General features: G+C 67.7%; 58 protein-coding genes and 1 tRNA gene (2 of these 59 only partly in view). 23 read left to right on the top strand and 36 right to left on the bottom strand.

Annotation, left to right across the window (positions count from 1 at the left end; genetic code table 11):
• Positions 1-1542: the 5' portion of a long-chain fatty acid--CoA ligase gene (locus ACFFII_RS03435; RefSeq protein WP_377697496.1), read on the bottom strand. It extends 432 nt beyond the left edge of the window; the window shows 1542 of its 1974 coding nt (coding positions 1-1542); it begins with the start codon at positions 1540-1542; its stop codon lies off the left edge, out of view.
• Between the two features lie 157 nt (positions 1543-1699).
• Here ACFFII_RS03435 and ACFFII_RS03430 point away from each other — a divergent pair, with 157 nt between their 5' ends.
• Both ACFFII_RS03430 and ACFFII_RS03425 read left to right on the top strand, forming a co-directional pair.
• Positions 1700-3592, top strand: coding sequence for a hybrid sensor histidine kinase/response regulator (locus tag ACFFII_RS03430; RefSeq protein ID WP_377697495.1), 1893 nt, complete (start codon positions 1700-1702; stop codon positions 3590-3592).
• The gene (locus ACFFII_RS03425; RefSeq protein ID WP_377697494.1) at positions 3582-4292 is read left to right on the top strand and encodes a response regulator transcription factor; all 711 of its coding nucleotides are present in this window, start codon (positions 3582-3584) and stop codon (positions 4290-4292) included. The genes ACFFII_RS03430 and ACFFII_RS03425 overlap by 11 nt, the downstream gene beginning before the upstream one ends.
• A gap of 192 nt (positions 4293-4484) precedes the next feature.
• Here ACFFII_RS03425 and ACFFII_RS03420 read toward each other — a convergent pair whose 3' ends face one another.
• Entirely contained in the window at positions 4485-5690 is a 1206-nt protein-coding gene (locus ACFFII_RS03420) for an RsmB/NOP family class I SAM-dependent RNA methyltransferase (RefSeq protein WP_377697518.1), read from the bottom strand.
• 368 nt (positions 5691-6058) lie between these two features.
• Between ACFFII_RS03420 and ACFFII_RS03415 the strand changes: the two genes are divergently transcribed.
• Positions 6059-6271 carry a DUF1674 domain-containing protein gene (locus ACFFII_RS03415; protein ID WP_377697493.1) on the top strand — a complete coding sequence of 71 codons (213 nt, stop codon included), beginning with the start codon at positions 6059-6061 and terminating at the stop codon, positions 6269-6271.
• Positions 6272-6273: 2 nt separating this feature from the next.
• Here the strand turns inward: ACFFII_RS03415 and ACFFII_RS03410 are convergent, their stop codons facing one another.
• Both ACFFII_RS03410 and dapB read right to left on the bottom strand, forming a co-directional pair.
• The gene (locus ACFFII_RS03410) at positions 6274-7569 is read right to left on the bottom strand and encodes a D-amino acid dehydrogenase (protein ID WP_377697492.1); all 1296 of its coding nucleotides are present in this window, start codon (positions 7567-7569) and stop codon (positions 6274-6276) included.
• A 205-nt stretch (positions 7570-7774) separates the two neighbouring features.
• Entirely contained in the window at positions 7775-8593 is an 819-nt protein-coding gene (dapB, locus tag ACFFII_RS03405; protein WP_377697491.1) for a 4-hydroxy-tetrahydrodipicolinate reductase, read from the bottom strand.
• 69 nt (positions 8594-8662) lie between these two features.
• Here dapB and rbfA point away from each other — a divergent pair, with 69 nt between their 5' ends.
• The 3 genes from rbfA to truB are packed head-to-tail and all read left to right on the top strand — an operon-like array spanning position 8663 to position 10733.
• Complete coding sequence (gene rbfA / locus ACFFII_RS03400; RefSeq protein ID WP_377697489.1) at positions 8663-9100, top strand: 30S ribosome-binding factor RbfA; 438 nt, start codon at positions 8663-8665, stop codon at positions 9098-9100.
• A 37-nt stretch (positions 9101-9137) separates the two neighbouring features.
• On the top strand, positions 9138-9839 hold the full coding sequence (locus tag ACFFII_RS03395) for a phosphodiester glycosidase family protein (protein WP_377697517.1): 702 nt from the start codon (positions 9138-9140) through the stop codon (positions 9837-9839).
• A complete protein-coding gene (gene truB, locus ACFFII_RS03390; RefSeq protein ID WP_377697488.1) occupies positions 9840-10733 on the top strand; it encodes a tRNA pseudouridine(55) synthase TruB in 894 nt (297 codons plus the stop codon).
• A gap of 16 nt (positions 10734-10749) precedes the next feature.
• On the opposite strand, the gene ACFFII_RS03385 is transcribed toward truB, so the two are convergent.
• The 3 genes from ACFFII_RS03385 to ACFFII_RS03375 all read right to left on the bottom strand — a co-directional run bounded on the left by ACFFII_RS03385 (position 10750) and on the right by ACFFII_RS03375 (position 14109).
• Positions 10750-12066: an MFS transporter gene (locus ACFFII_RS03385; protein WP_377697487.1), complete on the bottom strand. Its 1317-nt coding sequence runs from the start codon at positions 12064-12066 to the stop codon at positions 10750-10752.
• A 96-nt stretch (positions 12067-12162) separates the two neighbouring features.
• A complete protein-coding gene (locus ACFFII_RS03380) occupies positions 12163-12465 on the bottom strand; it encodes an HU family DNA-binding protein (RefSeq protein ID WP_090757072.1) in 303 nt (100 codons plus the stop codon).
• Between the two features lie 171 nt (positions 12466-12636).
• Positions 12637-14109, bottom strand: coding sequence for an AMP nucleosidase (locus tag ACFFII_RS03375; RefSeq protein WP_377697516.1), 1473 nt, complete (start codon positions 14107-14109; stop codon positions 12637-12639).
• An 88-nt stretch (positions 14110-14197) separates the two neighbouring features.
• On the opposite strand from ACFFII_RS03375, the gene ACFFII_RS03370 reads away from it, so the two are divergent.
• Together ACFFII_RS03370 and ACFFII_RS03365 are read left to right on the top strand one after the other, a co-directional pair.
• Positions 14198-15187: an LLM class flavin-dependent oxidoreductase gene (locus ACFFII_RS03370; RefSeq protein WP_377697486.1), complete on the top strand. Its 990-nt coding sequence runs from the start codon at positions 14198-14200 to the stop codon at positions 15185-15187.
• Entirely contained in the window at positions 15184-16050 is an 867-nt protein-coding gene (locus tag ACFFII_RS03365; protein WP_377697485.1) for an SDR family oxidoreductase, read from the top strand. Before ACFFII_RS03370 ends, ACFFII_RS03365 begins: the two co-directional genes overlap by 4 nt.
• On the opposite strand, the gene ACFFII_RS03360 is transcribed toward ACFFII_RS03365, so the two are convergent.
• From ACFFII_RS03360 to dapF, 9 genes are all read right to left on the bottom strand, one after another.
• Positions 16040-16651 carry a COG3650 family protein gene (locus ACFFII_RS03360; RefSeq protein ID WP_377697484.1) on the bottom strand — a complete coding sequence of 204 codons (612 nt, stop codon included), beginning with the start codon at positions 16649-16651 and terminating at the stop codon, positions 16040-16042. The genes ACFFII_RS03365 and ACFFII_RS03360 overlap by 11 nt on opposite strands.
• Positions 16652-16808: 157 nt before the next feature.
• Complete coding sequence (locus ACFFII_RS03355; RefSeq protein WP_377697483.1) at positions 16809-17591, bottom strand: hypothetical protein; 783 nt, start codon at positions 17589-17591, stop codon at positions 16809-16811.
• A gap of 43 nt (positions 17592-17634) precedes the next feature.
• A complete protein-coding gene (dxs, locus tag ACFFII_RS03350) occupies positions 17635-19557 on the bottom strand; it encodes a 1-deoxy-D-xylulose-5-phosphate synthase (protein WP_377697482.1) in 1923 nt (640 codons plus the stop codon).
• Positions 19558-19603: 46 nt separating this feature from the next.
• Positions 19604-20467 (bottom strand): polyprenyl synthetase family protein, encoded by an 864-nt coding sequence (locus tag ACFFII_RS03345; protein WP_377697481.1) that lies wholly within the window; start codon positions 20465-20467, stop codon positions 19604-19606.
• Between the two features lie 2 nt (positions 20468-20469).
• On the bottom strand, positions 20470-20712 hold the full coding sequence (locus ACFFII_RS03340; protein WP_090757064.1) for an exodeoxyribonuclease VII small subunit: 243 nt from the start codon (positions 20710-20712) through the stop codon (positions 20470-20472).
• Entirely contained in the window at positions 20709-21620 is a 912-nt protein-coding gene (locus ACFFII_RS03335; RefSeq protein WP_377697480.1) for a histone deacetylase family protein, read from the bottom strand. Before ACFFII_RS03335 ends, ACFFII_RS03340 begins: the two co-directional genes overlap by 4 nt.
• A gap of 83 nt (positions 21621-21703) precedes the next feature.
• Entirely contained in the window at positions 21704-22195 is a 492-nt protein-coding gene (locus ACFFII_RS03330; RefSeq protein WP_377697479.1) for a hypothetical protein, read from the bottom strand.
• A gap of 132 nt (positions 22196-22327) precedes the next feature.
• Positions 22328-23578 (bottom strand): tRNA (N(6)-L-threonylcarbamoyladenosine(37)-C(2))-methylthiotransferase MtaB, encoded by a 1251-nt coding sequence (mtaB, locus tag ACFFII_RS03325; protein ID WP_377697478.1) that lies wholly within the window; start codon positions 23576-23578, stop codon positions 22328-22330.
• Complete coding sequence (dapF, locus tag ACFFII_RS03320; protein WP_377697477.1) at positions 23575-24411, bottom strand: diaminopimelate epimerase; 837 nt, start codon at positions 24409-24411, stop codon at positions 23575-23577. The genes mtaB and dapF overlap by 4 nt, the downstream gene beginning before the upstream one ends.
• 96 nt (positions 24412-24507) lie before the next feature.
• Between dapF and ACFFII_RS03315 the strand changes: the two genes are divergently transcribed.
• Positions 24508-24583, top strand: a tRNA-Lys gene (locus tag ACFFII_RS03315).
• Positions 24584-24866: 283 nt separating this feature from the next.
• Here ACFFII_RS03315 and ACFFII_RS03310 read toward each other — a convergent pair.
• Complete coding sequence (locus tag ACFFII_RS03310) at positions 24867-25274, bottom strand: hypothetical protein (protein WP_377697476.1); 408 nt, start codon at positions 25272-25274, stop codon at positions 24867-24869.
• 145 nt (positions 25275-25419) lie between these two features.
• On the opposite strand from ACFFII_RS03310, the gene ACFFII_RS03305 reads away from it, so the two are divergent.
• The gene (locus ACFFII_RS03305; RefSeq protein WP_377697475.1) at positions 25420-25791 is read left to right on the top strand and encodes a thermonuclease family protein; all 372 of its coding nucleotides are present in this window, start codon (positions 25420-25422) and stop codon (positions 25789-25791) included.
• Here the strand turns inward: ACFFII_RS03305 and ACFFII_RS03300 are convergent.
• The 7 genes from ACFFII_RS03300 to ACFFII_RS03270 all read right to left on the bottom strand — a co-directional run bounded on the left by ACFFII_RS03300 (position 25772) and on the right by ACFFII_RS03270 (position 28752).
• A complete protein-coding gene (locus tag ACFFII_RS03300; RefSeq protein ID WP_377697474.1) occupies positions 25772-26014 on the bottom strand; it encodes a hypothetical protein in 243 nt (80 codons plus the stop codon). The two genes, ACFFII_RS03305 and ACFFII_RS03300, sit on opposite strands and share 20 nt — an antisense overlap.
• A 166-nt stretch (positions 26015-26180) precedes the next feature.
• Entirely contained in the window at positions 26181-26780 is a 600-nt protein-coding gene (locus tag ACFFII_RS03295; protein WP_377697473.1) for a VapC50 family PIN domain-containing toxin, read from the bottom strand.
• Positions 26777-27244, bottom strand: a complete 468-nt coding sequence (locus ACFFII_RS03290; protein WP_377697472.1) for a helix-turn-helix domain-containing protein — start codon at positions 27242-27244, stop codon at positions 26777-26779. Before ACFFII_RS03290 ends, ACFFII_RS03295 begins: the two co-directional genes overlap by 4 nt.
• Before the next feature lie 267 nt (positions 27245-27511).
• Positions 27512-27877 (bottom strand): hypothetical protein, encoded by a 366-nt coding sequence (locus ACFFII_RS03285; protein WP_377697471.1) that lies wholly within the window; start codon positions 27875-27877, stop codon positions 27512-27514.
• Entirely contained in the window at positions 27874-28236 is a 363-nt protein-coding gene (locus ACFFII_RS03280) for a hypothetical protein (protein ID WP_377697470.1), read from the bottom strand. Before ACFFII_RS03280 ends, ACFFII_RS03285 begins: the two co-directional genes overlap by 4 nt.
• Positions 28233-28436: a hypothetical protein gene (locus ACFFII_RS03275; protein WP_377697469.1), complete on the bottom strand. Its 204-nt coding sequence runs from the start codon at positions 28434-28436 to the stop codon at positions 28233-28235. Before ACFFII_RS03275 ends, ACFFII_RS03280 begins: the two co-directional genes overlap by 4 nt.
• A gap of 19 nt (positions 28437-28455) precedes the next feature.
• On the bottom strand, positions 28456-28752 hold the full coding sequence (locus tag ACFFII_RS03270) for a hypothetical protein (RefSeq protein ID WP_377697468.1): 297 nt from the start codon (positions 28750-28752) through the stop codon (positions 28456-28458).
• A 100-nt stretch (positions 28753-28852) separates the two neighbouring features.
• Here ACFFII_RS03270 and ACFFII_RS03265 point away from each other — a divergent pair, with 100 nt between their 5' ends.
• Positions 28853-29092, top strand: coding sequence for a helix-turn-helix domain-containing protein (locus ACFFII_RS03265; RefSeq protein WP_377697467.1), 240 nt, complete (start codon positions 28853-28855; stop codon positions 29090-29092).
• Positions 29093-30145 carry a hypothetical protein gene (locus ACFFII_RS03260; protein WP_377697466.1) on the top strand — a complete coding sequence of 351 codons (1053 nt, stop codon included), beginning with the start codon at positions 29093-29095 and terminating at the stop codon, positions 30143-30145.
• Between the two features lie 883 nt (positions 30146-31028).
• On the opposite strand, the gene ACFFII_RS03255 is transcribed toward ACFFII_RS03260, so the two are convergent.
• The 11 genes from ACFFII_RS03255 to ACFFII_RS03205 form a co-directional block, all read right to left on the bottom strand.
• Positions 31029-31277, bottom strand: a complete 249-nt coding sequence (locus ACFFII_RS03255; RefSeq protein WP_377697465.1) for a hypothetical protein — start codon at positions 31275-31277, stop codon at positions 31029-31031.
• Positions 31274-31711 (bottom strand): DUF5681 domain-containing protein, encoded by a 438-nt coding sequence (locus ACFFII_RS03250; protein ID WP_377697464.1) that lies wholly within the window; start codon positions 31709-31711, stop codon positions 31274-31276. Before ACFFII_RS03250 ends, ACFFII_RS03255 begins: the two co-directional genes overlap by 4 nt.
• 17 nt (positions 31712-31728) lie before the next feature.
• A complete protein-coding gene (locus tag ACFFII_RS03245; RefSeq protein WP_377697463.1) occupies positions 31729-34116 on the bottom strand; it encodes a hypothetical protein in 2388 nt (795 codons plus the stop codon).
• A 69-nt stretch (positions 34117-34185) separates the two neighbouring features.
• Positions 34186-34650 carry a hypothetical protein gene (locus tag ACFFII_RS03240; RefSeq protein ID WP_377697462.1) on the bottom strand — a complete coding sequence of 155 codons (465 nt, stop codon included), beginning with the start codon at positions 34648-34650 and terminating at the stop codon, positions 34186-34188.
• Between the two features lie 376 nt (positions 34651-35026).
• Positions 35027-36529, bottom strand: coding sequence for a DUF3987 domain-containing protein (locus ACFFII_RS03235; protein ID WP_377697461.1), 1503 nt, complete (start codon positions 36527-36529; stop codon positions 35027-35029).
• The gene (locus tag ACFFII_RS03230; protein ID WP_377697460.1) at positions 36526-37413 is read right to left on the bottom strand and encodes a DUF7146 domain-containing protein; all 888 of its coding nucleotides are present in this window, start codon (positions 37411-37413) and stop codon (positions 36526-36528) included. The genes ACFFII_RS03235 and ACFFII_RS03230 overlap by 4 nt, the downstream gene beginning before the upstream one ends.
• Positions 37414-37503: 90 nt before the next feature.
• Positions 37504-37710 carry a transcriptional coactivator p15/PC4 family protein gene (locus tag ACFFII_RS03225; RefSeq protein WP_377697459.1) on the bottom strand — a complete coding sequence of 69 codons (207 nt, stop codon included), beginning with the start codon at positions 37708-37710 and terminating at the stop codon, positions 37504-37506.
• The gene (locus ACFFII_RS03220) at positions 37707-38012 is read right to left on the bottom strand and encodes a winged helix domain-containing protein (protein WP_377697458.1); all 306 of its coding nucleotides are present in this window, start codon (positions 38010-38012) and stop codon (positions 37707-37709) included. The genes ACFFII_RS03225 and ACFFII_RS03220 overlap by 4 nt, the downstream gene beginning before the upstream one ends.
• A gap of 107 nt (positions 38013-38119) precedes the next feature.
• Positions 38120-38317, bottom strand: a complete 198-nt coding sequence (locus ACFFII_RS03215) for a helix-turn-helix transcriptional regulator (RefSeq protein ID WP_377697457.1) — start codon at positions 38315-38317, stop codon at positions 38120-38122.
• A 90-nt stretch (positions 38318-38407) separates the two neighbouring features.
• On the bottom strand, positions 38408-39001 hold the full coding sequence (locus ACFFII_RS03210) for a hypothetical protein (protein ID WP_377697456.1): 594 nt from the start codon (positions 38999-39001) through the stop codon (positions 38408-38410).
• A complete protein-coding gene (locus tag ACFFII_RS03205; RefSeq protein WP_377697455.1) occupies positions 38998-40320 on the bottom strand; it encodes a tyrosine-type recombinase/integrase in 1323 nt (440 codons plus the stop codon). The genes ACFFII_RS03210 and ACFFII_RS03205 overlap by 4 nt, the downstream gene beginning before the upstream one ends.
• A 536-nt stretch (positions 40321-40856) precedes the next feature.
• On the opposite strand from ACFFII_RS03205, the gene ACFFII_RS03200 reads away from it, so the two are divergent.
• Genes ACFFII_RS03200 through mnhG form a run of 6 tightly spaced genes read left to right on the top strand, consistent with a single transcriptional unit; the run spans position 40857 to position 46926 of the window.
• Positions 40857-43835 carry a monovalent cation/H+ antiporter subunit A gene (locus ACFFII_RS03200; RefSeq protein WP_377697454.1) on the top strand — a complete coding sequence of 993 codons (2979 nt, stop codon included), beginning with the start codon at positions 40857-40859 and terminating at the stop codon, positions 43833-43835.
• Positions 43835-44179, top strand: a complete 345-nt coding sequence (locus ACFFII_RS03195; RefSeq protein WP_090757340.1) for a Na+/H+ antiporter subunit C — start codon at positions 43835-43837, stop codon at positions 44177-44179. Before ACFFII_RS03200 ends, ACFFII_RS03195 begins: the two co-directional genes overlap by 1 nt.
• Positions 44176-45807 carry a monovalent cation/H+ antiporter subunit D gene (locus tag ACFFII_RS03190; protein ID WP_377697453.1) on the top strand — a complete coding sequence of 544 codons (1632 nt, stop codon included), beginning with the start codon at positions 44176-44178 and terminating at the stop codon, positions 45805-45807. Before ACFFII_RS03195 ends, ACFFII_RS03190 begins: the two co-directional genes overlap by 4 nt.
• Positions 45804-46289, top strand: coding sequence for a Na+/H+ antiporter subunit E (locus ACFFII_RS03185; RefSeq protein WP_377697452.1), 486 nt, complete (start codon positions 45804-45806; stop codon positions 46287-46289). The genes ACFFII_RS03190 and ACFFII_RS03185 overlap by 4 nt, the downstream gene beginning before the upstream one ends.
• Entirely contained in the window at positions 46286-46567 is a 282-nt protein-coding gene (locus ACFFII_RS03180; protein ID WP_090757338.1) for a K+/H+ antiporter subunit F, read from the top strand. Before ACFFII_RS03185 ends, ACFFII_RS03180 begins: the two co-directional genes overlap by 4 nt.
• On the top strand, positions 46564-46926 hold the full coding sequence (gene mnhG, locus ACFFII_RS03175) for a monovalent cation/H(+) antiporter subunit G (protein WP_377697451.1): 363 nt from the start codon (positions 46564-46566) through the stop codon (positions 46924-46926). The genes ACFFII_RS03180 and mnhG overlap by 4 nt, the downstream gene beginning before the upstream one ends.
• A gap of 3 nt (positions 46927-46929) precedes the next feature.
• On the opposite strand, the gene ACFFII_RS03170 is transcribed toward mnhG, so the two are convergent.
• Positions 46930-47853, bottom strand: a complete 924-nt coding sequence (locus ACFFII_RS03170; protein WP_377697450.1) for a LysR family transcriptional regulator — start codon at positions 47851-47853, stop codon at positions 46930-46932.
• A 99-nt stretch (positions 47854-47952) separates the two neighbouring features.
• Here ACFFII_RS03170 and ACFFII_RS03165 point away from each other — a divergent pair, with 99 nt between their 5' ends.
• The 5 genes in view from ACFFII_RS03165 to ACFFII_RS03145 are tightly spaced (at most 23 nt apart) and all read left to right on the top strand, a layout consistent with a single transcriptional unit that may run on beyond the window.
• Positions 47953-48960: a class 1 fructose-bisphosphatase gene (locus tag ACFFII_RS03165; RefSeq protein WP_377697449.1), complete on the top strand. Its 1008-nt coding sequence runs from the start codon at positions 47953-47955 to the stop codon at positions 48958-48960.
• Between the two features lie 6 nt (positions 48961-48966).
• Positions 48967-49839 carry a phosphoribulokinase gene (locus ACFFII_RS03160; RefSeq protein ID WP_377697448.1) on the top strand — a complete coding sequence of 291 codons (873 nt, stop codon included), beginning with the start codon at positions 48967-48969 and terminating at the stop codon, positions 49837-49839.
• Positions 49840-49843: 4 nt separating this feature from the next.
• On the top strand, positions 49844-51838 hold the full coding sequence (gene tkt / locus ACFFII_RS03155) for a transketolase (protein WP_377697447.1): 1995 nt from the start codon (positions 49844-49846) through the stop codon (positions 51836-51838).
• A 4-nt stretch (positions 51839-51842) separates the two neighbouring features.
• Positions 51843-52922 (top strand): class II fructose-bisphosphate aldolase, encoded by a 1080-nt coding sequence (gene fba / locus ACFFII_RS03150; protein ID WP_377697446.1) that lies wholly within the window; start codon positions 51843-51845, stop codon positions 52920-52922.
• Positions 52923-52945: 23 nt separating this feature from the next.
• Positions 52946-53842: the 5' portion of a form I ribulose bisphosphate carboxylase large subunit gene (locus ACFFII_RS03145; protein ID WP_377697515.1), read on the top strand. The gene runs 558 nt beyond the window's last position; the window shows 897 of its 1455 coding nt (coding positions 1-897); it begins with the start codon at positions 52946-52948; its stop codon lies off the right edge, out of view.

Below are 53842 nucleotides of genomic sequence, written 5' to 3'. Positions count from 1 at the left end.
GGTGCAATAGTCGCGCCCGTTCCCCAGCACGACAGCCTCAAGGATGTTCGGGTAGAACTTGAGCTTGTTTTCCACGTATTTCGGCGCGAACAGCGAGCCGTCGGCCATGCGCCCCACGTCCTTGGCGCGGTCGATGATCCGCAGGTGGCCCGAGCCCTGCTCGAAGAAGCCCGCGTCGCCGGTGGCCACCCAGCCCTCGCGGTCCTTGGTCGAGGCGGTGGATTCGGGGTTCTGGTAGTATTCGACGAAGGTGCCGGGCGAGCGGTAGAAGACCTCGCCGTTCTCCGCGATCTTCACCTCGACGCCGGGCGAGGGCACGCCCACGGTGTCGGCGCGCACCTGGCCGTCGGGCTGCTGGGTGATGAACACCGTGGCCTCGGTCTGACCGTAAAGCTGCTTCAGGTTGATGCCGAGCGAGCGGTAGAAGTCGAAGATCTCGGGGCCGATCGCCTCGCCCGCGGTATAGCCCACGCGGATGCGCGAATAGCCGAGCGTGTTCTTCAGCGGCCCGAAGACCAGCAGATTCCCCAGCCCATAGCGCAGCCGGTCGATCGCGCCGACGGGGCGGCCGTCGGTCAGGGCCGTGCCGACACGGCGGGCAAGCCGCATGTAATGGTCGAAGAGCCACTTCTTGATCCGGCCCGCGTCCTCCATGCGGATCATGACGTTGGTCAGCTGGCCCTCGAAGACGCGGGGGGGCGCGAAGAAATAGGTGGGCCCGATCTCGCGCAGGTCGGTCATCATCGTGTGCGCCCCTTCGGGGCAGTTCACGCAGAAACCGGTCCAGTAGGCCTGGCCCACCGAGAAGATGAAGTCCCCGACCCAGGCCATCGGCAGGTAGGCCAGCACTTCCTCGGTCGGCTTCAGCTTGTCGAATTCCGAGGAATTGCGCGCCGTCTCGATCACGTTGCGGTTGGACAGCACCACGCCCTTGGGCTTGCCGGTGGTCCCCGAGGTATACAGCATCACGCAGGTGCTGTCGTAGTTCAGTTCGGCGATGCGGGCGTCCAGTTCCGCGCTGAAACGCTGGTGGGCCACGCGGCCCTCGGCCTGCACGTCGCGCAGCCAGTTCATGCGGGAATGGTCGTATTTCCGCATGCCCCGCTTGTCGGTGTAGATGATCTGCTCGACCGTGTGGGCCTCGCCCTCGGCCTCGATCACCTTGTCCACTTGCTCCTGGTCGCCGCAGACGACGAAGCGGGCGCCGGAATGGCCCAGCACATAGGCCATCTCGGAAGCGACCGCGTCCTGATACAGCGGGACGGGGATCGCGCCGCACATCTGCGCGGCCACCATCGACCAGTAATGCGCGGGGCGGTTGCGGCCGATGATCGCCACGTGATCGCCGCGGTTCAGACCCAGCGCGAGGAAGCCCATCGCGAGGGCGCGGATCTCCTCCTGCGCCTGCGACCAGGTCCAGCATTGCCAGATGCCGAATTCCTTTTCCCGATAGGCGGGCCGGGTCCCCAGCGATGCGGCGTTCCGCGCCAGCAGCGCAGGGATCGACCGCAGGCCCGCGTCGGGCGCAGCGACTGCTTTCATCCTCACTCCCTTTATACGGCACCGGGCCGTTGCAGGCAGAACTCCCCTTCCGCCTGCGCCTTCCTGTCTGGCGGGCGAATCTTGCCCGAGTTTTACCCGATCCTTACAAATTGTTACCGGCTTCCGCGCAGCGAAAGGCGATGCTAGCCATGGACAGATGACTCCTCTGGACAGCCACGACGAACTGACACGATCCGGGCTGAACCTGATTCAGCAGGCGATCTCGATCTTCGACGCGGACCTGCGGCTGGCGCTGTCGAACCGGCCCTACCAGCAGATGTTCGACCTGCCCGACCGTCTGGTCCAGCCGGGCGCGAGCTTTCAGGACACCATCGCCTTCCTGGTCGCCCGCGGCGAATACGGCCCTCAGGACGACCCCGATGGGGCCGTCCGCCTTCGGGTCGAGCAGGCCCGCACCTTTCAGCCGCATTACCTGGAACGCACCCGTCCCGATGGCCGCACCATCTCGGTCGAAGGGGCGCCGCTGGCGCAGGGCGGATGGATTGCCGTCTATACCGACATCACCGAGATCAAACGAACCGAGGCGCTGCTGCGCGCACGGTCCGAGGAACTGTCGGACCAGCTTCTCGCCCATGCCGAGCGGCTGTCCGCCGCGAACCGCCAGTTGGCGGCCACCAACGCCGCGCTGGAGGAAGCCAAGCGCGTCCTGACCGAGGCCGAGGCCCGCACCCGGCAGGTGACGGCCATGGTGCCCGCCCATATCGCCCATGTGGACGCCGAGGGCCGCTATACCTTTTCCAACAACCAGCTTGGCATGGTGTTTCCCGGCGTGGCCCGCGCCATCATCGGCCTGACCGCGGCCGAAGTGCTAGGCGAGACCTTCAAGAGCATCCGCCCGGCCCTTGTCCGCGCGCTGGCCGGCGAGCCGCAGGTGATCGAGGTCACGCATGCCGAATCGGGCCGCCGCATCCGCGTGGCCCTGACACCCGATCCCCAGGGCGAGGGCGCCTATGTCCTGTCCACCGACGTCACCGCCGAGGTGAACTCGCGCGAGGCGCTGACCCATGCCGCCCGACGCGAACTGGCGGCGCAGATGACTTCCGGCCTTGCGCATGACTTCGGCAACCTGCTGACGATCATCCTGGGGCTGCAGGGGCGGCTGGCGCGGATGGCCCTGCAGCCCGAGGCGGCGGCGGACGTTCAGGGAACGCTGGCGGCCGCGCGCCGCGGCGCGGTGCTGCTGGACCGCATCGCCACGATCACGGGGCCCCGCCGGCTTCAACCCGAGCCGGTGGACCTGTCAGCCCTGCTGGAACAGCTCGTGACCATGGCCCGGCCCTCGCTGGGGCGGGGGATCGCGCTGGAACTGGACTGCGAGCTGCCGGAAGGCGCGGTGCTGCTGGACCCCGGGTCCCTGCAGGATTCGCTGCTGAACCTGATCCTGAACGCGCGGGACGCGATCTCTGGCACCGGGGTCGGGTCGGGCAGCACCCATGGCGCGATCCGCCTGACGGCGCGCGTCCGCGGCCGCTGGCTGGAGCTGACCGTGACCGACTCGGGTCCCGGCTTCTCGCCCGAGGCGCTGGGCCGCGCGACCGAGCCCTTCTTCACCACCAAGGCCGGCCAGGGATCGGGGCTGGGCCTGCCGATGGTCTATGACCAGACGAAGCTCGCCGGGGGCACGCTGCGGCTGGACAACGCGCCGGGCGGCGGCGCGCGGGTGCGGCTGCGCCTGCCCTTCCAGCGGGTTGCACGGCGGCTGGTGCTGCTGGTGGACGACGACGACCTGATCCGCGAAACGCTGCGCGAGATGCTGACCGGCATGGGCCACCAGGTGATCGAGGCGGGATCATTGTCCGAGGCGCGCTCGCTGGCCGACCTGCCGGGGCTGTCGGTGATCCTGTCGGACCTGCAGCTGGGCGACGGCTCGGGCGCGGCCTTGGGCGCGCTGGGGCTGCCGCTGATCCTGATGACCGCGCGGCCTCCCGACGATCCCGAACGGCAGAGGCTGCGCCACCCCGTGCTGACCAAGCCCTTCGACGCCGCCGCCCTCAATGCCCTTTTCGCAGGCCTGCCCGATGACAAGTGACCCGCCGCTGATCGCCATCCTCGACGACGAGCCCGACATCCGCCGCCTGCTGGCCGACGCGCTGGAGGAGGCGGGCTTCCGCACCGCCGGATTCGGCCGTGCGACCGAGTTCGAGGCCGCCCTGCGCCGGATGACGCCCGACGCCTGCCTGATCGACCTCGGGCTGCCAGACCGCGACGGGCTGGCGCTGGTGCACAGGCTCGCGACGCAGTCGGGCGCGGCGATCATCATCATCTCGGGGCGGGCGCAGGTGCAGGACCGGGTGACGGGGCTGGAGCTTGGCGCCGACGACTATGTCATCAAGCCCTTCGACCCGGCCGAGGTCGTGGCCCGCATCCGTGCCCGCCTGCGCAAGCCCGCGCGCGAGGCCGCCCGAAACGGCCAGACCGCCCGCTTTTCCGGCTGGAGCGCGGATTTCGACCGCTACCTGCTGACCGGACCGGATGGGATGGAAACGCCCCTGAGCCATGCCGAGGCGGAAATGCTGCGGATGTTCCTCGACAGCCCGCGCAGGCTCATCAGCCGGGCGCAGATGCTGGAAAGCCTGGGCGGCACGGCGGGGGACAGCTTCGACCGGGCGATGGACGTGCGGATCTCGCGCCTGCGGACCAAGCTGGGCGAGGACCCGAAGAACCCGCGCCTGATCAAGACGATCTACGGCGCGGGGTATATCTTTCTCTCCGAGGTGGGGTGGAGCTGAGCCAGCGGCCTTGCGTCACCGCCGCGAGTGGGGTTTTCCACCCCCGATCGGGCCTGCCGGCCCCTTGTTCGCTGAAAACGGTCCACCGGACCGTTCTCCGGGCGCTCACAAGCCCCGGAAGATATTTGGGCAAAGAAGAAAGGGCCGCTTGCCGGCTCCATGGAGTCCAGCAAGCGAAGCCAGCCGGACCATTCAGGGCGCGATCAGCCGCACGATGAAGAACCCGTCCAGCCCGCCGATGTCCGGCCAATGGTCGGGCCGGGTGCGGATCGCGCCCGCCTCGGTGATCCAGTCCGCATTCCATTGCGCGGGATCGGGCGCATCGACCCGCAGCCCCGGATGACGGGCAAGTGCCGCGTCCAGTTGCGCCTCGCCCTCTGCCGGGTGCAGCGAGCAGACGGCATAGACCAGCCGCCCGCCCGGCCTCAGCAGCGAAAGCGCATGGTCGATCAGCCGGGCCTGAAGGCGCACGAGGTCGGGGATCATCGCCCCGTCTCGGATCAGCGGCAGTTCCGGGTGGCGGCGGATCGTGCCGGTGGCCGAACAGGGCGCATCCAGCAGGACCGCATCCAGGGGGACCTCGGGCCGCCAGTCCAGCGCGTCGGCCGCCACCATATCGGCCGAGAGCCCCACGCGGGCAAGGTTCTCGGCAACCAACGCCAGGCGTTGAGGTGACAGGTCGATGGCGGTGACGTGCGCGCCTGCCGCCGCAAGCTGCATCGTCTTGCCGCCTGGCGCCGCGCAAAGATCGGCAACGACTTCGCCCGACTGCGGCGCGAGCAGCCGCACCGGCAGCGCGGCAGCAGCATCCTGCACCCACCAATGGCCCTCGGCATAGCCCGGCAACGCCGTCACCTGCGTTCCGGCGGGCAGGCGGTGGCTGCCCGTCGGCAGCACCTCTCCGGGCGTGGGCCCGTGGGGCGTCAGGTCCAGAGGCGCGCCGCGTTCATGTGCGGCCTCGGTGGCAAGGGCCGTGGCCTCGCCCCAGCGGGCGACGATGGGGCTGCGCAGCCAGTCGGGCAGCCGCGGCGGGGGCGCGGCATCCCAGACCGTCTGCGCCTCGGCCGCGCGGCGCAGGACGGCGTTGACCATCCCTGCAGCGGCCTTGCCCTTGGGACCGCCCGCACGCGCCAGCGCCACGGCGGCGTTGACGGCGCCATGCGGGGCCTCGCCTTCGCCCAGCATCTCGGTCACGGCCAGTTGCAGCAGGTCCAGGGCCTCAGGGCGGGGGCGCCGGGACAGAAGCGGCGCCAGCACCGCCTCGGCCCGGCTGCGGTGGCGCAAGGTCGCGGCGGCGAGCCTGCGGGCGCGGGCGCGTTCGGGGGGGAACAGGTCGCGCAGGTTGCCCTCGGCCTCGGACAGCGGCGCCCCCTCGCGCACCGCCGCCAGCAGGCGCAGCGCCCCGGATCTTGCCGCGTGAGGCGTGGCCGCGCGTTCGCCATGCCCGGTTTCCTTGGCGGAGGCCTGCCCCGGCTTGCCAGGCCGTCGGCCCTCCTTGCCCGGCCGCTTTCGTGCGGCCTTTGCCTCGGCAGGCGCCTTGGTTCCTTCTTCTTTGTCCAAATATTCCGCGGGGTGATCGGGGGTGGGGCCCCGATCACGCGGAGGCGGCGGGGGCAGAGCCCCCTGCGGCATTTCGGGTGGAACCGGCCTCTGTTTGCGGACAGGCCGCGCCTCCGGTCCGGCCTTTGGCTGGTCGTCTTGCTTGTCCATCGTCCCCGCGGTCCCTAGGTGAAGGACAGCATTATCCAACCAGCGCGGGGTTTTCCATGACCGAGCCTGCCGATCCCACCGTCCTGCCCGAGGACCGCCCCGAATGGGCGCACCTGCCGCCGCCCGCCCGCCGCGCGCTGGCCGAGGCCGAGGCGCGGCGCCGCAACGCCGCGCCCTTGGACCTGCCGCCGGAACTGGGCGGCCGCGACGGGCCGGAACCCGTCCGCTACGGCGATTACGAACGCAAGGGCCTCGCGGTCGACTTCTGACCTCAGGCCGCTTGCACCGCCCCCACCGCGACCCGCGCCTTGCGGCGCTGGTAACGGGCGTAACCGAGGTCGTCGCTCTTGATCTCGGGGGTGCGGCCGCTGATCAGGTCGGCCAGCACGCGGCCCGAGCCTGCCGCCATGGTCCAGCCGAGCGTGCCGTGGCCGGTGTTCAGCCACAGGTTGCCGATGGGGCTTGCCCCCACGATAGGCGTTCCGTCGGGCGTCATGGGGCGCAGGCCCGTCCAGAAGCTCGCCCGGTCCAGGTCGCCCGCGCCGCCGAAAAGCTCCCCCACCGACTTCGCCAAGGTCGCCCGGCGGCGCGGCGACAGCGACAGGTCGAAGCCCGCCAGTTCCGCCAGCCCGCCCACGCGGATGCGGTCGCCCAGCCGGGTGATCGCGACCTTGTAGGTTTCGTCCATGACGGTGGACACCGGGGCGCGCGATTCGTCCACGATCGGCAGGGTCAGCGAATAGCCTTTCACCGGATGCACCGGCAGCTTGATCCCGAAGGGCGCGACCAGCGCGGGCGAATAGCTGCCCAGCGCCACGACGAAACCGTCCGCCACCAGCCGCCCGGCCGAGGTCTGCACGGCGGTGATCCGCGAGGACGATCCTTCCAGCCGGTCGATGGAGGTGTCGTAGAGGAACTTCACGCCTTCCGCCTCGGCCAGCGCGGCAAGGCGCTGGGTGAAGACATGGCAGTCGCCCGTCTCGTCATTCGGCAGCCGCAGCCCGCCCGCCAGCAGGTGGCGCGAGAAGGCCAGCCCCGGCTCGGCCGCAACGCAGCCCTCGGCGTCCAGCATCTCGAAGGGAACGCCGTCGGCGCGCAGGACCTCGATATCCTTCTGAACAGCCGCGAGTTGGTAGGCGTCGCGAAAGACCTGAAGCGTGCCGCGCGTCCGCTCGTCATAATGGATGCCCGTCTCGGCCCGCAGGGCACCAAGGCAGTCTCGCGAATAGTTGGCGATCCGCATCATGCGCGACTTGTTCACCGCATAGGCGTCGGCGGTGCAGTTCCGCAGCATCTTCCCGATCCAGCCGAGGCGCTGGGGATCGGCCGATGCGTGCAGCACCAGCGGCGCATGGCGCTGGAACATCCAGCGCAGCGCCTTCTGCGGAATGCCCGGCGCGGCCCAGGGGGTCGAGTAGCCCGGCGAGATCTCGCCTGCATTCGCAAACGAGGTTTCCATGGCGGCGGCGGGCTGACGGTCCATCACCGTGACCTCGTGGCCCGCGCGGGCCAGATACCACGCGCTCGTCACCCCGATGACGCCTGCACCCAGAACGACGATCTTCATGGCTCGATCTTCCCCAAAGGACATTTGGGGAAGGATCATGCGGATCACCGGAAATGTGCTGCCAATGTTGCGTTACCTGCGACCTGTTGCCGCAAGGATGTTCGGCCAAACGAAGAAGTGACCTTATAAGCTTGCGCTGCGCCGCAGCACCACGCCGGAATCCTCCGGCATGATCAGGCTATCGCGGGACGATGTCCCGCAAGGATCAGAGCCCCAGCACGTCGGCCATGTCGTACTCGCCCGGACCCTTGTCCTGCCCCCACAGGGCGGCCCGCAGGGCGCCGCGCGCGAAGATGGCTCGGTCGGTGGCAAGATGGCGCAGGACGACCCGCTCGCCTGCCGCGGCGAAGATCACGTCATGCTCGCCCACGACGTCGCCGCCGCGGATCGCCGAAAAGCCGATGCTGCCCAGCTTGCGCGGTCCGGTCATGCCTTCCCGTGCAGGCACTCGCAGTTCCTCCAGCGTGGCGCCGCGTCCCTCGGCCGCGGCCTCGCCCAGCATCAGGGCGGTGCCCGAAGGCGCATCGACCTTGTGGCGGTGATGAGCCTCGACGACCTCGATGTCCCAGTCCTCGCCAAGCGCAGCGGCCACGCGCCGGGTCAGGCCGACGAGAAGGTTGACCCCGAGGCTCATGTTCCCCGCGCGGATGATCGGGGCGTGACGCGCGGCGGCCTTGATGTGGCGCAGGTCGTCCTCGGACAGTCCGGTGGTGCCGATCACATGGACCGCGCGGGCCTGCGCGGTCAGTTCCGCATAGGCCACCGTGGCCGCAGGAGAGGTGAAGTCCAGCAACCCTTGCGCCTGCGCGATGGCGGCCACCGCATCATCCGTGACGGTCACGCCCAGGGCCGCGCCGCCCATCGCGGTGCCGAGGTCCTGCCCGACCCACGGGTGCCCTTCGCGTTCCAGCGCACCGGCCAGACGGCAGTCGCCCGAGTCCAGCACCGCCTGCACCAGCATCCGCCCCATGCGCCCCGAGACGCCCGCGACCACGATCCCCGGCCTGTTCTGCTCCGCGCTCATCGCTCACCTCCGCTGTTCCCGGCGGTCTAGCCCGTTGCGGGAAACACCGCGACCCCCTAGATGGGGCGCATGGCTTCCAATCGCTTCAACACCGGTCCCGGCCCGTCGCAGCGCCAGCTGCGGGTGGGCGAACTGATCCGCCGCACGCTTTCGGACGTGCTGCTGCGCGGGGACGTGCACGACCCGGACCTGAACCGCCACTCGATCACCGTGGGCGAGGTACGGACCTCGCCCGACCTCAAGGTCGCCACGGCCTATGTCCTGCCCTTGGGCGGCCATGACGCCGAGGAGGCGCTGGCCGCGCTCCGCCGCAACACGCGAGAGCTGCGTCACCTGGTCGCCAAGGACATGTCGCTGAAATACGCGCCGAACCTGCGCTTCGTGCTGGACGAAACGTTTGACCGCATGGACGACACCCGTCGCATCTTCGCCGACGAGCGGGTGCGCCGCGACGTGGAAGGCGACGAGGACTTCGAGGCCGGCCCGAACGATGATCGGCAGCCTTAAGCGCCGGCTCGGGCTGGCGGTCGGCGCGCTGGTGGCGATGACGCTGCCCGCCATGGCCGACATCTGCGAGACGCGCGCGTTCGAGGGCACCCGCTATTCCGTCTGCACCGTCACCGCCGACCGGCAGGACGGGCTGCGGCTCTGGCTGAACGGGCCAGACGGCAAGCTGCTGGGCGACTTCAGCGGCGTGCGCGGGACGCTGGATGCGGGCGAGGTGCTGGGCTTCGCCATGAACGCGGGGATGTACCATCCCGATTACGCGCCTGTGGGGCTGTTCCGGTCCGACACCGAGGAGGCGGGCGAGGTCGTCACGGCAGGGGGCGGGGGCAACTTCGGCCTGCTGCCGAACGGCGTCTTCTGCGTCGGCGCCAAGGCGCCCTTCCAGGTGATCGAAAGCCGCCGCTTCGCCAAGGTCCGGCCGCAGTGCCGGCTGGCCACGCAATCCGGCCCCCTGCTCGTCATTGACGGCGAGCTTCATCCGCGCTTCCTGCCCGACAGCGACAGCCGCTACATCCGCAACGGCGTCGGCGTCTCGCGCGACATGAAGACGGCGTGGTTCGCGATCTCGGACGCGCCCGTGACCTTCCACCAGTTCGCCCGCTTCTTCCGGGACGAGCTTGGCGCGCGCAATGCGCTTTACTTCGACGGCTCGATCAGCCGGCTTTACGCGCCGGGGCTTCGCCGCGCCGACTGGGGCCGGCGGATGGGACCCATCATCGGCTATGTGGGCGGATCGTAGATGGCGCGGAAAAAGGGACGGGACGTCTCGGGCTGGCTGCTGATCGACAAGCCTGCGGGCGTCGGCTCGACCGACGTGGTGGGGCGGGTGCGCTGGGCGCTGGATGCGAAGAAGGCGGGCCATGCCGGAACGCTTGACCCTGACGCAACGGGCCTGCTTGCGGTCGCGCTGGGCGAGGCGACGAAAACCGTCCCCTACCTGACCGACGCGCTGAAGGCCTATGATTTCAGGGTGACCTGGGGCGCCGAGACCGCGACCGACGACGCCTCGGGCGAGGTGCTGCGCCGGTCCGATGCGCGGCCTGCGGCCGAGGCCATCGAAGCCGCCCTGCCCGCCTTCCGGGGCGATATCCTGCAGGTTCCCCCGGCAGTCTCGGCGGTCAAGGTGGACGGCGCCCGCGCCTATGACCTCGCGCGCGAGGGCGAGGAGTTCACGCTGGCCGCCCGCCCGCTCTGGGTCGAGGACCTGACGCTGACCGAGGCGCGTGGTGATCAGGCCGACCTGCACCTCGTCTGCGGCAAGGGCGGCTATGTCCGCGCCATCGCCCGTGACCTGGGCCGGGCGCTGGGCTGCCTCGGCCATGTGCAATCCCTTCGCCGGGTCTGGTCGGGCCCGTTCGACGTCGCCGACGCGATCCCCTTCGACCGGGTGGACCGGGCGGCGCAGGCGGAACTCGACGCGGCGCTGCTGCCGATCCAGTCGGCGCTGGACCTGCCCGAGATGCGCGCGACCGACCAGGGCGCGCTGAGGCTGGGGAACGGCAATCCGGGGCAGGTCCTGGGCATGGCCGATTACGGCGCCGAGGTCTGGGTCAGCCACGAGGGCCGCGCCATCGCCATCGGCCGCTACATGGGCGGCGAGGTGCATCCCTCGCGCGTCTTCGTCCAGCCCTAGGCAGGCACGGCCGCCCTCAGGCGATCGAGGCGCCGCGCGTCTCTCGCCCGATGCCGAAGGACAGCACCGCCGCCAGCACCAGCAGCGCCGCGAACAGACCGATCATCGCGTTGAAGTCGCGCGTGGCCAGCGCCGCCATCAACGAAGGCGCCGCGAGCCCCCCCAGCCGCGCAAGCGCGCCCGCCATGCCCATGCCGGTCGCGCGCAGCGTGGTGGGGTAGATCTCGGGCGTCAGCGCGTAAAGCGCCCCCCAGGTCCCCAGCAGTGCGAAGCTCATCAGCATCAGCGCGCCTGCGACCACCGCGCCGGTCGAGGCCGTGACGAACAGCAGGCAGCCCAGCGCCGAAAGGACCAGAAAGATGCGCAGCGTCCGCTGCCGCCCCCAGGCCTCGACCCCCCAGGCGGCCAGCGCATAGCCGGGCAACTGTGCCAAGGCGAGGATCACGAGGAAGCCGTAGCCGCGCACGAAGCCGAAGCCCTCGGTCGCGAGCTTGCCGGGTAGCCAGACGAAGACGCCGTAATAGCTGAGCGAGACGAGGAACCAGACCGTCAGCACCGCCAGCGTGGTCCGCGCCAACCCCGCGGCGAAGATGCCGCCTTGGGGCGCGGGCGCTGCAGGCGGCAGGACCAGCCGCGCCTTGGGCGGCAGCGTGGGCGCGCCGTTCGCCGCGCGGATGCGGTTGAGGATGGCGCGCGCCTCGGGCTCGCGACCCCGGCGCAGCAGGTACATGGGCGATTCCGGCACCCAGAAGCGCAGGAAGATGCCGAGGCAGGCGGGCAGCGCCGCGACCAGGTAGATCAGCTTCCACGGCGCGGCGAGCGCATAGGTGGCCGCGGCCCAGGCGGTCAGCGCCACGACCAGCGTGCCCAGTGCCCAGAAGCCTTCCAGCCAGACCAGCCAGCGGCCCCGGTTCTTGGGCGGCAGGAACTCGGCCATCATCGCATAGTCCACGGGCAGCGTGCCGCCCACGGCCATGCCCGTCAGGAAGCGCAGGCCCAGAAGCCAGGCGAAATCGGGCGCGAAGACCGAGGCGATGCCGAAGACCGCGTCGCAGGCGACGGTCACGATCAGGACGTTGCGCCGCCCGATCCGGTCCGCGAGCCGCCCGAAAAGCGTGGCGCCGAAGAACATCCCCAGGAAGAACAGCGTCCCGCTTTGCAGGGCGGTGGGCATGTCCACGCCGAAGCTGGCGGCGATCGAGGGCGCGGCGAAACCCACCGCCACGACCTGCATGGCGTCGGCCGCCCAGACCAGCCCGAAGATCCCCATCAGCCGGCGCTGGAAGCGCCCGGCGCCCGCCTGGGCCAGTGCCTCATCGACCGTGACGTTCATTCCCCGCGTCCCCCTCGGCTGCACCGTCTCTCCCTGCAAAAAAAGGGGCCGCGCCCATGCGCGACCCCCTTTTTCCTTCCAGCAGCTCTGAACGGATCAGGCGTTGACGCTGTCCTTCAGCGACTTGGCGATGGTGACCTTGACCACCTTGTCGGCGGGCTTGGTCATCATTTCCTGGGTCTGCGGATTGCGGACCTGACGCTCGGGGCGGGCGCGGCAGGCGACCTTGCCGATCCCCGGCAGAGTCAGCGCGCCGCCTTCGGCGACGGTGCGGGCAACCAGCGCGCCCAGCGCGTCCAGCGCCGCGGATGCGGTCTTCTTGTCGCTGCCCATTTCCTCGGCCAGAGCAGCCACCAGCTGCGTCTTGGTCATGGGCTTGGCGGGGGCGGCTTGGGCCATTGGAACCTGTCTCCTCGTTGGGCGCGCGCCTTTGGGCGGGCATATCCGGCGCCAGTCAAGCTGGCATGGCCCTGCTACAGCCCGTTTGCCTCAATATTTCAAGCCCTTTTCGGTCCTTCCTTGCGCCGGATGGCGGCAGATGGCCCGAAAAGGGCCTTTCCGGACCCGAGGTCACAGAAAGGCGGTCTCGTGGAAGGACCGCAGCTTGCGGGAATGCAGCCGCTCGACCGGGGTGGCGCGCAGCTTCTCCATCGCGCGGATGCCGATCAGCAGATGGCTGGACACCTGCGTGCGATAGAAGTCGGTCGCCATGCCGGGCAGCTTCAACTCGCCATGCAGGGGCTTGTCGCTGACGCACAAAAGCGTGCCATAGGGCACCCGGAAGCGGAAGCCGTTGGCGGCAATGGTCGCGCTTTCCATGTCCAGGGCGATGGCGCGGCTGAGGCTGAGCCGGTGGACCGGCGTGTCGCGCAATTCCCAGTTGCGGTTGTCGATGGTGGCGACGGTGCCCGTGCGCATGATCCGCTTCAGCTCGAAGCCATCGAGTTCCGTGATCTCGGCCACGGCCTCCTGCAGGGCGACCTGCACCTCGGCCAGCGTCGGCAGCGGCACCCAGACCGGTAGGTCGTCGTCCAGCACATGGTCCAGCCGCAGATAGGCATGGGCCAGCACGTAATCCCCCAGCCGCTGGCTGTTCCTCAGCCCCGCGCAATGGCCGACCATCAGCCAAGCGTGGGGGCGCAGCACGGCGATGTGGTCGGTCGCGGTCTTGGCGTTCGACGGCCCCACCCCGATGTTGACCAGCGTGATCCCCTGCCCGTCCGGCCGCTTGAGGTGATAGGCCGGCATCTGCGGGGTCTTGGCGACCGGCACCGAGGCGTCGTCCGGCCGCTCGATCATGTGGTTCCCGGGGCCGACGAAAGACGTGTAGCCCGAGGCCGGGTCGGCTAGGGCCTTGCGGGCAAAGGCCTCGAACTCGTCCACGTAGAACTGGTAGTTGGTGAACAGCACGAAGCTCTGGAAATGGTCGGGGGCGGTCGCCGTGTAATGCGCCAGCCGCGCCAGCGAGTAATCCACCCGCTGCGCCGTGAAGGGGGCAAGGTGGCGCGTCCCGTCCAGCAGCGTGTCGGCCACCCCGTTCACGATGTCGTCGTTCATCGTCACGAGGTCGGGCACGTCGAAGATGTCGCGCAGGGAATAGTCCAGCACGCCTTCCTGCGGCACGTTCAGGTCGCTTTGCGTGGCCACCGCGAAATGCACCGGAATCGGGGTTTCGCTTTCCCCCACCGAGACCGGCACCTCGTGGTTGCGGATCAGCAGGCCGATCTGCTGCGTAAGGTAGTCGCGGAACAGGTCGGGGCGCGTGATCGTGGCCCCGTAGCTGCCCGGCAGGGTGACATGGCCGAAGGCCAGCCGGGAATCGGCCTGCTGGTGGCTCGAGGTCGTCAGCCGGACTTCGGGGTAGAAGGCGCGGAAGCGCGCGGCAGGGGGCGGGCCGCCCCGCAGCGTGCCGACAAAGCGGTCCAGCAGCCAGCCCGTGGCGCGGTCATAAAGCTCGATCAGGCGTTCCACGGCCGCTTGGGGGTTGTCGAAATATTCGCGCCCGACCGGCTCGGGGGTCTCGATGGGCAAAAGGCGGGACATCTGGTCCATGGGCAGGCTCCTTTGAGACCGAGAGTGTCAGGGGCCCGTGACACTGGCAAGACGGGGAGGAGACGCCTATCTCGGGGGCATGGACATCTCTATTCTCGATCTCGCGCCGGTGCCCGAGGGCTCGGACGCAAAGGCTGCGATCGCCAGCAGCGTGAAGCTGGCACAGGCCGCCGAGGCGCAGGGCTACAAGCGCTTCTGGCTGGCCGAGCACCACAACATGCCCGGCATCGCCAGCGCCGCGACGGCGGTGCTGATCGGGCATATCGCCGATCACACCAGGACCATCCGCGTCGGCGCGGGTGGGATCATGCTGCCGAACCATGCGCCGCTGGCGGTGGCCGAGGCCTTCGGGACGCTGGCCACCATCCACGGGCCGCGCATCGACCTTGGCCTCGGCCGCGCGCCCGGCGGCGACGGGGCGGTGATGCACGCGTTGCGGCGCGGCCAGTCGCGCAACGAGGACTTTCCCAACGACGTGGTCGAGCTGCTGCATTACTTCGGCCCCGAGCGGCCGGGCGTGGGCGTCGCAGCCCATCCCGGACAGGGAACCAACGTGCCGGTCTGGATCCTCGGCTCGTCGCTTTACGGCGCGAGCCTCGCGGCGGCGCTGGGCCTGCCTTACGCCTTCGCCTCGCATTTCGCGCCCGACGCGCTTGATGACGCCGTGGCGCTCTATCGCGACCGCTTCCAGCCCGGTCCCTGGGGGGACAAGCCGCGCTTCATGCTGGCCGCGAACCTGATCGCGGCGGATACCGACAAGGAGGCGCGCAGGCTGCGGACCAGCTCGCAGATCCAGTTCTTCCGGCTGCGGACGGGCAATCCCGGCCTGCTGCCGGCGCCGGTGGATGACCTCGACACGGTCGTGCCCGCCCAATACCAGTCGATGGTGGACCGGGTGCTGAGCGTCAGCGCCGTGGGCGCCCCTGGGACGGTCAAGGCGCAGATCGACGCGATGGTCGCCCGCTACAGGCCCGACGAGCTGATCCTGACCGGCAACATCTGGGACCCCGAGGCGCGCGCGCGTTCCTTCGCCATCGGGGCCGAGGTGCTGGGACTTTCCCGCGCATGAGCCCGCGGCTGGTGGTGCTGGGACACGGCTATTCCGCAGGCTTCCTGAGCCGGCGGCTGGTGCCGCAGGGCTGGACCGTCACCGGCACCACCCGCGACGATCCCGCCCGCGTCGCAGCCACGGGTGCCATCCCTCTGCGCTGGCCGGGCGAGGAAGACACGGTCCGCGCCGAGATCGCCCAAGCCGACGCAGTCCTTGTCAGCGCCGGGCCGGATGGGGGCGAATGCCCGGCCCTGCGCGACTTCGGCGCGGCCATCGCGGCAAGCCGCGCGCGCTGGCTGGGCTATCTCTCGACCACCGGGGTCTACGGCGACCGGCAGGGCGACTGGGTGGACGAGGGCTCGGAGCTCGCGCCCTCGACCCGCCGGGGCCGCGACCGGGTGGCGGCGGAAACCGGCTGGCGGGCTCTGGCCGCAGACCACGGCCTGCCGCTGCACATCTTCCGCCTCGCCGGGATCTACGGCCCCGGACGCGGGCCCTTCGAGAAGGTGCGGAACGGCACCGCCCGGCGCATCGTCAAGCCGGGGCAGGTGTTTTCCCGCATCCATGCCGCCGACATCGCGCAGGTTCTGGCGGCCTCGATCGCGCGGCCTTCACCCGGCGCGATCTACAACCTGTGCGACGACGACCCGGCCCCCCCCGAGGATGTGCTGGAACACGCGGCAAAGCTGCTGGGCCTGCCCCCGCCACCCGCCGAGGATTTCGCCACGGCCGCCATGACGCCGATGGCGCGCAGCTTCTATGCCGAAAGCAAGCGCGTCTCGAACGCACGCATCAAGCACGAGCTCGGCATCCGCCTGATCCACCCCGACTATCGCAGCGGACTGGCCGCGATCCTGGCCGAGGAATCGGTCAGGGCGTGATCCGGCAGCAGCCGTTCTCCATCCGCGTGGCTTGGCTCGCCCCCTCGAACAGCAGCGTCGCCGACAGCCCGAAGAAGCGGTCCGACATGCCGTCGGTGCATTGCGCGGGCGTCAGCACCACCGTCAGCCGCCCCTTGTCGTCGCCTGCGATGATGCTGCGGGCGGGCTCGCGCCGTGCGGGATTGTCCACGACCACCCGCCGCTGCAGGGGGCGCGACTGCTCGGGCGTTTCGTAGACGATGTTTGTGCCGACCTGCCGCAGGGTCCAGAAAGGCTCGGTCCCGAGGCAGTTCAGCGTGGCCGGGATCTCGCCCTTCTTCCACACGTCGGGGCGTTCCTTGAGATAGTGCATGTTGACCCAGCCCGAACGCTCGAAGGTGTTGACCCGCGCCCAGCCCGCGCGCGTCTCGATCACCTCGACCCCGGTGGCATCGGGCGGCAGTTCGGACAGGATGGAGGAGGAGGCGTCCGGCATTGCCCGGATGTTCAGCACGTCGTCGGCCTTGACGCCCGTCACGTCGTAAAGCGTGGGCAGCATGGTCTGTGCGGCGGCGGCGCTGGCCAGCGAAAGCGTCAGGGCAAGAACGGCGACAAGGCGCATGAAAAACCTCGGGTGTCAGGCAACGGCCATGAAAGGATGCCCCATCACCTGCCCCACCGCCATGATGAATGAGCCCGGCAGCCAACACGGACATGAGATCGGGGTGAAGTTGCACCGCCTCTCCGGCCCAAGGGCATGGCGCATCGCAAGGGTCCGGTCAGGTCGGCTGGATCTCCGGCAAGGCGTCCTGCAGATAGGGAAGCTTGCTGGCCTTCGACTTCCAGAACTTTTCCTCGACCAGCAGGCCGCCGGCGCGTACGCGGCTTGCCCTTTGGGGAAACACCATCGTCGGGATGTTCGCCCTTTCCAGTGCGAAGCGCAGCAGCCTTTCCGAGTGCAGCGCCTTTTGCTTCCGGGCGACATAGTCGTGAACAACGTGCAGCCGCTCGGCATAAGCCTGCGCCGCCCGGATGCCCCGGCACAGGGCAAAGCGGTCGTTGTAGCCGCCCTTCCAGTGATGCCAGTCGGGCAGGGCGACCAGGTCGCCCTTTTCCTGCACAAGCGTTTCCAGCACCGGTTCGAGGCTGTCGTGGTAGATCAGGTCCGGACGGCAGAACAGCACGATGTCCGGATCATGCAACTGCGCCATCTTGAAGGAAGCCGACAGGGAATAAAGCTGGCGGATGAGGTTGCTCAGGCTCGAGAAGCCGTTGTCCCAGGCATCCCCATAGGGCTTCATGTCCTCGAGAATGCCCGCAAGCTGCGACGGAACCGTAAAGCGCAACGCAACCGCGTCGAGATCGAGCAGCCGGTAGTCCTCCGGGTCCAGATCCGCGTTCTCGCCGGATCTTACGCTCTGGACGCGCGCCTGATGGTAGAGATGCGCCAGCGTCACCGTCTCGCCATGCCTGCGGCAAGGCTCGATGACATTCCGGGCGATGCTTTCATGAGTCGTGGCAAGCGCGCGCGACAGGCCGAAAAAGCAAACGGCAATCTTCATCGTTAACCCGGAGTTGTGAGATAATCGCCCCCACAATCACAGGTTACGCGTATCTGTCCAGCCTCGCCACTCCCAGAACCTCCAGGACCTTGGCCTCGATCTGCGGCGCGTCCATGGCGGCGGCGCGGTACATCGCCTCGGGGCTCGCGTGGTCGATGAAGGTGTCGGGCAGGACCATGCTGCGGAAGCGGAAGCCGCGGTCGAAGACGCCCTCCTCGGCCAGCAGTTGCGCCACATGGCTGCCGAAGCCGCCGATGGCGCCCTCCTCGATGGTGATCAGCGCCTCGTGCTCGCGCACCAGCCGCAGGATGAGGTCGCGGTCCAGCGGCTTGGCGAAGCGGGCGTCGGCCACCGTGGGGGCGAGGCCCCGCGCGGCCAGCGATTCGCGGGCGCGCAGGACCTCGGCCAGGCGCGTGCCGAAGGACAGGATGGCGACGCGGGCGCCTTCGGCCACGATGCGGCCGCGGCCGATCTCCAGCGGCTCTGGGCGCTCGGGCAGATCGACTCCGGTGCCTTCCCCGCGCGGGAAGCGGAAGGCCGAGGGGCGGTCGTCGAGCGCCGCGGCGGTGGCGACCATGCGGACCAGTTCGGCCTCGTCGGCGGCGGCCATGACGACGAAGCCGGGCAGGTTCGCGAGGAAGCCCACGTCATAGGCGCCGGCGTGGGTCGCCCCGTCGGCGCCGACCAGCCCCGCGCGGTCGATGGCGAAGCGCACGGGCAGGCGCTGGATCGCCACGTCGTGGACGACCTGATCATAACCGCGCTGCAGGAAGGTCGAATAGATCGCGCAGAAGGGCCGCATCCCCCCGGCGGCGAGGCCTGCGGAGAAGGTCACGGCGTGCTGTTCCGCGATCCCCACGTCGAAGCAGCGGCGCGGGAAGCGGTCGGCGAACAGGTTCAGGCCGGTCCCGTCCGGCATGGCGGCGGTGATCGCCACGATGCGGTCGTCGCGCTCGGCCTGGGCGATCAGGGATTTCGCGAAGACGCTGGTGTAGCTGGGGGCGTTGGACTTGGCCTTGGCCTGCTCGCCCGTGATCACGTCGAACTTGGCGCGGGCATGGCCCCGGTCGGCGGCGTTCTCGGCAGGCGCGTAGCCCTTGCCCTTCTTGGTCACCGCATGAATCAGCACCGGTCCGTCGGCCCGCGCCTTGACCGTCCTCAGCAGCGGCAGAAGCTGGTCGAGGTCGTGGCCGTCCACCGGGCCGACATAGGAAAAGCCCAGCTCCTCGAAGAGCGTGCCGCCGATGGTGATGCCCTTCAGCATCTCCTTGGCGCGGCGGGCGCCCTGCTGCATGGGCGAGGGCAGCAGGCTGACCGCGCCCTTGGCCGCGGCCTTCAGTTCCTGGAACGGCCCCTGCGTGTAAAGGCGCGTCAGATAGGTGGACAGCGCCCCCGTCGGCGGGGCGATCGACATCTCGTTGTCGTTCAGGATGACGAACAGCCGCGTGCCCATGTGGCCCGCGTTGTTCATCGCCTCGAAGGCCATGCCGCCGCTCATCGCGCCGTCGCCGATCACGGCGATGGCGTCGCCCGGATCGCCGCCGAGGTCGCGAGCAGCGGCAAAGCCCAGCGCAGCGCTGATCGAGGTCGAGGAATGCCCCGCCCCGAAGGGGTCATGCGGGCTTTCCGACCGCTTGGTGAAGCCCGACAGCCCCCCTTCCATCCGCAGGGTGCGAATGCGGTCGCGCCGGCCGGTCAGGATCTTGTGGGGATAGCACTGGTGGCCCACGTCCCAGATGATCTTGTCGCGCGGGCTGTCCCAGACGGCGTGCAGCGCCACGGTCAGTTCCACGACCCCCAAGCCCGCGCCCAGGTGGCCGCCGGTCACGCTGACGGCGCTGATCGTCTCGGCGCGCAGTTCGTCGGCCAGCTGGTGCAACTGGCGGTCGCTCAGCGCCTTGAGGTCGGCGGGCGAGGCGACGCGGTCGAGGATCGGCGTGGCGGGACGCGAGGTCGTGTCGGTCATGGGCTGGCCCCTTCCGGGCGGGCGGACCCCCCGGAGGCGGTCGGTCTCAGGTTCTGCGGTGGATAACGAAACGCGCCACGGCCCGCAAGTTTCCGGCCCTGTCGCCATAGGGGTCAAGGGCAGCCTCGGCCCGCGCCACCATGGCGGCGGCCCGCGCCCGCGCCTCGTCCAGCCCCAGCAGGGACACGAAGGTGGCCTTGCCCGCCGCCTCGTCCTTGCCGGTGCGCTTGCCGGTCTGCTCGGCGCTGGCGGTCACGTCCAGGATGTCGTCAGCGATCTGGAAGGCCAGGCCGAGGTTCCGGGCATACTCCTCCAGCGGCGCGGGATCGGTGCCACCCATGATCGCCCCGGCCGTCGCGGAAAAGCGGATCAGCGCGCCGGTCTTGGCGTGCTGCAACGCCTCGATGGCGGGCAGGTCCAGAGGCGTGCCGGCCGTCTCGGCCGCGATGTCCTGCGCCTGCCCCCAGACCATGCCGCGCGCGCCGGACGCCTCGGCCAGCCGCGCCACCAGCGCGATGCGCGCCTCGGCGGGGCCGATCACCGGATCGGCCAGCAGGGCGAAGGCCTGCGTCTGCAGGGCGTCGCCGGCCAGGATCGCCGTGGCCTCGTTCCAGCGGATGTGGCAGGTGGGCTGGCCCCGGCGCAGGTCATCGTCGTCCATCGCCGGCAGGTCGTCATGGACGAGGCTATAGGCGTGCAGCAGTTCCACCGCCACGGCGACCGGCATCGCGCTGAGGTCCTCGACGCCGAACAGCCGCGCCGATTCCAGCACCAGGAAGGCCCGTACGCGCTTGCCCCCGGTGGCGGCATAGCGCATCGCATCGGTCAGATCGCCCGGCGGCAGATCCGCCAGCGCAGCCTCGATGGCGGCAGCGACGGCGCGCTGCACCTCCTCCAGCCTGTGTTCCACTCTTAAAGCCCTTCGACCGGGGTGGTCCCGCTGGGCTCTCCGTTGGCGGCGAGCATGATCTTCTCGACCCGCTCCTCGGCCTGGCGCAACCGGCGCTCGCAATGGGCGCGCAGCTTGGCGCCGCGTTCGTAAAGGGCGATGGACTGCTCCAGCGTCGCCTCGCCATGTTCCAGCTTGCCCACGACCGATTCGAGTTCCTTCATCGCGTCCTCGAAGGACATCCCGTCGATTTCGGCGTCGGTCATGAGGCGGTTCCTTGCAGCGCGGTGACATGGGCGCGGGCCGACCGGCCCAGCGCGGCCAGATCATAGCCCCCTTCCAGGACCGAGACCACCGGGGCCGCGCCCGCGGCCTCCACGATCATGGCCGTGATCGCGGCAAAGTCATCCTCGTCCCATTCCAGCGAAGCCAGGGGATCGGCCGCATGGGCGTCGAAGCCCGCCGAGACAATGACCAGCTGAGGCGCATGGGTGCGCAGCCTGTCGGTGATCTGCCGCCAGGCGGCCCGGGCCTGTGCCCCGTCCGAGCCGGGCGGCAGGGGGATGTTCATCACCTGCCCATGCGCGCCGGTCTCACTTGCCCGACCGGTGCCGGGGTATAGCGGCATCTGGTGGGTCGAGGCAAAGAAGGCGCGGCCCTCGGCCCACAGCAGGTCCTGCGTGCCGTTGCCGTGATGCACGTCGAAATCCAGCACCGCCACGCGGTCGAGCCCGTGGTGATCCAGCGCCCGTTTCGCCGCGATGGCGGCAGTGCCGAGCAGGCAGAAGCCCATCGGCGTCTCGCGTTCCGCATGATGCCCCGGCGGGCGCATGACGACGAAAGCGCGGCTGTCCTGGCCCGCCAGCACCGCATCCACCGCCGCGCAGGCCGCGCCCACAGCCCGCAGCGCGGCCTCCATGCTGCCGGGCGACAGCCAGGTGTCCGCGTCCAGCGCCACCTGACCCTGCGCCGGGACCGCCGCCTTCAGGCGGGCAAGGTAGCGCTCGGGATGGCAGCGCAGGACGTCGGCCTCGGCGGCCAGCGGCGCCTCGCGGTGATCGAGGTCAAGCCCGGCCAGCGCCTCCAGCACCGCCGCGTGGCGGGCAACCTGCTCGGGGTGGCCGGGCGGCGTGACGTGCCGCTCTGACGCAGGATGGGTGTAAAGGATCGCCATGCCCGCAGGCTAAGGGCAATCCGCCCGCCGGCGCAATCGCGCCATGCCGGGGTCGATCTGCGGGCACCGCGCGGGCTGTCGGCTCAATCCTCCGTGTCCCCGCCGCCGCCATCGTCGTCACCGCCGCGGCCGCCGTCATCACCACCATGTCCCCCATCGTCACCGCCATGGCCGCCATGGTCATCGCCGCCAGCGCCGTCCTCATCGTCACCGCGGCCACCGTCATCCCCCCTGTCGCGGCCGGGGCCCCTGTCGTCGCCGGGATCATCGTCATCCGCCTCGGGACCCCGGCGGCCGTCATCGCCCCGGCGGCCGTCGCCGTCATCGCCGCCGACGGGTTCAAGGCGTCCTTCATCCCGGTCATAGGCAAAGCTGTGGGTTTCACCTTCGCGCGTGGCCGAGACGGTGACCTCGCCATCATCCTCGTCGATGCGGACGTCCGAGTATCCCTGCCCGGCCAGACTGCGGGCGATCGCCTGCTCGTCGGCCTGGCTGACCTGCGCAGAAGCCGGCGCCGCGAGACCTGCGGCAAGGCCTGCGGCGGCGATCATGGTCCTGATCCCTGCGGTCGTCATGGCGGTCCTCCTCATGCAGTGCGCCGATGGGGACGATGGGCACGACAGGGATTCGCTGCAAGACATTCCCGGGGACTCGGCGCTCCTTTGCCCGAAGGCTGTGAGGAAACGCCCTTGCCCCCGGCGCGCGGCTCAGGCGGCCAGGCGCGTGCCGTCGTGGCCGGTGATCGTCACGTCCAGCAGCGTGCCCTCGGGCAGGTCGCGGTCAAAGGCAACCTCGGTGAACTGCTCGGTCCGGCCGAGGCGCGGGCCTTCGGTCAGGACGCGGTGGGTGCGGCCGACCTGCGCGGCAAGATGCGCGGCCAGCGCCGCCTCCCCCACAGCGCGAAGGCGAGCGGCGCGGTCCTTGATGGCGGGGCCCGGCACGCGCGGCATCCGCGCGGCCGGGGTGCCAGCCCGGGCACTGTAGGGAAAGACATGCAGGAAGGTCAGGCCGCAGTCCTCGACCAGCTTCATCGAGTTCTCGAAATGCGCCTCGGTCTCGGTGGGGAAGCCCGCGATGATGTCGGCGCCGAAGACGATGCCGGGGCGCAGGCGGCGGGCTTCCTCGCAGAAGGCGATGGCATCGTCGCGCAGGTGGCGACGCTTCATGCGCTTGAGGATCAGGTCGTCGCCGTGCTGCAGGCTCAGGTGCAGATGCGGCATCAGGCGCGGCTCGGTGGCGATCGCCTCCATCAGCTCGGGGTCGGCCTCGATCGAATCGATCGAGGAGATCCGCAGGCGCGGCAGGTCGGGCACCATCTTCAGGATGCGCCGCACGAGGTTGCCCAGCCGCGGTGCCCCCGGCAGGTCCGCGCCCCATGAGGTCAGGTCCACGCCGGTCAGCACGACCTCGTTGAAGCCGCGGTCGCGCAGCCTCTTGATCTGATCCACCACCACGCCCGCGGGGACGGACCGCGAGTTTCCGCGGCCATAGGGGATGATGCAGAAGGTGCAGCGGTGGTCGCAGCCGTTCTGGACCTGCACATAGGCGCGGTGGCGGCCGAAGCCGTCGATCAGGTGGCCCGCCGTCTCGCGCACCGACATGATGTCGTCCACCATCACCCGCTCGGTCCCGAAATCGGGCGCGGCAAGGCTGGCCCATGTCGCGGGCTGCATCTTCTCGTGGTTGCCGACGACGCGGGCGACCTCGGGCATGGCGGCGAAGGTTTCGGGCTCGGTCTGGGCGGCGCAGCCGGTGACGATGATCGGCGCGCCGGGGTTCTCGCGCGACAGGCGGCGGATTTCCTGGCGGGCCTTGCGGACGGCCTCGGCGGTCACGGCGCAGGTGTTGACGATCACCGCGCTTTCCAGCCCGGCGGCCTGCGCCATCTCGGCCATCGCCTCCGATTCATAGGCGTTCAGCCGGCAGCCCAGCGTGGCAAAGATCGGCGGCGCGCTCATCGGACCCCCGCCAGCCAGTCGGGCGACAGCACCCCGTCGAAGACCCGCGCCACGGGGCCGGTCATCCAGACGCCGTCCTCGCGCCAGTCCACGGCCAGCGTGCCGCCGTCGAGGTCCAGCACCACCTTGCGCCCCGTCAGCCCGCGCCGGTGCGCCGCGACCGCCGTCGCGCAGGCCCCGGACCCGCAGGCAAGCGTCACGCCCGCGCCGCGTTCCCAGACCCGCATCCGCAGCCGGTCGGGCGCGGTCAGCGAGGCGAATTCGACATTCGTGCGCTCGGGGAACAACGCGTCATGCTCGATCCGGGGCCCGAGGTCCTCCAGGACCACCGCCTCGGCATCGGGGACGAAGAAGACGCAATGCGGGTTGCCCATGCCGACAGCGGCGGGACCGCCTTCCAGCGGCAGGCGGCCCGTGTCCGTCTCATGCGCCAGCGGCACCTCGTTCCACTCAAGCTGCGGAGGACCCATGTTGACATGGACATGGCCCTCGCGGCGCTCGGCCTCCAGCATCCCGCGCCCGGTGGCGAAGCGCAGCCGGTCGCGGCCCAGGTCCGCCATCATCATGTCGGCCACGCAGCGCGAGGCATTGCCGCAGGCCCCGGCCTCCGACCCGTCGGCGTTCCAGAACTCCAGCCGGTAGTCCGCCGCGTCGTCCGGCCGGATCTCGGCCAGCTGGTCGAAGCCCACGCCACGGTTGCGGTCGCCCAGGGCGCGCGCCAGCGCCGGCGTGACCCGCCGCTGCGAGGCCCCGCGCGTATCGATGATGACGAAGTCATTGCCCGCCCCGTGCATCTTCACGAAGCCCAGCCCGGCCGGATTCTGATGTTTCATCGCGGCGATATACGCCCGCGATCATGATTCCGCCAGATGGACGACAATTTGCCCTTGACCGCCCCAGCAACCGCCCTTAGAGAGGCGCCCTGTGTTGGGCCCATAGCTCAGTTGGTAGAGCAACTGACTTTTAATCAGTGGGTCACAGGTTCGAATCCTGTTGGGCTCACCACTGTTTTTCTATGTTATCAATCACATAGAACGTGCTGCTCTTGAGTGTGCAGCCTGCTGATTTACTCCAGCGGACAGCCAGCGGACAAAATCAAGCCGATGAAAGTGACATGCTGGCTACCTCTCGCGAGCTTAGACGGGCGCTTTCTGGCAGCAGATGAGCCTTGAAGGTGTGGGCGCCAGAGCGGGGTGACTGGGGCATCGGCCCCCCGTGGCCGGCGAATCATTCGTCATGGAACTGCGTGAGATTGAGGCGGCCTGCCGGGGTCGTGAAGGAGGTTTTGTCAATTGTCAGTCCGGGCATCGCACGGGGGTGGCCAGGCGCCGATCTGCGTTCCTTGATGACCGGCGAAGCTGACAGGCGCCTCCGAGACGACATGCTGTCCTGCCTCCAGCTTCGCGAATCGTCCAATTTGTGCATATGCAGCCATGCCATTGGAGAACCGCTCATGCGCTCGCTGCTTACCGCTGCCCTGCTTCTGATTGCCATCCCTGCCTTTGCAGAACAGCCCTCCACCTTCGCGGAACAGCCCCCCGCTATCGGCGCCCTCACTGCGGAGGATATTGCCGCCGCCCGGCGTCTTCTGAGAGGTGGCCAGCAGGGCGAGGCCCGGATCTATGATACTGCCTGCTGTAAGGTCTGCAAAAAGGGCCAGCCGTGCGGGGACAGCTGCATCAGCCGTGAGAAGCAATGCCGGAAAGGGCCTGGTTGCGCCTGCTGATCGGCAGCCCCGGTCTCAGCCGGTTGACCAGCTGCATAGGCCGGCCCAGCGCTGATCTGCGTCTCCTGACAACTGACAAAACCGACACAACTGACGAAACCTCCGAGAGTCTGCCATGCTGACCTGCCTTGCCGCCATCTGCGTCACGGGCGCCGTCGCCATCGACGGTGACACGGTGCGCCTGGACAGTCCCGGCAAGAACCTCCGTCTGCGCCTCTGGGGCATCAGCGCTCCCGAGATCCGCGAGCCGGGCGGGGTCGAGGCCAGTCGCGCTCTGGCAGCGCTGATTGATGGCCAGACGCTCGCCTGCGACCTGATGGACGTCGACCGCTACGGCCGCCCTGTCGTGCGATGCGCGACGGCAACTGTTGCGGACCTGAGCTGCGAAATGGTGCGGCAGGGGCATGCGAAAGATTGGCCGCAGTATAGCCGCGGCGCTTATGTTGCCGCGGCAGAAGGAGGGTGCATCAATCGCGAGGGTCCTTGAATCCTAAGTCAGGGTCCTGAACTTGCTCGAACTGGTCCTCGACATAAACATCGAGGTCGCCCAAATAGTCCTCGGCCTCATCCCGCGTGTAGCCTAGGCTCAGTAGATACGCCTCGAGTTCTTTTACTAGACGCTCAACCTCCCCTGCTTTGTCTTCAAGCGGGTAGTTGTGAACATTTCGTTGGATCCATTCTCGGATCACACCCCCGACGTTCTCGGCCATGCTTGATGCTCCTTCTAGTTTGTGTCTTTTGAGACAATATGTTCATCGCTGCGATAGTCTTGGGCTAATCGAGGGCTCACCAGTTCCCGCAGCACCAGATCGTGTGATGACCGCTGTGTCGTGTCCAGAGGGCTTGCCAAAAAGACGAAGCCCTGCAGGCGGGCAATCAACAGCAGTTCGCTCCGTTGCTCGATGGTATCAACACTTCCAACGGCTCGATTGCCGTTGCGAAATTTGGCACGCCTGCTCTTTCGAGGCTTGCTCTGTAATCATCAAACGTCATGGGAGGAGCGCGATAGTGCAGGAAGTCATTAATGACAGCCTCTGACACATCGTTGGGGCCAAGGCTGAAAACGTCCAACAGGAAGTCGTCGGGATGTTTCGTGTGGAGACGAAAGGCTTCCATAATGTCTTCTGGAAAGTCTTTCTGATTAAATGTCACGACTACGTTCGCGCGCGTCATAATGGCGGCGGCAACGACATGCCGGTCGTCAGGATCCGGCAGGACGATACCGCCCATCAGGGGCTCGAATCCGGTGACAAGGCAGTCAGGCACTGCCGCGTTCATCAGTTCTCGCGTCCTTTTCAAGTTCTCAGGCTGGAGGTCCGTGCGATTTGACACCAGGTTCCTGACCCACTCGTCATGGACCATGTCGCTCCATCGAGCACGGAAGAGCTTGGTCTGAGCGATATAGAGCACGAGGCTTCGCAGCCTCGCGCCATAGAAGACATTTGCATCGAAGAATGCCGTGAATGTCGAAATCATTCCAGCCCAAGAGCCCTTTCTTCTGCGTGCAGGTCTTCAAGGGCCTTGCTCTGCTCAGCACGGCACTTTTGCTCGTATGCAACCAAGTCAGAGAACTGCACACGCCGGTGGGTTCCGACCTTTCGAGAAGGCAACTCGCCCGCATCCAGTTTGCGGACAAGATAAGGGCGCGAGACGTTTAGGTAGTCAGCAGCTTGCTGTGTTGACAGTTCCGCTTCGTAGGGAATGAGAGAGATCGGCGTTCGGTTGGCCATTGCTTCTAGCACGGCGTGAAACATCGCCACTGCCGGAGCTGGCAGCGGCACGATGATTTTGGGGCCGCCTTCGAGAGGATCGATCGATACCTTGACGCTCTCATGCGCCTCGGCAACGGCCTTCAGACTGTCAGCTGCACGACGAGCAACGACAGCCTCGGCTTCGTCCGCGACGAAGGGCTCACGCGTCTGGTCCATAAGTGCAAGCATAGTTTCCCCCTAGTCTTTCATGCGGTCGGCGAACGTCGGCGAACGTCCGCGAACGCTCGCGAGCGACGCCATACATGGGACTATGTCGGCTGTCACCCGTCAATCGAAATAAACGCAACAGGTGAACTAAGTGTGACTGGTGCGGGTTCCAACATCCGCAGCAAGCAACTTTTCATGAGCGGCTGTTGACTAACGCTCACTGTCAGACGCGAGCAAAGCAAAGGCCCCGCGCTGGGCGGGGCCTGCCGGGTTCATGAAGGGGTGGGCTCAGGCCAGAAGGGCCTTGGCTTCCTCGCAGATCTTCTTGCCGGAGTTGTGGGCATCATCCATGAAGTCCGCCCCATCCAGCGACAGCGCCAGAAGCTTCGCGCACACGTCTTGGAAGTCCTGTGCCGGCTCCGCGAAGAGGCGGGCCTCAATCTCGGCGCGAACATCGCTCATCTCGTCGTATTCGTCGTCGCTGAGGCCTGAGAGGCTTTCCATTAGTTGATGCTGCCGGCGCCACTCGCGGAAGAGCGCCATCACCGGCGTGTCGCCCTGTGCAGCTTCTTGCGGAAGCTCGAATGCCGCCGTTGGCACAGCCCCGACCAGAGCCAACGCAGGCCCGGCTCTTAACAGGTCGCGGCGGTTCATGCTGCACCGCCAGTCAGGGCGCGAGCTTCCTGCCAGATCGCGCCAGTTTCCCAGTCCGAGAAGAGGCCGCCGTTGCAGGTGTCCACGATGACCTTCGCGGCAAAGTCGGCCGCGCAGGTGCAGGGTAGCGCCATCATCTCGTCCTGGATCCGGTCCCGCTCACGATAGAACAGGCGGTCAAGTTCCTCGTCCTCGTCCTTGCCAGTCGCGACGCAGACATGAACCATGGCGGCGTCGTTGATCGCCTGGTGCTGGCGGAACAGGCGCAGGATCGGCGTGTCTCCCTCACTGGCCATCGCCGGCACCGCACCCGCCATGGCGAGAGCAGGAGCGGCTTTCAGAAGAGCGCGGCGGTTCATGCTGTTTCTCCTTTCACGGCAGCTTGCAGCAGGCTCAGCGCCTCATTCAGCTTGTCCTCGGCCGCAAAGCACAGCGTGCTCATGGCGGCTGCATCCTGGTTGTCCCCGAAGGCATTGCCCCGGGTCGTCATCTCGATTGCTCGAAGGAAGGCTTTGGCAGAGCTCACCGCATCAGATGCGTCGAGGATGGGTTTGGTCATGGTATTCTCTCCTTGAAATTCAGGCAGCGTGGACGGCCGCCTGCAGTTCGGTAGTCAGTTGGTCGCGCAGGCGGTAGTCGGCCTGCGTCCAGCGGTTCTGCCCCTCCAGCGCGAAGATGCGCGCGTTCACGGCAGCGACACGGGGCGACTGCAGGGCAGCGGCGCGAGCCATGCGAGCCTCAGCCCAAGCCCGGCGCAGGGCGTGCTTGAAGATGAAGCGGCGCGACCGACCCGACAGATTGATCCGCGAAGCTGCAATCTCGGCACGGGCGTAGGCCCAGGCGGCGTTCATGATGGCGGAGCGGTCGTAGGTCATAGCGTTCCCCTTCCCTCTGTGATAGGTTATCTATCGCACATGATAGAAGGTCTTGCAATAGATCATCTATCAACAATGATAGATTTTCTTGCGAGGGATGATGAACGGGGAACAGATTCGGGCGGCGCGCGCACTCGCGGGCATGACTGCACAGGAACTCGCGGACGCTTCGGGGGTCAGCTACCCCACCGTGCAGCGGCTGGATGCGACACGCGGGCCGGTCAGTGGCCGGCATGACACGGTGGCTGCGCTGATACGGGCGCTGGAGGCCCGAGGCGTCCAGTTTTTGGAGGAGGGGCAGGTTTCCTCGGGTGCGGGCGTAGCATTGAAGGCCTCGTAGATGCTGAAGCTCATATCATCAGCGGTGTTTGCCGTGCTTCTCCCCATCACAGCATGTGCGGCAGATTTCGAACTGGTCGAGTGGCGGGGAAAAGCGGCCCTGAAGATGACAGGGCAGATTGACGACGGGACTGCGGACAGGTTCGCTGCCATTGCCGACAGGGCTGAACCCGCTGCTCACGGTCTCCCTATTTTGCTCTTAGATAGCCCAGGCGGCTCTGTTCTAGAGGCCTTGCTGCTTTCGAGCGCCTTGGACGACCGGCCCTTTCACACAGTCATACCCGATGGGGCTGAGTGCGCATCGGCTTGCGCATCAATCGTTTTCATCGCGGGCCGGTATCGAACAATGGAACCGTTCGGGCGGTTCGGGCAGCACTCCTGCTCTTATGGTGGCGTGGAGGACGCTGATTGCAATGAAGTCATCAGTCAGCACGCATTCCGGCACGGGGTGTCTCACGGTTCCGTAGCAGCCTTCCTGACATACGTCCCTGCCGCAGATATTCTCTGGTTCTCCCGTGAGGACATTGATGGGTGGGGCATTTCCCACTACCCAGGCAGCGAGGAGGCGGGGTTCGAGAAAAGTGAGCCACGCGCCATTGGCATGATAACCGGGCGCGTCCCGCCTGGACAAAGCTCGTGGCGCCTTGATTTCTGGGGAGAGGGTTGGCGAGCCTTCGTGCGCCCTGCTCGGGATGATGAGCGGGAGCTTCAGATCAGCATGTATTGCCGCGAGGAAACTCCGGGGAGCCTGTTCCTGCTGGCCGAACTGAATGGGCCAGCGGAGGTTATCCGCGGCGCCATAGAATATGCATCCCTTGAAACCGACACGTTCACAATGGACCGGGTGAAGCCTTCTGTATGGCAGATAGATCCGCTCGTCACAGGGATTGCCATAGAAATCCCGGGAGCCCTCGTGATGCCTTGGCTGACCACTGCGCAGAGCTTCAAGTTTTCGCTCGCCGTCGCGCCTCCCTATGACCCGATATGGGCTACAGGAAGCCTGTCAGGGAGCCGGAAGAACCTGATTTTCGCAGCGAACCATTGTGACGAGTAGATCTAGCCTCGGCTTGGAGCGCGTAGCGTATTCGCTACGCCCTTTAACATGCCGGCCGCGCGTTCAAGCTCCTGCAATAGTTCCAATCTTGTCACAGCTGATCCACTTTCCACGAGTATCGCTCTCGCAGTAGTAGCCTGCCGTATCTTCTTGATGAGTAGTCCAGATTGCGGGGCGTCAAGCATGGTCTGCAGGACCTTGGCACACTGCTCGCCGTAAACTTCGAGTTCTGAACATAAGGCGACTGGGTTTCGACCTGCCTCAACAGCCGCCGCTATGCTTGAAACACATGCAGATATCTTTTCCAGATATTCTGCCAGCTCCAAGCGGCGGTCGTGCCTTGCCCCCGCCAGAAAGGCTCCTAAGCCAAGAAGGTCTTTCGCAACATTGTAGATAGATGAAAGCATGTCACCCTCAGGGCGTTGGGGGGCTAACGTTCGAATGGCTGCAAGAATCCCCCCTCCATGTTATGGGAGGGCATCCACTTTTTCTACGCGCACGATCAGGCATGAGGAATCAAAGGGCCTAGGCTTAGTGATTCCGAGCGCGAAATCATGACTGCTTGTGACCGCCGTTGACGTGCGGCACGCTTGCGGCAGCCCTCACAACAGTATCGCGCATCACCCCGGCGAAACTCGGGGACCGGTTCGCTGCACCACCAGCATGACCACCCGTCCCGCCGCAGGTTCATCAGGACGCGGCTTGCGCGGCTGATCCGATGCGTCCGTTGACCGGTGTTGAACGGGTCGAAGCAGCAGGCCAGCACGCTCCAGCCGCCGCTGGGCAGTTCCTCAATGCTGATGCCGAAAGGATCGGGTGCCGCCATGATGTTCCTTTGATTTCCGCACAGGCAGAGACGGGTCAAGCTACTGATGAGGTTGCGTCATCCGATTTTAGCTGCCTGCGCCTTGCCCACCGGAGGCGCTGGGCGCCTCAAAGTGATTGCAGCTTCTGCACGGGCCATGAACGCGGCATCGTCCTCCCCTTCCTCCCGGCTGATGCCGCCCCCGCCGACGAACAGTGCGGCCTCGGGGCTGCCACCAGGCGGGGTCAGGAAAACAACCTCCACAGCAGACACGTCGGCGCTGGGCGCGGTGGCCTCCAGCCGGGCGATGCGGGCTTTCACGCTCATTTCCTAGCATCCTCCAAAGCTGCAAGCCGCGCCTCGATTTCCGTCGTCTCCAGGGTGCGGCGATAGGTTTCGACAAGCGACATGACGTGAGCGCCCTCGGCAGGGGTCAACTCTCCCCCGGCCACGGCTTCCAGCACGGCAGCGGCGGCCTTTGCGGCGTCCTCTGCCCGCTCCATGCGGGGAAGGCCGAACGTCACGGGTGCATCCTTCCGGGGCGGCGCGATGCGCTCCAGACAGAGGCGCAAGGCTGCCGTGTCGCCGCCCAGCGCGACCTCTACGGCCTTGCGTGTCAGGGCCTCGGCTTCCCCATCCAGAAGCGCCAGGACCGCCTGTGTAGCCTTGTGGCGCGTTCCCTTGGGCTTGCCCGGGTTGCCGGCCGTGAACCGGCCAGCGCTATCCCGTGCCTCCGCATCCGTTCCGCTTTTACGGGCCATCTCCTGATGCCTCCCTTTCAGCGTCGGTCATGGCCGAACAGCCCTTGCGCGAGCATCCCGGGCGCGACGACGGCAGGAGCCAGCGGGGCAACAGGTCCTGCCAGCGCCTGGAGCAGTGCCCGGCGGGTGGAGTCCTTACCGACCCTCTGCGACAGGTTGCGAGCGGCCCTGGTAGTCAGGGCGTCCCCGAGCCGCTTCATCCCCATGCCCGCCGCCGGAATGGCTGCCGCCCCGAACCCTGCGCCGCCGAAGCCTGCGCCACCCGTGAGAGCAAGGCCGGTGATGCTGCTGGGCGACAGCCTGCGCCCGAGGCCAGACAGCAGCCCAGCGCCTCCCTCGCCCTTGGCAATCGCGCGCATGGCAGCGATGTCCGCCTCTGCGAAGCCGCGCAGTCGGCGAGGGTTGCGAAGCAGGACCTTGAACTGAGAGCGCAGCCCGGATGCGAAGTCGTCCTGCAGCGAGGCCTTCTCGATGGCGGTCTCGATGGTCTCCATGCGCCGCATCCGGCTCCACACCTCCCGCGCGGCCTGCAGCGGGGCAGCATCGCCCCCCATACTCTCGACCGCATCATCGATGCCGTCCAGGACCATGGAGGCCAGCCGCCGCTCGTCGGGCTCGATGCTGTTGGCCGCCCCGGCCGCCACGCGGCGCAGGATTTCCAGATCCGCGAGGCTCTTGTCGCCCGCTTCCGAGGACAGCCGCTGCAGGACTGCGTTCACACGAGGATGCAGCATCTTGTCGAAGCCTTCGGCCTTCAGCTTCGTGCCGATGTTGCTCGCCATTCCCTTCACGGTGCTTTCCGGCACGACGGCGCCGGACTGCCGGGCGGCTTCGTAGAGCGCGCCAGCCTCGGCCTTCAGCCCTTCGATGGTGGGGAGCGTGTCGGCCGGCATCCTACGGCTGCGTAGCGCCCCTATGGCAGCGCTGAAGCCTTCTCCGAGCCCTCCGATAGCGGCACCGCCGATGGCGCCAAGCGGGGCGGAGACAGCCGCCTGAGTGACCCTGTTGCTGGCGCCGCCCTCACCCTCGCCAAAGCCGTAGCCTGCCGCTGTAGCCGCACCCACAAGCCCGCTGCGGCCGATGCGAGCGAGGCCCGTGGCGCCATTGCGGATGAAGCCAGTGCCGAGCTTGGCGGGCCCGATCAGGCTGCCCCCGAGTTCCGCTGCCGTCGAGATAACGGGATGCTCCTCCCGGAACTGCCTCTCCTGCCCTCGCACGGCGTCAAGCTGGTCGGCGTAGGTCGTGCCCCAGTTGCCATAGGCGCCGGTCTTGGCGTCGTAACCCGTGATGGCGTTGAGGCGGGCGCTGATTTCGTCACCGAAGCCGAAGAACAGCCCGTCGCCCGCTGCCTGCGCCACGTTGTTCCCGAAACCCTGCCCTGCGGTGGGGGCTCCATAGACCTTCTGCAGAGCCGCCTTGATCGTGGCGTCGTCGGTCCCGGCCGGGAACTCGTAGATTGTGCCCTCAGGACCTTCAACCTCTATGAAATCAGCGTTGCCACCTGCCTGCGGGGTCTGACGTGCCTTGGCAGAACGGGCCATCTGCGCCAGCCGTGTCGCGGCCGCGGTGTCGCCGGCGGCGTCTGCGTTGCGCAGCGCCACCATGATCCGCTCGTAGTCGCTCCCCTGGGCGCTTTGGCCTCCCTCCATCTGCCGGGCTGCTTCGTAAGCGGCCTGCTCGTCCAAGGCCTCAACCTCATGGACGGCGCCGCTGGGGGCTTGGACCTTGAAGCGGCGCAGTTGCTGCGCTCCCGAGGCAATGGGCGGGGCTCCTGGGGCCAGCTGGCCCGAAGGCAGGCTGCGAGGCTCCAGACCGGTGCGGCTCGCCGCAGCGTCGAGTTGTGCGCTCATCGCTGTCCAGTCCGGAGTCGGCTGGCTCGGCGTCATGCCCAGCGCTTGGTCGAAGTCAGCGCGAGGCACGTCGGAGTAGAACTTGCGATGCAGGGCGTCGGCCAGCTGCGGGTCCGGCACGTTCGCGTATGCTGGGTTCTTCTGGCGAAATGCCTCGAGCCGCGATGGGGTGCGCTGGGCCTCCGTCTGCAGCACCGCCTGGGACGGTGCCTGCTCAGGCGGAGCCGACATCTGCGGCATCATGGCAGGGCGGCCGAGTAGCCGTTCCCGCATCAGGCTCTGCAGCGCGGGTGCGGGCACTTGCGGCAGGGCGTCGGCTTCCGGCGGCAATGGCTGCATAGGCGGACTGTAGGTGCTGGGTGCCTCGGAACCCGCCGGCGATGCCAGCATCTGGGCAATCCTCGATGCAACGGGAGAAGGGCTGCGCGTCCCTGTCGCTGCCAGCGCTTCAGCCAGGGCGCTGGGCCTGATCTGCGCCCGGTCGCCCAGCGCCTGCGCGAGCGCCAAAGCCAGCGCGTCTCTCGGTCCTTGGGGAGCAATCTCGATGCGTCCCATTCGCCTATCTCCTTGCGTTCGGGCGCATCCACATACCGCGCCATCTATGCTGTTGGATTCTAACACAGTTCATGATTTACCCCAGAGGGCTTTCGCGCATTTCCCTGCGTCAGCTGGTGTTGTGAGCTTCGACAGTTCCCATAAAGCCGCAGCTCGCCCTTCCTTTTCGATTGCGGCTTCGCTCAGGCCCTCGAGTGCCTTGGGTGCGGCGATGAACATGGCGAACATCGGCAGGTCACGGTCCTTGAGGCCTGTTGCCAGCCAGACGGCGCAGGCACCCTCCGGTGCCGCCAGTGCGAAGCCGGGGAAGGCTTGGGCCTCCTCCATCGTGATCCGCTCGACGTGGTCGAGACCGCCCTTGCGCAGCATGGCCCCATAGGCACGCCGAAGCGTGGCGACAGCTGCCTCATGGGTAACTTGCTCAAGCCCGCCGCCGTGAGCGTCCTGACTGTTCGATGCCCATTGCTCGGCCCACTCGTCGGCATGATCTGCCAGCAGGCGGGCGAAGAAGCGGCGTTCTTCGAGGGGGGTCATCGGCACGGCCTCCCCTCAAGGCAGCCTAGCGCCGTGTCGCGCCCACGGGCCTGCCAGCACTTGCCGCAGAACAGCACTCCTCGTGGGCCATATCGCTCCAGATCGGTCATGTGCACCTGCGCATCAGCGCTCGCCCGTTCGCCGGTCCACGCCGTCACCATGCGGCCGGGAGCGCTGGGCGGGGCGTGGCTGGCATCGTGCGCGAGGGCGGGCGCCTCCTCGGGCTTCCGGCCTACTGACAGAACCGACACAACTGACGAAACCTCTGCCCGTTGAGGATTTCGGCCCTGAAACCCCCGGGCGGAGGGGGTTTCGTCGGTTTTGTCAGTTTCGTCAGTCGTCCGTTGGGCCGAAATCGCTGCCTGGAGCCACCGGGTCATGACTGCACCTCGTGAACGGCAGGGTTGACGATGAAGAGGCGCTGCGGCCGGCCGCCGCTCGGGCCGGCAGCCTCTGCAACGGCCCGGATCAGGTCGGCTTCCTCGAGCGCCGACAGGGCCGGGTTGATCTCCCCCATGCTGGCAAGCCCACGCCGCTCCATCCGTCGGACCTCGCGGGCGGTGAAGCGCTGCCACCCCATCTCGCGCAGAAGGCTCGCGAGGCGACGGGCAGAGCGTTCCTCCTTCGGGACGCTGGCGACCCCATAGGCGCGGCGGGCCATCGGCAGGATGTAGCTTTCGAGGAAGTGGCAGGCGCGGCCGAACTCCGCCGGGGTGATCTGGCGCTGGGCAGGATCCATCTCTCCGTCGAAGGCATGGCCGATTGCCGCCAGCACCAGTGCCAAGCGTGCCGCCAGGCCGGGCAGCTTGCCGATGAAGGACAGCAGCAGCCCCTCGGTCCCTGTCTCCCACTCGTCGCAGGTCTGCCGCCAATCGTTCATCATGGCGCGGGCGGCCTCATCGAAGCCCACGAACCACGGCCGGGGCTCGCCATCATCGCTCAGGGGCATCTGCATGGCCGTCAGTCGCGCCATGGCGGCATCCGCCACCTCGTCGGAGGCGAAGCGCTCGGGCTGCTTCACCGGCACCCGGCCGGGCCAGATCGGCAGGAAGCGCGCCAGCAGCCCGTCATCGCTCGTCTTGGTCAGCAGTTCCGAGAGGCGGTCAGGCTGGATGCCGCCCAGCGCCCCGATGGTCAGCCGGTTCACCGTCAGCGGAGCCCGCCCCATGCGCTCGACCGTGAAGGCGCGGCCGCCATAGGCCTCAAGCCAGAAGGCCCGATCAGAACCGCCGTTCCTCGCCTCCATCGCCAGCAGCCATCCGGCCAGCTCGTCCCGCATCTGCAGGAAGCCCTTGGGCTGGGCTTGCGCGATGACGCCCAGCCGCTCGACCGTGCCGTCGTTCACGATCAGGCGCGGAATATGCGGGGCCGTGCCGGCGTCGGCTTCCTTCGGCACCGGAGGGGGCGGGTTGCCCTTGTCGAGAGCTGCACGTGCCTTCTTGTCCCAGATTTCCTGCGCCAGCTTGGCGAGCTTCACCCGCTTCTCCCACGCGACCATTTCGGCTCCAGCTTCCTGCCGCAGAGGGCGTTCGGCGCGGCGGAGGGGAGCCAGCACTGCGTCGATGGCCGGGCTCTTGCCGGCGCTCGGGTTGCCGATGCACATCGTCCAGATGATCGGCGGCTCAGCCCAGCCCTTCCAAGGCGACACCCAGCGGGCGTTCCCCATCGTGGCACCGGTGACGGACAGCAGTGCCGCCAGGACGTAGTCGGGCGGGGCGCCCGCGCCCTCTGCAGTGGCCGCCACCCATTCGGCCGCGCGCAGGGTCAGGACTTCGGCCAGCGGCAGCGGTGGTGGCAGTGGAACGTCCGGACGAAGCAGCCGGAGGTCAGCATCCGGCCATTGAGCCTTGAACGGGATCGGTTCGGGCATCGCGTTCATGCGGCGGCCCCTTTCAGCATGAGAATGTCGTTCCAGTCCCGCCCGGCAGGGGCGGGCAGGAGGCTCACGGTCCAGCCGTGGGCGATGGCGCGTTCGGCCAGCTTGTGCGCGGCTTCATGGCCGGCGCCCTTGTCATCACTGTCGGGCGCGATGGTCAGGCGGTGCGGCGTGTCGGGAAGGCGGAGCCCCGCGACGCCGGGCGCAGAGAGAGCCGCCCATACGGTCGCAGGACCGCGCAGGAGGCCGCCGGAGAGGCTCAGGGCTGTCTCGATGCCCTCGGCCACTACAAGCGGGCCACGGGCCTCAGCGAGTCGCACCGCACCGCCCAACGCAGCGCCCAGCATCGCCTTGGGCGGGTCCACGTCCGCCTTGGCCATCCCATCCGCGCATAGATAGGTGCGATGCACCGCGAGCCGGGGCAGGCCATCCACCCTCGCGACCATTGCAGGCAGGCGCTGGGCGCTGGCATGCCAGCACTCAGGGTGGAAGCGCAGGCTGTCGGGAAGGGGGCAGGTGATGCCCCGCCCCCGCAGGTAGGTTTCAGCGATGGTGCCGTGGATCGGCAGGGCTTCGCGCCAGCACGCCAGCGCCTGCCGTTCCCGCTTCACGGCCTCGGCTTCATCCTCAGCCTTGCGGCGCGCCACCTCGGCCGGACTGGGCGGCTGTGGTCTGCCGCCACGATCCACCAGCCCCCGGTCACGCAACGCGGTAAGCACGTCCTCGAAGCGGCAGCCGGTCTTGCAGTTCAGCAGCAGCCGTCCGTCTGGGGCATCCGCCAGCGACAAGGAAGGCCTGCGGTCGCCATGCGCTGGGCAGCAGGCCAGCCCGTAGCGGCGATACCACTTGCCGCGAAGGGCGAGGGTCAGGGCGCGGGCGTCACTCATGGCCGGCCCCCCAGACAAGCACGGCCAGCATGGCGGCGCGATCAGGGTCGATGCCGAAGCGATGGCACAGGGTGGAAATGCGAAGGGCCATCATGCCGCACCGCCTTCCAGCGCGCCCAGCGCCTCCAGGACCTCGGGCAGCAGGTCGAGGCGGAAGGCCACCCCTTGCTTGCCGGGACGGTATTCCCCATTCCCGGCATCGAACCAGACGCGCAGGTTCACCAGCTGGAGGCCTTTGAAGTCGTCCAGCGTGATGCGGATTTCCTCGCGGGCGTTCTTCCGGATCGCGCCGCTCATGCCGCCATCTCCCGACCGGGGGTGACACTCGACTGCAGCACGTATCGGGCATGATGACCGGGGAACGGCCCCTCATGGCTTTCATGCAGGGTCTCGATGCTGATGCCCTGCTTGCGCAGCTTGAACACGTAGGCCGACCAGCGCGGCCCCGGGTGATCGATCGGCGTGCAGCCCTTGTTGCCAGCCTGGATCAGGTTCTCGAGGGCCCAACGGTCACGGCCCTTGACGACGATGAAGCGGGGGTCGGACTCGTTGTCCTTCACGGTGAAGGCCCGTGCGGGCCATTGCTTCTTGAAGCTCATTGCCTTGCCTATTGTCTTGTCGGCAAGGGCGCTGCGCGCTATGTTTGCGATATCCCATACCGCATAACGAAAGCGCCGCCACCCTGTGCCCGGGGTGGTGGTTTTCGTTATGCGGCGGCCATGCGCGTGGCCTTGGCACGCTCGATAACTGCCTGAATTTCAGATTGCGGCCAGCGTGTGGAGCCACCGATTTTCACCGGCGGGGGCACCGTGCCGTCATTCACACGACGCCAGAACGTGGTCTTGCTCACGCCGAGCGCCTCGGCGGCGTCCTTGTCTCTCAGTAGCCGATCAGTGGCCTGCATTTGGTCAACCCTCGCATTGAGTGGAACGTGTTGCGATGGGTTGAAACTGAGCCTGCCCGCTGGCCCATTCAGGGGCGGGCCTTCGGGATGCTACTCCCCCTTTTTCCTTCGCACTTTGGAGACTGATCGCTTCACTGCGTCGTCGCTCAATCCAAGTGAATCGGCGACCGATGCGCGCGCCTGCTCTTGCGAAAGGAACTTCCCGTCCAGGGCTGCGGCTCGCTGTTCTATGCTCACGGCATTATACCGATGCACGTCCTGCCGCAGATTATTGAAGGCCACTCGAGCAGGCTGCTGTCCCTGCCCTCCACCTTCCACGCCCAGCACTTCTCCAAGGTTTGTTTCCGGGCCCGCGAGCCGATACTTCCTCCAGCCCTCGACGAGAGAATTCACCCATGCGCGGGGAACCTCTACCGTGTCTTCACGCCAGGCCTTGACCGGATAGGCGTCGCGCAGATCGGAATGCCGCAAACCGCCATCATGAGCCGACGAAATGGAGCTCAGCAGGTCCAGGCTCACAGCCGCTTGCGACAGGCGCCTTTCTTGCAACTCTCCAAGGAGCATCCTTGCCCACGCTTCGAGCGAGACCAGATACTTTTCCCGCTCGGACAGAGAGGACATGGCACCGACGAGTGCCTCCGTCTCCTTGCGCAGCTTGCCAGCGCGCTCCCTCTTCTTGCTCATGCTGCCCCCGATCTGAACGGAACCACAGTATTGCCCTTCGGCTTGCGCGGGCCGGTAACGACCATTGCCCAGTCGTTCAGGATGCGCTTCCGCTCGGGGAGATACTGCGAGCGATTGTAGACGCGGGCGACCGCGCTGGGCGCAGATCCAGACGCTGCGTGGTTAAGGATGCGGTCGACTACCGTCTCCAACTCACCCCGGCTTGCCATCTCGGTTGCAAAGGCCGTGCGGAGGTCATGCAAGGTCCAATGCTCGAAATTGGGCCGCAGGTGCCTCTTCATCTGCTCCATGAGGCGGCTGAACCCGGAGAAGGGCGTGGTGCCGGTTGTCGTGAACAGGAACCGTGAATCACTATTGCCATGTCGGGCTTCGATTTCCTGCATAGCAGGTGCCGAGAGGTGGGTAATATGCGCCTTCCCATTCTTGGTCCGGCTACCTCTGAGCTCGATGCACTCCTGATCGATATTCACCTCATCCCACGTGAGGCGAGCAATCTCGTTCGCGCGCTGTGCAGTCAGGATGAGCAGTCGCACGATGCCGCCAGCGATAGGCGACAGCTTGAAGGTCGCATCCCAAATCTCATGAATCTCCGCGATGCTCAGGACCCGGTCTCGTGAGACCTCCTTGCAGGCCTTCTCGAGACCGACTCCGACATGGTTCTCAAGATAGCCCCGCTGCCAGGCGAACTTTGAGAACTTAGACAGATACGCCTTCACCCGATTGGCCTGCACCTTGGAGCCGGTGGCTGCCTTGGCGTCTATGACGCGCTGAAGGGCCTTCCGGTTCAGGCTCGCAATGTCATCGTCAAGATAGGGTGCCAGCTCGAGGAAGAGCGACCTTCGGACCTCCTTTCCGGTGCGAAGGTTCGAAAGGTGCAGGGCGTCGAAGGCCTCCAACACCTGCCTGATGCTGGTCGCCGCGAGCTCTTCCTCTACCTTCTGCGCCGCCTCCTTTGCCGCTTCGGCAATGCGGTCGAAGCCACGCCCCGCTTCGAGTTCCAGTTCCAGCGCACACGCGCGGGCATCCTTGATCGACAGCTCCGGATAGGTGCCGAGGGTGTGGGTGCGCTTCGGACCGCCCTTGATGCGCTTCTCGTAGATCCAGGAGCGGCGTCCCGAGGGGATGATCCGCAGGCGGAGCCCCGGCCTGACGGAGTCGGAAATCTCGATGCGGCCGCTGTCGGGCGCCTTGAGTGAGCGCAACAGCGCGTCACTGATCTGTTTCTTCATGCCCTCGACCTGCCTTGCCAGAACCACCAGCGAACATCCGCTCAGCGGACACTCAGCGGACAATTCCCGCGCCATGCCCTGATACCACATGGAACATAATAGGTCTGCCTGATGAAATCCGCAAGCATCTGATTAGTTTGTGAAAATCTTTATGGCAAACCCATTTGAAACGGCATGAAACGACATGACACGGGCGGAAACCGAGAAGAGCACCCGACTTTTAATCAGTGGGTCACAGGTTCGAATCCTGTTGGGCTCACCACTGTATCTCCTTTCATCAAGGACCAAGCCTTGCGCCTGCCTCCGGCAGCGGCGCTTGCGGCTTTGTGAAGCGATTGTTTTCCTTCGGGTGATTGACGCTTCCGCAGGGGACTTGTAGCTCGGCTTCAAAGCGATCCTCGGCAGGCAGATCCGGCGGCGCATCCTGCGCGGGTGACCCGTGTTCTGCGACAATTCGGACGTGCACCCTTGAGGGGGGCGCGGGGCCCGGATTACGTTGCGGCCAGCGGCCCGCCGAGGCAGTCGCTTTCCGGCGTGGATGCGCCGGTTCCCCGCCCGTCCCCCGGGTCGATCGAACCGCGCGCCCGCCGCGCCGCCATGACGAAGAAAGGCGACACACCGGACGCATGCTCGGCCAGAACCTTCTCCTCCTGCTTGCAGTGCTGCCCTTTCTGGGCGCGATCCTGGCCGTCACCATGCCGGTCGGTGCCCGCAATGCCGAGGTGCTGCTGGCAGGAGGCGTGATGGTGGCGGGCCTGCTGGGCCTGGCCCCCCTTGCGGGCGAGGTCGCGGACGGGGGCGTGGTCGCCCGCAGCATCGAATGGGCGCCCTCGCTGGGGCTGGACATGACGCTGCGGCTGGACGGCTTTTCCTGGCTGATGCTGCTTCTGGTCTATGGCATCGGGCTGATGGTGGTCATCTACGCCCGCTACTACCTGTCGCCCGACGATCCCGTGCCGCGCTTCTACGGCTTTCTTCTGGCCTTCGCGGGCGCGATGGCGGGGATGCTGATGGCGGGCAACATCATCCTGATGGTGGTGTTCTGGGAACTGACGAGCCTCTTTTCCTTCCTGCTGATCGGCTACTGGCACCAGAACGGCGCGGCGCGCGAGGGCGCGCGCACGGCACTGATCGTGACCGGGGCCGGGGGCCTCTGCCTGCTGATGGCGATGGTCCTGCTGGGGCACGCGGCGGGCAGCTATCACCTGGATGACGTGCTGCGGGCGGGCGACCGCGTGCGGGCACATCCCTGGTACGGCTGGATCCTGGGGCTGTTCCTGATCGGCGCCTTCACCAAGTCGGCGCAGTTCCCCTTCCATTTCTGGCTTCCGAACGCGATGGCCGCGCCCACGCCGGTCAGCGCCTATCTGCATTCGGCCACGATGGTGAAGGCGGGGGTCTTCCTTCTGGTGCGCTTCTCGCCCGTGCTCGGCGGCACCTCCGCCTGGTTCTGGGTGGTCGCGGGCACCGGCATGGCGACACTGCTCTTGGGCGCGGTGATCGCCACCTGGCGCAACGATCTCAAGGGGCTTCTGGCCTATTCGACGATCAGCCATCTCGGGCTGATCACGGCACTGGCCGGGATGGGCAGCGGCGGCGCGATCGTGGCCGCGATCTTCCACATCATGAACCACGCGGTCTTCAAGGCCTCGCTGTTCATGGCCGCGGGCATCATCGACCATGAAACCGGCACCCGCGACATGCGCCGCCTCAGCGGCTTGCGCCATTCCATGCCGCGCACGGCGGCGCTGGCCATCGTGGCGGCGGCGGCCATGGCGGGCGTGCCGCTGCTGAACGGCTTCCTGTCCAAGGAGATGTTCTTCGCCGAGGCCGCCGACTGGCACAACGGCACCTGGCTGGACAACGCCCTGCCTTATATCGCGACGCTCGCCAGCGTCTTCAGCGTGGCCTATTCGCTGCGCTTCATCGTCTCGGTCTTCTTCGGCCCGCCCGCAACCGACCTGCCGAAGGAACCGCACGAGCCGCCGACCTGGATGCGCCGCCCGGTCGAGCTTCTGGTCGCCATCGTGCTTCTGGTCGGGCTCTGGCCCGCCGCCATGATCGGCACGGTCCTGCATGGCGGCGTGCTGGCGGTCCTGGGCGAGAGCACGCCTTATTACAGCCTGGCGCTGTGGCATGGCTTCAACGTCGCCCTGATGATGAGCCTCACGGCCCTTGTGCTGGGAACGGCCGTTTACTTCGTCATGGCGCCGCGGCTGTCGCGCGCCAACGAGGCGCCGGGCATCCTGTCGCGCATCCGCGGCCAGCAGATCTTCGACCGGCTGATGCTGGCGGTGACCCGCCGCTGGCCCGCGCAGCTTTACCGCGTCCTGGGCAGCCCGCGGCTGCAGGTGCAGTTGCGCCTGATCGTGCTGCTGAGCCTCGGCGCCACGGCCGCGACGCTGTGGGGCTTCGCGGGGCTTGTCCCGCGCGAGTGGCTGCAAAGCTTCGACGCGACATTCGCGCTGCTGTGGATGGCGGGGATCGCCTGCGCCATCGGCGCCGCGGTCCAGGCCAAGTACCACCGCTTCGCCGCGCTGGCGCTGCTGGGGGGCGCGGGGCTGGTCACGGCCATGACCTTCGCCTGGCTGTCCGCGCCCGATCTGGCCGTGACCCAGATCCTGGTCGAGATCATGACCACCGTGCTGCTGCTTCTGGGCCTGCGCTGGCTGCCCAAGCGCCTGCAGGAGATCCCGGGCGATGCCCGCCTTCCCGCCCGCCGTCGCCGGGCCATCGACCTGGTGATCGCCTCGATCTGCGGGGCGGGCGTGGCCGCCATCGCCTTTGCGGTGATGACGGTGCCCCCCGGCCCCACCATCGGCGACTGGTTCCGCCGCAACGCCTATGCCGAGGGCGGGGGCACCAACGCGGTCAACGTGATCCTTGTGGATTTCCGCGCCTTCGACACCCTGGGCGAGATCACCGTTCTGGGGATCGTGGCGCTGACCTGCTATGCGCTGCTGCGCCGCTTCCGGCCCGCGCCCGAAAGCGTGGCCCTGCCCTCGCAGCAGACGTTCAACGAGCTGCCGCCCCTCAACTGCCCCCGCGAGCGCGAGGCCGAGCGCGAGCCCACGCGCCATGACCTGATGATGCTGATCCCCTCGGTCATCATGCAATGGATGTTCCCGCTGACGGTGGCACTGGCGATGTATCTGTTCCTGCGCGGCCATGACCTGCCGGGCGGGGGCTTCGCGGGCGGCGTGGGCTTCGCCATCGGACTGCTGCTGCAGTATCTTGCGACGGACGTGCGCTTTGTCGAAAGCCGCATCACCATCCTGCCGGTGCGCTGGATCGGGCTGGGGCTGGTGATCGCGGTCGGGACCGGCATGGGGTCCTTCCTGTTCGGCTATCCCTTCATGACGGCCCATGCCCAGTATGTCACCCTGCCGCTGATCGGGCAGGTTCCGGCCGCGACCGCGCTGATCTTCGACCTGGGCGTCTTCGCCACGGTCGTGGGCGCGACCGTGCTGATCCAGATCGCCATCGCGCACCAGTCGCTGCGCTCGGCCCGCCTGCGGGCGCGCGAAAGCGCCGACGGCGCCGACCCGCGCGAGGAACGCGAGCACCGGCAGGAAGAACAGCAGCAACAGCAGGAGGGCGTCTGATGGAACTGACCCTGTCGCTGGGGATCGGCGTGCTGGTCGCCTCGGGCGTCTGGCTGGCGCTGCGCCCGCGCACCTTCCAGGTCATCGTGGGGCTGGCGCTGCTGTCCTATGGCGTGAACCTGTTCATCTTCGCCATGGGCCGGCTGGTCACGGGCGCGGCGCCCATCATGCCCAAGGGCGGCTTCGTCAACCCCGAGCGCTATGCCGACCCCGTCCCCCAGGCGCTTGTCCTGACGGCCATCGTCATCAGCTTCGCCACGACCGCATTGTTCATGGTCGTCATCATGGCCTCGCGCGGGCTGACCGGCACCGACCATGTGGACGGAAAGGAGCGCAGTTCGTGACGCTTCCCGTCCACATGCTCGTCATGCCGATCCTGGTGCCGCTGCTCGCCGGGGCGATCATGCTGATGTATGACGAGCGGCGGCGGCAGCTGAAGCTGTCCATCGGCCTTGTCTCCTGCGTGCTGCAGCTGGGCGTCGCCATCGCGCTGATCGACCGCGCGGGCGGCTCGGCCGTGGAAGGGCGCAACATCGTCACCCTGTACCTGCTGGGGGACTGGCCCTCGCCCTACGGGATCGTGCTGGTGCTGGACCGGCTGTCGGCGGTGATGCTGCTGCTGACGGCGCTGGTGGCGCTGCCCGCGCTGCTTTACGCGGGGGCGGGCTGGCACCGGAACGGGCAGCATTTCTCTCCCCTCTTCCAGTTCCTGCTGATGGGGGTGAACGGGGCCTTCCTGACCGGCGATCTGTTCAACCTGTTCGTCTTCTTCGAGGTGATGCTGGCGGCCTCCTACGGGCTGCTGCTGCACGGCACGGGCCGCGTCCGCGTGGGCGCGGGGCTGCACTACATCGCCGTGAACCTGCTGGCGGCGATGCTGTTCCTGCTGGGCGTGTCGCTGATCTACGGCACCACGGGCACGCTGAACATGGCGGACCTGGCCACGCGCATCCCGCGCCTGACGGATGCCCAGCGGCCGATGGTCCATGCGGCGGCGGCGCTGCTGGCGGGGGCCTTCCTGATCAAGGCCGCCATGTGGCCGCTGTGCTTCTGGCTGCCCAACGCCTATGGCGCGGCCAGCCCACCCGTCGCGGCGGTCTTTTCTCTGCTGACCAAGGTCGGGGTTTATGTGGTGATCCGGCTGGGCCTGCTGCTGTTTGGCGCGCAGGCGGGCGCCTCCGCGGGCTTCGGGTCCAACGTCCTGGCGCTGGGCGGCATGGCCACGATGGTCTTCGGCGCGATCGGCGTGCTGCAGGCGCAGGACCTCGGCCGAATGACCGGCAATCTGGTGCTGGTGTCCTCGGGGACGCTGCTGACGGTGCTGGGACTGGCGCTGATCTATGACGACGCGCCCATGCTGACCGCGGCGCTTTACTACATGATCGCCTCGACCCTGGCGCTGGCGGCGCTGTTCCTGCTGGCCGAGCCCATCGGGCGCAAGGAAGGCGGCATCGCGGGCCTTCTGGCCATCACCGCCGAGGCCTTCGGCCTGGATGCCGAGGACGACCTGGACGAGGAAAGGGCCGAGCAGAACCGCCCCATCCCCGGCGCCACCGCCCTGCTGGGGCTGGCCTTCCTGGCCTGCGTGCTGGTCGTGGCCGGGCTGCCGCCGCTTGCAGGTTTCTTGGGCAAGTTCGGGATGCTGTCGGGCGCGATCGAGCGGGTGACGGTTCTGCCGAACCTTTGGGGACACTGGGCCTTTGTCGTGCTGCTGATCGTCACAGGCTTCTGCACGCTGGTGGCCCTGTCGCGCTGGGGCATCCAGAGCCTTTGGGCCAATACCGACGAGCCGCCACTGCCCGTGCTGGAAATCCTGCCAATCCTGATGCTGGTCGGCACGGTCGGTCTTCTGACGATCGGGGCCGAGCCCGCACTGCGCTATCTCGACCGGACGGCGGACGCCCTGACCCGCAACCAAGTCTATATCGGGGGCGTGATGACTGCGCCCCCCGTGGGGCCCGACCCGTCATGACGCTGCTGCCCCATCCCATCGTCACGGTCGTGCTGACCATCCTGTGGATGGTGCTGACGGGCTTCACGCTGGGCCAGCTGGTGCTGGGCCTGCTGGCGGGAATCCTGGGCGGCTTTGCCTATCGCCGCATCACGCCCCGGCGGATCGTGGTCAAGCGCCCCGGCGCCATGGCGCGGCTGTTCGTCCGCGTGGCAGGCGACATCGTGCGCTCGAACTGGGACGTGGCGCGGCTGATCCTGTCCGAAGGGCGCCATCACAGGCGCAAGGCGGGATTCGTCCGCATTCCGTTGGACATGACCAACCCCAGCGGGCTTGCCGTCCTGGCCGTCATCGTGACCGCCACCCCCGGCACGGCCTGGATCGAATACGAGCCCCGCAACGGTCAGCTTCTGCTGCATGTCTTCGACCTGATCGAGGGCGACGACTGGGTCCACACGATCAAGTCCCGCTACGAGTCCCTGCTGATGGAGATCTTCGAATGAGCGCAACGATCCTGTCCGCCGTCCTGACCGTTTCGCAGATCTGCCTGGTGGCTGCGCTGGTGCTGGCCGTGATGCGCGCCCTGCGTGGGCCCCGTGCCCAGGACCGCGTGCTGGGGCTGGACACCATGTATGTCTGCGCCATGCTGCTGCTGGTCGTCACCGGCATGCAGCACGGCACCATCTACCAGTTCGAGGGGGCGCTGGTCATGGGCGTTCTGGGCTTTGTCGCCACCACCGCCATGGCCAAGTTCCTGATGCGCGGCGAGGTGATCGAGTGAGCCACCTCGAACAGCTTCCCCCCGTCGTCGCGCTGCTGATCGCCGCCTTCGTCGCGCTGGGGACCATCCTGACGCTGCTGGGCACGATCGGTCTGGTGCGCCTGCCCAGCTTCTACGAACGACTGCACGCGCCCACCCTGGGAACAAGCTGGGGCGCGGCGGGGATCCTGATCGGCTCGATGCTGATGTTCTCGACCCTCGGCTCGCGGCTGGTGATCCACGAGGTCTTCCTGGGCCTGCTCATCATGCTGACGACACCCGTGACGATGATGGTGCTGGGCCGCGCGGCGCTGCACCGCGATCGCGCCGAGGGCCGGACCCCGCCCGGCACCGAAGGGCCCGAACAGCCGTTGAAGTAGCGGTCAGGCGCCCGGAAGGAAGGACCCCTGCCGGGACAGGATGTCGCGCCAGACCGTCAGCGCGGCCCCCTCGGGCGGGCTGTCGGCGCGGTGCAGGACGAACCAGCGCCGGATGATCGGCAGGTCGTGGCGGCGCAGCGTGACCAGCCGCCCGGCCTTCAGTTCGTCCGCAACCGTGTGGCCGGAAATCAGCGCGATCCCAAGGCCGGCCATGACCGCCTGCTTGATCGTCTCGTTCGAATCCATCTCGATCTCGGCATAAGGCGCGCCCTCGCCCAGCCGGTCGAGAAACCGCTGCGCCAGCACACGGGTGCCCGAGCCCGGTTCCCGCAGAATGATCGGCTGGGACAGGATCGCCTGAGCCGACACCTCCGGGTCGGCCGCCAGAGGGTGGCCGGGTGGCGCAATCATCACATGGGGGTGGGGGCCAAGGTCGGCCGCAGTCACAACCGGGTCGCGCGGCGGACGGCCCATGACCGCCAGGTCCACAGTGCCGTCGCGCAGGGCGGACAGCACCCAGTCGCGGTTGCCGACCCGCAGCGCGACCTCGATCCCCGGATGGCTGCGCCGCAATCCCGCGACAAGGCCCGGGGCGAAATACTTGCCGGTCGAGACCACCGCCAGGACCACGCGCCCCGCCTGCCCCTGCCGCAGGGCCTCGATCTGGTCCAGCGCGCCCTGCAGTGCCGCGTCGGCCCGGCGCGCGGCCGCCAGCAGCGCCTCGCCCGCAGGCGTCGCCCCGAAGGCATGGGCCCCGTCGCGGAAGATCAGGGGTGCGCCGACCACGTCCTCGAGCACCCGCAACTGGCTGTGGACCGCCGGGGCAGTCAGGCCCAGCGCCTGCGCGGCTCCGCTGATCGAGCGCGTTTCAGTGACGGCACAAAGCGCGCGCAGCTGGCGCAGGGTCAGGGCATTCACCACGCTCATTCACGTTCCTGAAACGCTGCTTCCAACTTATTAAATTTCCTTATCGCGCCCGCTGCGCATGATCAACCTTGGCGCGACAGACGCCAAGGGAGAGGGACAATGGCAGCGAGCGATTGCATCGGACTCGAGGATCTCGCCGCCAGCCCCGAGATTACGCTGGTCATACGCCACATTGCCCATGTCGCCCGCGATCTGTCCAAGCGCATCGCCCGCGGCCCCCTGGAAGGTCACGGCGCAACGCTGGGTGAAAACAGCGACGGCGACACCCAGAAGGCCCTGGATCTGATCGCCGACGAGGCCTTCGCCGCCGCGCTGACCGGCAGCCCCGTGCGCTGGTATGCCTCCGAGGAACGCGAGGACGTCGCGGCGCTGAACCCCGCAGGAGCGCTGGCGCTGGCGATCGACCCGCTGGACGGCTCGTCGAACATCGACGTGAACGTCTCGATCGGCACCATCTTCTCGATCCTGCCGGCGGCGTCGGACCCGCTCGCCTCGTTCCTGCGCCCCGGCACCGACCAGCTTGCGGCGGGCTACGTGATCTACGGGCCGCAGACGGCGCTGGTGCTGACGGTGGGCAAGGGGACGAGCCTGCATGTCCTCGACCCCGAAACGGGCCGGTTCGAGCTTGTCACGGCGCAGCTGGAAATCCCCGCCGCCTCCAGCGAATTCGCGATCAACGTTTCGAACTATCGCCACTGGGGGGCGCCGGTCCGCGCCTATATCGACGACTGCCTGGCGGGCGACACCGGCCCGCGCGCCAAGAACTTCAACATGCGCTGGATTGCTTCGCTGGTGGCGGAAACCCACCGCATCGTCAGCCGGGGCGGCATCTTCCTCTACCCCGCCGACGCCCGCCCCGGCTACGAACGCGGCCGCCTGCGCCATGTCTATGAATGCGCCCCCATCGCCCTGCTGATCGAACAGGCGGGGGGCGCCGCGACCGACGGTTGCGACCGCATCCTCGACCGGGTGCCGCAGTCACTGCACGAACGCACGCCCTTCGTCTTCGGCACCGCCGACAAGGTCCATCGCGTCGCCGCCTATCACGACCTCCCGCACGAGGAAGTCGCCGCCCTTTTCGGCCGCCGCGGCCTCTTCCGGCAGTAGGAACTCATGAGCAGGAAACATCCCATCATCTCGGTCACCGGCAGTTCGGGCGCGGGCACGACCACGGTCAAGACGACATTCGACCAGATATTCCGGCGCGAGGGCATCCGCGCCGTCTCGATCGAGGGCGACGCCTTCCACCGCCATGACCGCGCCGCGATGAAGGCGGAACTGGCGCGCCGGACGGCCGCCGGGGACAACACCTTCAGCCATTTCTCGCTGGACGCCAACGAGCTGGAGAAGCTGGAGGAGATCTTCCGCATCTACGGCGAGACGGGGCGCGGCGAGACCCGCCATTATGTCCACGACGACCGCGAGGCCGAGCGCTGGGGCGCCGCCCCCGGCACCTTCACGCCCTGGGCCGCCTTCGAGGACGGCAGCGACCTTCTGTTCTACGAAGGGCTGCACGGCGCGGTGAAGACGGACGGGATCGACATCGCCCGGCACGCCGACCTCAAGATCGGGGTGGTTCCGGTCATCAACCTCGAATGGATCCAGAAGATCCACCGCGACAAGGCCTCGCGCGGCTATTCGACGGAAGCCGTGACGGACGTGATCCTGCGGCGGATGCACGACTACGTGCATGTGATCACGCCCCAGTTCACCCAGACCGACATCAACTTCCAGCGGGTGCCGGTGGTCGATACCTCGAACCCCTTCATCGCCCGCTGGATTCCCACGGCGGACGAAAGCCTTGTGGTGATCCGCTTCCGCAACCCGCGCGGCATCGACTTCGCCTACCTCACCCAGATGATCCAGGGCTCGTGGATGAGCCGGGCGAATTCGATCGTCATCCCGGGCCCCAAGATGGACCTGGCGATGCAGCTGATCCTGACGCCGATGGTCCAGCGCCTGGTCGAAACCTCGAAGAAGGCCTGATCCCATGAACGCACCCATGACGAAGACCTACGACATGGCCGAGCGCGCGATGGCGAACGCCATCCGGGCGCTGACGATGGACGCGGTGCAGGCGGCGAACTCGGGCCATCCGGGAATGCCGATGGGGATGGCGGACGTGGCGGCGGTGCTGTTCGACCGCTTCGTGACGATCGATCCCGCCGACCCCAGGTGGCCCGACCGCGACCGCTTCGTGTTGTCGGCGGGGCATGGCTCGATGCTGCTTTACGCGATCAACCACCTGCTGGGCTATGCAGACATGCCGGTCGAGGAGCTTCGCCGCTTCCGCCAGTTGGGCGCGCGCACGGCGGGGCACCCGGAATACGGCCATGCGGCGGGGGTCGAGGTCACGACCGGGCCGCTGGGACAGGGCATCGCCACCGCCGTCGGCATGGCGCTGGCCGAGCGGATGGCCAACGCCCGCTTCGGCGACGATCTGGTGGACCACTGGACCTGGGTCATCGCGGGCGACGGCTGTTTGATGGAGGGCATCAGCCACGAGGCGATCGACATGGCGGGGCACCTCGGCCTCGGCCGGCTGGTCGTGCTGTGGGACGATAACCGCATCACCATCGACGGCTCGACCGGGCTTTCCACCTCGACCGACCAGATGGCGCGCTTCGCGGCCTGCGGCTGGCACAGCATCGCCTGCGATGCCCATGACCCCGCCGAGATCGCCGCCGCCATCGACGCCGCCCGCCGCGATCCCCGGCCCTCGCTGGTCGCCTGCCGGTCGGTGATCGGCTTCGGCGCGCCGAACAAGCAGGGCGGCCATGATGTCCATGGCGCACCGCTGGGCGCCGAGGAGATCGCGGCGGCGCGCGGCTATCTCGAATGGGCGCATGAAGCCTTCGTCATCACGCCCGCCGTCTACGAGAAATGGCGCAGCATTTCCCGGCGCGGGGCCGAGGCGCGGCGGGAGTGGGAGTCCCGGAAGGACGCGCACCCCCAGCGGGACGCCTTCGAGGCAGCGCAGGCCCGTGGCGGGCTGGACGACCTGAGCGCCGCCATGGCCAGTTACAAGGCGCAGCTTCTGCTGAACCGGCCCAAGGTCGCCACCCGCAAGGCCTCGGAAATGGCGCTGGCCGTCGTGAACGCCGCGCTGCCGGATACCGTCGGCGGCTCGGCCGACCTGACCGGGTCGAACCTGACGCGGACCAAGGACATGCGGCCGGTCCAGCGGGGCAATTACGGCGGGCGCTACCTTCACTATGGCATCCGCGAGCACGGCATGGCCGCCGCCCTGAACGGCATCGCGCTGCACGGGGGCTTCCGTCCTTATGGGGGCACGTTCCTGGCCTTCGCGGACTACTGCCGCCCATCGATCCGGCTGTCGGCGCTGATGGGCGTGCCGGTCACCTATGTGATGACCCACGACTCCATCGGCCTGGGCGAGGACGGGCCGACCCACCAGCCGGTCGAGCATCTGGCGAGCTTGCGGGCCATCCCGAACCTGACGGTGATCCGCCCAGCCGACGCCGTGGAAACCGCCGAGGCATGGGAGATCGCCATGGCCTCGGCCGACCGGCCTACCCTGCTGGCGCTGTCGCGGCAGAACCTGCCCACCGTCCGCAAGGACGCCACCGACAATCTGACGGCGCGCGGGGCCTATCTTCTTCTCGACCCCGGCGACCGTCAGGTCACCCTGATCGCCACCGGGTCCGAGGTCGAGATCGCCCTTGCCGCCGCCGACCTGCTGGAGGCGCAGGGCATCCGCACCGCCGTGGTCAGCGCGCCCAGCTTCGAACTGTTCGCCAGGCAACCCGAGGACTACCGCACCGCCACCCTCGGCACGGCTCCTCGCGTGGGCATCGAGGCCGCCATCCGGCAGGGCTGGGACGGCCCGATCCTGCGCACCCCCGACGCCTTTGTCGGCATGACCGGCTTCGGCGCATCAGCCCCTGCACCCGACCTTTACCGGCACTTCGGCATCACCGCCGAGGCCGTCGCCCGAACCGCCCGCACCCTGATCGAGGAGTGAGCCCATGGCCCTGATCACGCTGAGACAGCTTCTGGACCACGCCGCCGAGCATGGCTACGGCGTCCCCGCCTTCAACATCAACAACATGGAACAGGGCCTTGCCATCCTGAAGGCGGCGGCCGCGACGGATGCGCCCGTGATCCTGCAGGCCAGCCGGGGGGCGCGCGCTTACGCGGGCGACATCATGCTGCGCCACATGGTGCAGGCGCTGGCCGAGATGAACCCAAGCGTCCCGATCTGCCTGCACCAGGACCACGGCAACAACCTGGCCACCTGCATGAGCGCGATCCGCCACGGCTTCACCAGCGTGATGATGGACGGCTCGCTGAAGGAGGACATGAAGACCCCCGCCGACTACGACTACAACGTCGCGGTGACGGCGCGGGTGGCCGAGGCCGCGCACGCCGTCGGCGCTTCGGTCGAGGGCGAGCTGGGGGTTCTGGGCTCTCTGGAGACCGGCGAGGCCGCCGTCGAGGACGGATCGGGCGCGGAAGGGAAGCTCGATCACAGCCAGCTGCTGACCGACCCCGACCAGGCGGTGGATTTCGTCCTGCGGACCCGCTGCGACGCGCTGGCCATCGCCTGCGGCACCAGCCACGGCGCCTACAAGTTCACCCGCCAGCCGGACGGCGACATCCTTGCGATGCATGTCATCGAGGAGATCCACGCCCGCCTGCCCGGCACGCATCTGGTGATGCACGGCTCATCCTCGGTCCCGCAGCACCTGCAGGACCTCATCAACGAAAACGGCGGCGAGATGCCCCAGACATACGGTGTCCCCGTCGAGGAGATCGAGCGCGGCATCCGCCACGGCGTCCGCAAGGTCAACATCGACACCGACTGCCGCATGGCGATGACCGGCCAGTTCCGCCGCATCGCGCGGCTGAAGCCCGCCGAGTTCGACCCGCGCAGATTCATGGTCCCGGCGATGGAGGAACTGACGGCGCTCTGCCGCGACCGCTTCGAACGCTTCGGCACGGCCGGCCACGCCAGCCGGATCAGGGTCATCCCGATGGATGACATGGCGAAACGCTACGCCTCGGGGGCGCTGGACCCCGCACTCACCGCGGCCCGGGCCGCCTGAAGGGAGGACTGACGATGAACGAGATGAGCAAGACCGAGATCACCGACAAGAAGAAGCGGTATCAGGCGGGCGTGCTGAAATATGCCCAGATGGGCTACTGGGACGGCGACTACGAGCCCAAGGACACGGACCTGCTGGCGCTGTTCCGCATCACCCCGCAGGAGGGCGTCGATCCCATCGAGGCGGCGGCGGCGGTGGCGGGCGAAAGCTCGACCGCAACCTGGACGGTGGTCTGGACCGACCGGCTGACCGCCTGCGACCAGTATCGCGCCAAGGCCTACAGGGTCGAACCCGTGCCGGGGCAGGATGGCCAGTATTTCGCTTACGTGGCCTATGACCTGATCCTGTTCGAGGAAGGGTCCATCGCCAACCTGACGGCATCCATCATCGGCAACGTCTTTTCCTTCAAGCCGCTGAAGGCCGCGCGGCTGGAGGACATGCGCCTGCCGGTCGCCTACTGCAAGACCTTCAAGGGCCCGCCGACCGGCATCGTCGGTGAAAGGGAACGCCTGGACAAGTTCGGCCGCCCCCTGCTGGGCGCCACGACCAAGCCCAAGCTGGGGCTCTCGGGCAAGAACTACGGCCGCGTGGTGTATGAAGGGCTCAAGGGCGGCCTCGACTTCATGAAGGACGACGAGAACATCAACTCGCAGCCCTTCATGCACTGGCGCGACCGCTATCTTTACGTGATGGAGGCGGTGAACCTGGCATCCGCCAAGACCGGCGAGGTCAAGGGCCACTATCTCAACATCACCGCCGGCACGATGGAGGAGATGTACCGCCGCGCCGAATTCGCCAAGGAACTGGGCTCGGTGATCGTGATGATCGACCTGATCATCGGCTACACGGCGATCCAGTCGATCAGCGAATGGTGCCGGCAGAACGACATGATCCTGCACCTGCACCGGGCGGGCCACGGC

Source organism: Paracoccus niistensis (assembly GCF_042432925.1).
GTDB classification, from domain to species: domain Bacteria; phylum Pseudomonadota; class Alphaproteobacteria; order Rhodobacterales; family Rhodobacteraceae; genus Paracoccus; species Paracoccus niistensis.
Note: the sequence above shows the minus strand (reverse complement) of the source record. Positions and strands in the feature narration are given on the sequence as shown.

What these genes read in the sequence shown, in the direction of transcription:
- fba (WP_377697446.1), top strand. Translation starts at nt 51,843, where the DNA reads ATGGCCCTGATCACGCTGAGACAGCTTCTGGACCACGCCGCCGAGCAT.
- ACFFII_RS03165 (WP_377697449.1), top strand. Translation starts at nt 47,953, where the DNA reads ATGGCAGCGAGCGATTGCATCGGACTCGAGGATCTCGCCGCCAGCCCC.
- ACFFII_RS03375 (WP_377697516.1), bottom strand. Translation starts at nt 14,109, where the DNA reads ATGTCCCGCCTTTTGCCCATCGAGACCCCCGAGCCGGTCGGGCGCGAA.
- ACFFII_RS03360 (WP_377697484.1), bottom strand. Translation starts at nt 16,651, where the DNA reads ATGCGCCTTGTCGCCGTTCTTGCCCTGACGCTTTCGCTGGCCAGCGCC.
- ACFFII_RS03240 (WP_377697462.1), bottom strand. Translation starts at nt 34,650, where the DNA reads ATGACCCCCCTCGAAGAACGCCGCTTCTTCGCCCGCCTGCTGGCAGAT.
- dapF (WP_377697477.1), bottom strand. Translation starts at nt 24,411, where the DNA reads ATGAAACATCAGAATCCGGCCGGGCTGGGCTTCGTGAAGATGCACGGG.
- ACFFII_RS03410 (WP_377697492.1), bottom strand. Translation starts at nt 7,569, where the DNA reads ATGAAGATCGTCGTTCTGGGTGCAGGCGTCATCGGGGTGACGAGCGCG.
- ACFFII_RS03215 (WP_377697457.1), bottom strand. Translation starts at nt 38,317, where the DNA reads ATGCAGGCCACTGATCGGCTACTGAGAGACAAGGACGCCGCCGAGGCG.
- ACFFII_RS03180 (WP_090757338.1), top strand. Translation starts at nt 46,286, where the DNA reads ATGAGCGCAACGATCCTGTCCGCCGTCCTGACCGTTTCGCAGATCTGC.
- truB (WP_377697488.1), top strand. Translation starts at nt 9,840, where the DNA reads ATGGCGCGGAAAAAGGGACGGGACGTCTCGGGCTGGCTGCTGATCGAC.
- ACFFII_RS03305 (WP_377697475.1), top strand. Translation starts at nt 25,420, where the DNA reads ATGCTGACCTGCCTTGCCGCCATCTGCGTCACGGGCGCCGTCGCCATC.
- dapB (WP_377697491.1), bottom strand. Translation starts at nt 8,593, where the DNA reads ATGAGCGCGGAGCAGAACAGGCCGGGGATCGTGGTCGCGGGCGTCTCG.
- ACFFII_RS03365 (WP_377697485.1), top strand. Translation starts at nt 15,184, where the DNA reads ATGAGCCCGCGGCTGGTGGTGCTGGGACACGGCTATTCCGCAGGCTTC.
- ACFFII_RS03275 (WP_377697469.1), bottom strand. Translation starts at nt 28,436, where the DNA reads ATGACCAAACCCATCCTCGACGCATCTGATGCGGTGAGCTCTGCCAAA.
- ACFFII_RS03250 (WP_377697464.1), bottom strand. Translation starts at nt 31,711, where the DNA reads ATGGCCCGTAAAAGCGGAACGGATGCGGAGGCACGGGATAGCGCTGGC.
- ACFFII_RS03185 (WP_377697452.1), top strand. Translation starts at nt 45,804, where the DNA reads ATGACGCTGCTGCCCCATCCCATCGTCACGGTCGTGCTGACCATCCTG.
- ACFFII_RS03370 (WP_377697486.1), top strand. Translation starts at nt 14,198, where the DNA reads ATGGACATCTCTATTCTCGATCTCGCGCCGGTGCCCGAGGGCTCGGAC.
- ACFFII_RS03425 (WP_377697494.1), top strand. Translation starts at nt 3,582, where the DNA reads ATGACAAGTGACCCGCCGCTGATCGCCATCCTCGACGACGAGCCCGAC.
- ACFFII_RS03295 (WP_377697473.1), bottom strand. Translation starts at nt 26,780, where the DNA reads ATGATTTCGACATTCACGGCATTCTTCGATGCAAATGTCTTCTATGGC.
- ACFFII_RS03430 (WP_377697495.1), top strand. Translation starts at nt 1,700, where the DNA reads ATGACTCCTCTGGACAGCCACGACGAACTGACACGATCCGGGCTGAAC.
- ACFFII_RS03210 (WP_377697456.1), bottom strand. Translation starts at nt 39,001, where the DNA reads ATGAGCAAGAAGAGGGAGCGCGCTGGCAAGCTGCGCAAGGAGACGGAG.
- ACFFII_RS03265 (WP_377697467.1), top strand. Translation starts at nt 28,853, where the DNA reads ATGAACGGGGAACAGATTCGGGCGGCGCGCGCACTCGCGGGCATGACT.
- ACFFII_RS03340 (WP_090757064.1), bottom strand. Translation starts at nt 20,712, where the DNA reads ATGACCGACGCCGAAATCGACGGGATGTCCTTCGAGGACGCGATGAAG.
- ACFFII_RS03380 (WP_090757072.1), bottom strand. Translation starts at nt 12,465, where the DNA reads ATGGCCCAAGCCGCCCCCGCCAAGCCCATGACCAAGACGCAGCTGGTG.
- ACFFII_RS03355 (WP_377697483.1), bottom strand. Translation starts at nt 17,591, where the DNA reads ATGAAGATTGCCGTTTGCTTTTTCGGCCTGTCGCGCGCGCTTGCCACG.
- ACFFII_RS03290 (WP_377697472.1), bottom strand. Translation starts at nt 27,244, where the DNA reads ATGCTTGCACTTATGGACCAGACGCGTGAGCCCTTCGTCGCGGACGAA.
- ACFFII_RS03255 (WP_377697465.1), bottom strand. Translation starts at nt 31,277, where the DNA reads ATGAGCGTGAAAGCCCGCATCGCCCGGCTGGAGGCCACCGCGCCCAGC.
- ACFFII_RS03415 (WP_377697493.1), top strand. Translation starts at nt 6,059, where the DNA reads ATGACCGAGCCTGCCGATCCCACCGTCCTGCCCGAGGACCGCCCCGAA.
- ACFFII_RS03160 (WP_377697448.1), top strand. Translation starts at nt 48,967, where the DNA reads ATGAGCAGGAAACATCCCATCATCTCGGTCACCGGCAGTTCGGGCGCG.
- ACFFII_RS03260 (WP_377697466.1), top strand. Translation starts at nt 29,093, where the DNA reads ATGCTGAAGCTCATATCATCAGCGGTGTTTGCCGTGCTTCTCCCCATC.
- ACFFII_RS03300 (WP_377697474.1), bottom strand. Translation starts at nt 26,014, where the DNA reads ATGGCCGAGAACGTCGGGGGTGTGATCCGAGAATGGATCCAACGAAAT.
- dxs (WP_377697482.1), bottom strand. Translation starts at nt 19,557, where the DNA reads ATGACCGACACGACCTCGCGTCCCGCCACGCCGATCCTCGACCGCGTC.
- ACFFII_RS03230 (WP_377697460.1), bottom strand. Translation starts at nt 37,413, where the DNA reads ATGAGTGACGCCCGCGCCCTGACCCTCGCCCTTCGCGGCAAGTGGTAT.
- ACFFII_RS03335 (WP_377697480.1), bottom strand. Translation starts at nt 21,620, where the DNA reads ATGGCGATCCTTTACACCCATCCTGCGTCAGAGCGGCACGTCACGCCG.
- mtaB (WP_377697478.1), bottom strand. Translation starts at nt 23,578, where the DNA reads ATGAGCGCGCCGCCGATCTTTGCCACGCTGGGCTGCCGGCTGAACGCC.
- ACFFII_RS03235 (WP_377697461.1), bottom strand. Translation starts at nt 36,529, where the DNA reads ATGAACGCGATGCCCGAACCGATCCCGTTCAAGGCTCAATGGCCGGAT.
- ACFFII_RS03225 (WP_377697459.1), bottom strand. Translation starts at nt 37,710, where the DNA reads ATGAGCGGCGCGATCCGGAAGAACGCCCGCGAGGAAATCCGCATCACG.
- ACFFII_RS03200 (WP_377697454.1), top strand. Translation starts at nt 40,857, where the DNA reads ATGCTCGGCCAGAACCTTCTCCTCCTGCTTGCAGTGCTGCCCTTTCTG.
- tkt (WP_377697447.1), top strand. Translation starts at nt 49,844, where the DNA reads ATGAACGCACCCATGACGAAGACCTACGACATGGCCGAGCGCGCGATG.
- ACFFII_RS03285 (WP_377697471.1), bottom strand. Translation starts at nt 27,877, where the DNA reads ATGAACCGCCGCGACCTGTTAAGAGCCGGGCCTGCGTTGGCTCTGGTC.
- ACFFII_RS03245 (WP_377697463.1), bottom strand. Translation starts at nt 34,116, where the DNA reads ATGGGACGCATCGAGATTGCTCCCCAAGGACCGAGAGACGCGCTGGCT.
- ACFFII_RS03395 (WP_377697517.1), top strand. Translation starts at nt 9,138, where the DNA reads ATGACGCTGCCCGCCATGGCCGACATCTGCGAGACGCGCGCGTTCGAG.
- ACFFII_RS03205 (WP_377697455.1), bottom strand. Translation starts at nt 40,320, where the DNA reads ATGTGGTATCAGGGCATGGCGCGGGAATTGTCCGCTGAGTGTCCGCTG.
- ACFFII_RS03270 (WP_377697468.1), bottom strand. Translation starts at nt 28,752, where the DNA reads ATGACCTACGACCGCTCCGCCATCATGAACGCCGCCTGGGCCTACGCC.
- ACFFII_RS03330 (WP_377697479.1), bottom strand. Translation starts at nt 22,195, where the DNA reads ATGACGACCGCAGGGATCAGGACCATGATCGCCGCCGCAGGCCTTGCC.
- ACFFII_RS03195 (WP_090757340.1), top strand. Translation starts at nt 43,835, where the DNA reads ATGGAACTGACCCTGTCGCTGGGGATCGGCGTGCTGGTCGCCTCGGGC.
- ACFFII_RS03170 (WP_377697450.1), bottom strand. Translation starts at nt 47,853, where the DNA reads ATGAGCGTGGTGAATGCCCTGACCCTGCGCCAGCTGCGCGCGCTTTGT.
- ACFFII_RS03385 (WP_377697487.1), bottom strand. Translation starts at nt 12,066, where the DNA reads ATGAACGTCACGGTCGATGAGGCACTGGCCCAGGCGGGCGCCGGGCGC.
- rbfA (WP_377697489.1), top strand. Translation starts at nt 8,663, where the DNA reads ATGGCTTCCAATCGCTTCAACACCGGTCCCGGCCCGTCGCAGCGCCAG.
- ACFFII_RS03220 (WP_377697458.1), bottom strand. Translation starts at nt 38,012, where the DNA reads ATGAGCTTCAAGAAGCAATGGCCCGCACGGGCCTTCACCGTGAAGGAC.
- ACFFII_RS03280 (WP_377697470.1), bottom strand. Translation starts at nt 28,236, where the DNA reads ATGAACCGCCGCGCTCTTCTGAAAGCCGCTCCTGCTCTCGCCATGGCG.